Annotated in this window: 51 protein-coding genes, 1 tRNA gene and 1 rRNA gene (1 of these 53 running past the window's edge); 37 read left to right on the top strand and 16 right to left on the bottom strand. The window is 41.1% G+C overall.

The annotated features are described in order from the left end of the window. Positions 1-1,325, bottom strand: the 5' portion of a protein-coding gene (recJ, locus tag BP74_RS17595) for a single-stranded-DNA-specific exonuclease RecJ (RefSeq protein WP_496376091.1). Its footprint begins 391 nt before the window's first position; only the first 1,325 of its 1,716 coding nucleotides appear in the window; the start codon lies at positions 1,323-1,325; its stop codon lies beyond the left edge, outside the window. A gap of 7 nt (positions 1,326-1,332) precedes the next feature. Beyond that, on the bottom strand, positions 1,333-2,295 hold the full coding sequence (locus BP74_RS17590; protein ID WP_496376089.1) for a polyprenyl synthetase family protein: 963 nt from the start codon (positions 2,293-2,295) through the stop codon (positions 1,333-1,335). 198 nt (positions 2,296-2,493) lie between these two features. Between BP74_RS17590 and BP74_RS17585 the strand changes: the two genes are divergently transcribed. The 8 genes from BP74_RS17585 (at position 2,494) to BP74_RS17550 (ending at position 9,409) form a co-directional block, all read left to right on the top strand. Further along, complete coding sequence (locus BP74_RS17585) at positions 2,494-4,134, top strand: OmpA family protein (protein ID WP_496376087.1); 1,641 nt, start codon at positions 2,494-2,496, stop codon at positions 4,132-4,134. A 181-nt stretch (positions 4,135-4,315) separates the two neighbouring features. After that, positions 4,316-5,128 (top strand): outer membrane protein assembly factor BamD, encoded by an 813-nt coding sequence (locus BP74_RS17580; RefSeq protein ID WP_496376085.1) that lies wholly within the window; start codon positions 4,316-4,318, stop codon positions 5,126-5,128. Next, the gene (locus tag BP74_RS17575) at positions 5,103-5,444 is read left to right on the top strand and encodes a DNA-directed RNA polymerase subunit omega (RefSeq protein WP_496376083.1); all 342 of its coding nucleotides are present in this window, start codon (positions 5,103-5,105) and stop codon (positions 5,442-5,444) included. The genes BP74_RS17580 and BP74_RS17575 overlap by 26 nt, the downstream gene beginning before the upstream one ends. A gap of 80 nt (positions 5,445-5,524) precedes the next feature. After that, positions 5,525-6,712, top strand: coding sequence for a bifunctional phosphopantothenoylcysteine decarboxylase/phosphopantothenate--cysteine ligase CoaBC (gene coaBC, locus BP74_RS17570; protein ID WP_496376081.1), 1,188 nt, complete (start codon positions 5,525-5,527; stop codon positions 6,710-6,712). Then, on the top strand, positions 6,712-7,626 hold the full coding sequence (gene porD, locus BP74_RS17565) for a type IX secretion system protein PorD (RefSeq protein ID WP_496376079.1): 915 nt from the start codon (positions 6,712-6,714) through the stop codon (positions 7,624-7,626). Before coaBC ends, porD begins: the two co-directional genes overlap by 1 nt. Continuing rightward, a complete protein-coding gene (locus BP74_RS17560; RefSeq protein WP_496376077.1) occupies positions 7,623-7,970 on the top strand; it encodes a DUF4296 domain-containing protein in 348 nt (115 codons plus the stop codon). The genes porD and BP74_RS17560 overlap by 4 nt, the downstream gene beginning before the upstream one ends. A gap of 49 nt (positions 7,971-8,019) precedes the next feature. After that, a complete protein-coding gene (locus BP74_RS17555; RefSeq protein WP_496376075.1) occupies positions 8,020-8,721 on the top strand; it encodes a CoA transferase subunit A in 702 nt (233 codons plus the stop codon). A gap of 31 nt (positions 8,722-8,752) precedes the next feature. Further along, a complete protein-coding gene (locus BP74_RS17550; protein WP_496376073.1) occupies positions 8,753-9,409 on the top strand; it encodes a 3-oxoacid CoA-transferase subunit B in 657 nt (218 codons plus the stop codon). A gap of 20 nt (positions 9,410-9,429) precedes the next feature. Here BP74_RS17550 and BP74_RS17545 read toward each other — a convergent pair whose 3' ends face one another. Next, positions 9,430-10,080: a response regulator gene (locus tag BP74_RS17545; RefSeq protein ID WP_496376071.1), complete on the bottom strand. Its 651-nt coding sequence runs from the start codon at positions 10,078-10,080 to the stop codon at positions 9,430-9,432. Positions 10,081-10,103: 23 nt separating this feature from the next. Further along, entirely contained in the window at positions 10,104-10,946 is an 843-nt protein-coding gene (locus tag BP74_RS17540; RefSeq protein WP_496376069.1) for a sensor histidine kinase, read from the bottom strand. Between the two features lie 1,359 nt (positions 10,947-12,305). Here BP74_RS17540 and BP74_RS17535 point away from each other — a divergent pair. The 4 genes from BP74_RS17535 to BP74_RS17520 all read left to right on the top strand — a co-directional run bounded on the left by BP74_RS17535 (position 12,306) and on the right by BP74_RS17520 (position 15,501). After that, on the top strand, positions 12,306-12,962 hold the full coding sequence (locus BP74_RS17535; RefSeq protein WP_072836909.1) for a response regulator transcription factor: 657 nt from the start codon (positions 12,306-12,308) through the stop codon (positions 12,960-12,962). Continuing rightward, a complete protein-coding gene (locus tag BP74_RS17530; protein WP_496376067.1) occupies positions 12,962-13,720 on the top strand; it encodes an SAM-dependent methyltransferase in 759 nt (252 codons plus the stop codon). The genes BP74_RS17535 and BP74_RS17530 overlap by 1 nt, the downstream gene beginning before the upstream one ends. A gap of 231 nt (positions 13,721-13,951) precedes the next feature. After that, on the top strand, positions 13,952-14,617 hold the full coding sequence (locus tag BP74_RS17525) for a response regulator (protein ID WP_496376065.1): 666 nt from the start codon (positions 13,952-13,954) through the stop codon (positions 14,615-14,617). 68 nt (positions 14,618-14,685) lie between these two features. Beyond that, a complete protein-coding gene (locus BP74_RS17520) occupies positions 14,686-15,501 on the top strand; it encodes an aminotransferase class IV (RefSeq protein ID WP_496376063.1) in 816 nt (271 codons plus the stop codon). 36 nt (positions 15,502-15,537) lie between these two features. Here BP74_RS17520 and BP74_RS17515 read toward each other — a convergent pair whose 3' ends face one another. Then, positions 15,538-16,359 (bottom strand): 1,4-dihydroxy-6-naphtoate synthase, encoded by an 822-nt coding sequence (locus tag BP74_RS17515; RefSeq protein WP_496376061.1) that lies wholly within the window; start codon positions 16,357-16,359, stop codon positions 15,538-15,540. Continuing rightward, entirely contained in the window at positions 16,356-17,003 is a 648-nt protein-coding gene (gene mqnB / locus BP74_RS17510; protein ID WP_496376059.1) for a futalosine hydrolase, read from the bottom strand. Before mqnB ends, BP74_RS17515 begins: the two co-directional genes overlap by 4 nt. 72 nt (positions 17,004-17,075) lie before the next feature. Here mqnB and BP74_RS17505 point away from each other — a divergent pair, with 72 nt between their 5' ends. The 4 genes from BP74_RS17505 to BP74_RS17490 all read left to right on the top strand — a co-directional run bounded on the left by BP74_RS17505 (position 17,076) and on the right by BP74_RS17490 (position 21,342). After that, complete coding sequence (locus tag BP74_RS17505; RefSeq protein WP_496376057.1) at positions 17,076-17,489, top strand: 6-pyruvoyl trahydropterin synthase family protein; 414 nt, start codon at positions 17,076-17,078, stop codon at positions 17,487-17,489. Positions 17,490-17,506: 17 nt separating this feature from the next. Continuing rightward, positions 17,507-18,106, top strand: coding sequence for a GTP cyclohydrolase I FolE (gene folE, locus BP74_RS17500; protein ID WP_496376055.1), 600 nt, complete (start codon positions 17,507-17,509; stop codon positions 18,104-18,106). Between the two features lie 16 nt (positions 18,107-18,122). Continuing rightward, positions 18,123-19,013: an ACP S-malonyltransferase gene (fabD, locus tag BP74_RS17495; protein WP_496376053.1), complete on the top strand. Its 891-nt coding sequence runs from the start codon at positions 18,123-18,125 to the stop codon at positions 19,011-19,013. 622 nt (positions 19,014-19,635) lie between these two features. After that, a complete protein-coding gene (locus BP74_RS17490; RefSeq protein ID WP_496376051.1) occupies positions 19,636-21,342 on the top strand; it encodes a T9SS type B sorting domain-containing protein in 1,707 nt (568 codons plus the stop codon). Between the two features lie 35 nt (positions 21,343-21,377). Here the strand turns inward: BP74_RS17490 and BP74_RS17485 are convergent, their stop codons facing one another. Both BP74_RS17485 and BP74_RS17480 read right to left on the bottom strand, forming a co-directional pair. Beyond that, positions 21,378-21,839: a GNAT family N-acetyltransferase gene (locus BP74_RS17485; protein ID WP_496376049.1), complete on the bottom strand. Its 462-nt coding sequence runs from the start codon at positions 21,837-21,839 to the stop codon at positions 21,378-21,380. A gap of 63 nt (positions 21,840-21,902) precedes the next feature. After that, positions 21,903-23,105: a trans-sulfuration enzyme family protein gene (locus tag BP74_RS17480; protein WP_496376047.1), complete on the bottom strand. Its 1,203-nt coding sequence runs from the start codon at positions 23,103-23,105 to the stop codon at positions 21,903-21,905. A gap of 55 nt (positions 23,106-23,160) precedes the next feature. Between BP74_RS17480 and BP74_RS17475 the strand changes: the two genes are divergently transcribed. After that, a complete protein-coding gene (locus tag BP74_RS17475) occupies positions 23,161-23,655 on the top strand; it encodes a DinB family protein (RefSeq protein WP_496376045.1) in 495 nt (164 codons plus the stop codon). Positions 23,656-23,666: 11 nt separating this feature from the next. Here BP74_RS17475 and BP74_RS17470 read toward each other — a convergent pair whose 3' ends face one another. The 6 genes from BP74_RS17470 to deoC form a co-directional block, all read right to left on the bottom strand. Next, a complete protein-coding gene (locus BP74_RS17470; RefSeq protein ID WP_496376043.1) occupies positions 23,667-24,515 on the bottom strand; it encodes an ABC transporter ATP-binding protein in 849 nt (282 codons plus the stop codon). Further along, complete coding sequence (locus BP74_RS17465; RefSeq protein WP_496376041.1) at positions 24,508-25,254, bottom strand: MlaE family ABC transporter permease; 747 nt, start codon at positions 25,252-25,254, stop codon at positions 24,508-24,510. Before BP74_RS17465 ends, BP74_RS17470 begins: the two co-directional genes overlap by 8 nt. A gap of 104 nt (positions 25,255-25,358) precedes the next feature. Next, a complete protein-coding gene (locus BP74_RS17460) occupies positions 25,359-27,692 on the bottom strand; it encodes an NADP-dependent malic enzyme (RefSeq protein ID WP_496376039.1) in 2,334 nt (777 codons plus the stop codon). Between the two features lie 146 nt (positions 27,693-27,838). Next, positions 27,839-29,026, bottom strand: a complete 1,188-nt coding sequence (locus BP74_RS17455) for a M20 metallopeptidase family protein (RefSeq protein ID WP_496376037.1) — start codon at positions 29,024-29,026, stop codon at positions 27,839-27,841. A gap of 58 nt (positions 29,027-29,084) precedes the next feature. Then, positions 29,085-29,534, bottom strand: coding sequence for an SPOR domain-containing protein (locus BP74_RS17450; RefSeq protein ID WP_496376035.1), 450 nt, complete (start codon positions 29,532-29,534; stop codon positions 29,085-29,087). A gap of 54 nt (positions 29,535-29,588) precedes the next feature. Beyond that, a complete protein-coding gene (gene deoC / locus BP74_RS17445; protein WP_496376033.1) occupies positions 29,589-30,260 on the bottom strand; it encodes a deoxyribose-phosphate aldolase in 672 nt (223 codons plus the stop codon). Positions 30,261-30,327: 67 nt separating this feature from the next. Between deoC and BP74_RS17440 the strand changes: the two genes are divergently transcribed. Continuing rightward, positions 30,328-33,375, top strand: coding sequence for an amidohydrolase family protein (locus tag BP74_RS17440; RefSeq protein WP_496376031.1), 3,048 nt, complete (start codon positions 30,328-30,330; stop codon positions 33,373-33,375). 50 nt (positions 33,376-33,425) lie between these two features. Further along, positions 33,426-34,730 (top strand): amidohydrolase family protein, encoded by a 1,305-nt coding sequence (locus BP74_RS17435; protein WP_496376029.1) that lies wholly within the window; start codon positions 33,426-33,428, stop codon positions 34,728-34,730. 51 nt (positions 34,731-34,781) lie between these two features. On the opposite strand, the gene secA is transcribed toward BP74_RS17435, so the two are convergent. Beyond that, on the bottom strand, positions 34,782-38,108 hold the full coding sequence (gene secA / locus BP74_RS17430; RefSeq protein WP_496376027.1) for a preprotein translocase subunit SecA: 3,327 nt from the start codon (positions 38,106-38,108) through the stop codon (positions 34,782-34,784). A 227-nt stretch (positions 38,109-38,335) separates the two neighbouring features. On the opposite strand from secA, the gene BP74_RS17425 reads away from it, so the two are divergent. From BP74_RS17425 to lysA, 4 genes are all read left to right on the top strand, one after another. Continuing rightward, positions 38,336-39,019 (top strand): hypothetical protein, encoded by a 684-nt coding sequence (locus BP74_RS17425; protein ID WP_496376025.1) that lies wholly within the window; start codon positions 38,336-38,338, stop codon positions 39,017-39,019. A gap of 262 nt (positions 39,020-39,281) precedes the next feature. Continuing rightward, complete coding sequence (atpG, locus tag BP74_RS17420; RefSeq protein ID WP_496376023.1) at positions 39,282-40,163, top strand: ATP synthase F1 subunit gamma; 882 nt, start codon at positions 39,282-39,284, stop codon at positions 40,161-40,163. A gap of 63 nt (positions 40,164-40,226) precedes the next feature. Further along, positions 40,227-41,186, top strand: coding sequence for an SMC-Scp complex subunit ScpB (gene scpB, locus BP74_RS17415; protein ID WP_496376021.1), 960 nt, complete (start codon positions 40,227-40,229; stop codon positions 41,184-41,186). 47 nt (positions 41,187-41,233) lie between these two features. Then, complete coding sequence (lysA, locus tag BP74_RS17410) at positions 41,234-42,448, top strand: diaminopimelate decarboxylase (protein WP_496376019.1); 1,215 nt, start codon at positions 41,234-41,236, stop codon at positions 42,446-42,448. A gap of 51 nt (positions 42,449-42,499) precedes the next feature. Here lysA and BP74_RS17405 read toward each other — a convergent pair whose 3' ends face one another. Continuing rightward, positions 42,500-43,372 carry a DUF6263 family protein gene (locus BP74_RS17405; protein ID WP_496376017.1) on the bottom strand — a complete coding sequence of 291 codons (873 nt, stop codon included), beginning with the start codon at positions 43,370-43,372 and terminating at the stop codon, positions 42,500-42,502. 153 nt (positions 43,373-43,525) lie between these two features. Here BP74_RS17405 and BP74_RS17400 point away from each other — a divergent pair, with 153 nt between their 5' ends. The 14 genes from BP74_RS17400 (at position 43,526) to BP74_RS17335 (ending at position 57,606) form a co-directional block, all read left to right on the top strand. Further along, the gene (locus tag BP74_RS17400; protein ID WP_496376015.1) at positions 43,526-44,035 is read left to right on the top strand and encodes a DUF4442 domain-containing protein; all 510 of its coding nucleotides are present in this window, start codon (positions 43,526-43,528) and stop codon (positions 44,033-44,035) included. Positions 44,036-44,094: 59 nt separating this feature from the next. Beyond that, positions 44,095-45,498, top strand: a complete 1,404-nt coding sequence (locus BP74_RS17395; protein ID WP_496376013.1) for an MBL fold metallo-hydrolase — start codon at positions 44,095-44,097, stop codon at positions 45,496-45,498. A gap of 102 nt (positions 45,499-45,600) precedes the next feature. After that, on the top strand, positions 45,601-46,182 hold the full coding sequence (locus BP74_RS17390; RefSeq protein WP_496376011.1) for a DUF4136 domain-containing protein: 582 nt from the start codon (positions 45,601-45,603) through the stop codon (positions 46,180-46,182). A gap of 116 nt (positions 46,183-46,298) precedes the next feature. After that, positions 46,299-46,370, top strand: a tRNA-Glu gene (locus BP74_RS17385). 299 nt (positions 46,371-46,669) lie between these two features. Continuing rightward, positions 46,670-47,950 carry a C4-dicarboxylate transporter DctA gene (dctA, locus tag BP74_RS17380; protein ID WP_496376009.1) on the top strand — a complete coding sequence of 427 codons (1,281 nt, stop codon included), beginning with the start codon at positions 46,670-46,672 and terminating at the stop codon, positions 47,948-47,950. A 132-nt stretch (positions 47,951-48,082) separates the two neighbouring features. Then, positions 48,083-49,096 carry a type I glyceraldehyde-3-phosphate dehydrogenase gene (gap, locus tag BP74_RS17375; protein ID WP_496376007.1) on the top strand — a complete coding sequence of 338 codons (1,014 nt, stop codon included), beginning with the start codon at positions 48,083-48,085 and terminating at the stop codon, positions 49,094-49,096. Between the two features lie 153 nt (positions 49,097-49,249). Beyond that, positions 49,250-50,440, top strand: coding sequence for a phosphoglycerate kinase (locus tag BP74_RS17370; protein WP_496376005.1), 1,191 nt, complete (start codon positions 49,250-49,252; stop codon positions 50,438-50,440). Between the two features lie 87 nt (positions 50,441-50,527). Then, complete coding sequence (locus BP74_RS17365; protein WP_496376003.1) at positions 50,528-51,166, top strand: LemA family protein; 639 nt, start codon at positions 50,528-50,530, stop codon at positions 51,164-51,166. Further along, positions 51,166-51,624 carry a TPM domain-containing protein gene (locus tag BP74_RS17360; protein ID WP_496376001.1) on the top strand — a complete coding sequence of 153 codons (459 nt, stop codon included), beginning with the start codon at positions 51,166-51,168 and terminating at the stop codon, positions 51,622-51,624. Before BP74_RS17365 ends, BP74_RS17360 begins: the two co-directional genes overlap by 1 nt. Before the next feature lie 3 nt (positions 51,625-51,627). Then, complete coding sequence (locus tag BP74_RS17355) at positions 51,628-52,413, top strand: TPM domain-containing protein (RefSeq protein ID WP_496375999.1); 786 nt, start codon at positions 51,628-51,630, stop codon at positions 52,411-52,413. 99 nt (positions 52,414-52,512) lie between these two features. Beyond that, positions 52,513-52,692: a hypothetical protein gene (locus BP74_RS17350; protein ID WP_139256494.1), complete on the top strand. Its 180-nt coding sequence runs from the start codon at positions 52,513-52,515 to the stop codon at positions 52,690-52,692. 597 nt (positions 52,693-53,289) lie between these two features. Next, a complete protein-coding gene (locus BP74_RS17345; RefSeq protein WP_496375997.1) occupies positions 53,290-54,735 on the top strand; it encodes a hypothetical protein in 1,446 nt (481 codons plus the stop codon). 1 nt (position 54,736) lies between these two features. Next, the gene (gene truA / locus BP74_RS17340) at positions 54,737-55,501 is read left to right on the top strand and encodes a tRNA pseudouridine(38-40) synthase TruA (protein WP_496375995.1); all 765 of its coding nucleotides are present in this window, start codon (positions 54,737-54,739) and stop codon (positions 55,499-55,501) included. A gap of 573 nt (positions 55,502-56,074) precedes the next feature. After that, positions 56,075-57,606 (top strand): 16S ribosomal RNA (locus BP74_RS17335). Positions 57,607-57,671 lie beyond the last annotated feature (65 nt).

The raw sequence follows: 57,671 nt of genomic DNA, 5'->3' as shown, positions 1-57,671 counted from the left end.
ACCACTTCTTCAAACCGTTCGCAGAAAGCTTCTACTTTGTCTGTTTCGAGGGTCATTCCGGCGGCATAGAAATGTCCGCCATAACCTAGCAACAGATCCTTGCATTGGTGGATAGCTTCATAAACATTGAAGCCTGCCACACTCCGGGCAGAGCCGGCAACGTACTCTCCACTTTGGGTTAAAATAATTGTAGGGCGGTAATAATGGTCAATTAACCGTGAGGCCACAATACCAACAACCCCTTTATGCCAATGGGGTTGAAAAAGCACTGTACTACTCCTGTTTATTAAAAATTCATCTCCCTGAATTATGGATAGAGCTTCTTCGGTAATGTTTGTATCTGCTTCCTTCCTGTTGGAATTATCGCTATGAAGCTGCTCCGCCCAGTGGAGGGCTTCATCGTAAGTTGCTGAGACGAACATTAAAACTGCCTTCCTGGCATCATCCATTCTTCCGGCAGCATTCACCCTGGGTGCAATGATGAAAACCAGGTTATTGACAAACAGCTCTTTATCAAAATTGCTTAAATGACTTAATGCTTTTATACCGAGGTTAGGATCAGTATTAGCCTTTTTCAATCCATAATAGGCTAATATCCTGTTTTCGCCAGATAGGGAAACAATATCCGCCGCAATAGCGGTGGCTACAAGGTCCAAAAATTGAAAAGCAAGATCTGTAGGTAAATTCATTGCCTTGCAAAGCGCAGTAATCAATTTAAACCCAACTCCACACCCACAAAGCTCCTTGAATGGGTATTTGCAATCTTTTTGCTTTGGATTTAATATGGCTACTGCCGGGGGCAGTACATCATCCGGCAGGTGGTGATCACACACTATAAAATCAATACCTAAAGTTTTTGCATACTGGATAAGATCTGTCGATTTTATACCACAGTCCAATGAAATTACCAGAGTATAATTGTTTTCAAAAGCAAAATCTATCCCCGCTTTGCTAACACCATATCCTTCCCTGTAACGGTGAGGAATGTAAAATTCAGTATGATCGTAGTGTTGTTTTAGAAATTGATACATGGAGGCTACAGCGGTAGTTCCATCTACATCATAGTCGCCAAAAACAAGAATCCTTTCATTATTGGAAAATGCTTCCAATATACGGCCGACTGCTTTATCCATATCCTTCATTATGAAGGGGTCATGAAGGTCGGATAACTGTGGTCTGAAAAACTTTTTGGCCTGCTCATAAGTTTGTATCCCTCTTTGAACCAGGATATTGCATAAGACCTGGTGAATCTTCAACTCCCTGAACAAAGCCTCTGATCTTGCCTGGTCAGTATTATTTATTCTCCATCGTTTCAGGGATGCCATTATTCTTCTAATATTTTCTGTCTGTTACAAAATTGACAAGGTCTTCAAAACCCTTCCTGATTTCAGACTCGGGAAAAGTGCTGAGGATCTGAAGCGCTTCAGACTTATACTCATTCATTTTGGCGATCGTGTAATCAATTCCCCCTGATTTTGTAACCACATTTATGAGATAATCAATCTTTGATCTTTTTGTATTCTCATTTTTGATAATGTATATAAGTTCCTTTTTGGTCTTTTTATCCACATTATTAAGCGTATAAATCAAGGGCAGGGTTAACTTCTTTTCCTTTATATCATTACCTGTGGGTTTGCCAATGTCTTCGCCCGCATAATCGAAGAGGTCATCCTTGATCTGGAAAGCTATACCTACCTTTTCTCCAAATTGCCTCAGTCGGCCAGTCATTTCTTCATCATGTGAAGTGGAATAAGCACCCGCTGCGCAAGCGGAAGCCAGCAAAGAAGCAGTTTTATTCCTGATTATTTCAAAGTAAATAGACTCATCCAGGTTAAGCGAACGGGATTTTTCAATCTGCAATAGTTCGCCTTCACTCATTTGCCTGACAGCCTCCGAAAGGAGCTGTAGGATACGGAAGTCATTGTTATCCAATGAGAGAAGTAGACCCTTGGCCAATAAGTAGTCACCCACTAAAACTGATACTTTATTTTTCCAAAGGGCATAAACTGAGAAAAAACCTCTACGTTCCAGGGAGTCGTCCACTACATCATCATGAACCAAAGTTGCAGTGTGCAAAAGTTCCACTAAAGAGGCTGCTCTATAGGTAGATTCATTCACTTCTCCGCAAAGCTTGGCCGCCAGGAAGACAAACATGGGCCTGAGTTGTTTTCCTTTTCGCTTGACAATGTACCGCATAATACGGTCGAGCATGGAAACATTGCTTTTAGCCGCATCTTTAAACTTTTCTTCAAAGACACGCAATTCATTCTCTATGAGATTAACGGGTAGCTGCATTCGTAAATGGGGGAAAGGTACAACTGCAATCCAATAAATAGCTTCTCGTGGTACAAGAATTGCTGAATTGGTGCTGACAAAATATATAAATAATTGAGGTCAATTGCAGTAAATAAAATTTAAAAGTTTGGTAATTGTAACTCAATTTATATTTTTGTCAACGATTAGGACATTGTTTTTAAAATTTAATCAATAGTTATGGCAAGCAAAAAGTACTCTTTTCTGGCAGGTTTATTATGCCTGTTCACGTCGTACGGTTTCGCGCAAACCACTACCACCACTGGTAGTATCGGAGCGTACGATCCCGCAGACTCATCCGTTATCCCTTCGCGTAGAATGCCTCAGCACACAGAGTTTATGAATGGCACTTACAACTATCCCGCAAAACCAAAGAATATGTGGGAAATTGGTATAAAAGCCGGTTCTTTCACTGTAAATGGAGATGTTGATGGAAAGTTTTTTTCTCCAGGTTTTGGAGTGCATATCAGGAAAGCATTCGGATATCTTTTCTCTGCACGTTTAGAGTATGTCTATGGAATTGCTAAAGGATTAAGCTGGCAGGGATCTTCCCAAACTAGTTATGGTCAGGGAGGCACAGGAAACCCATGGCAAAGACTTGGTTATACTGGTACTGTTTATAATAACTATAAATCCAAAGTACAGGACCTTTCTTTAGAAGGATTATTCTCATTGAATAACATTATGTTCCACCAATCAAGACCTAAAGTGAATGTTTACGCTTTAGTAGGTATTGGTGCTTCTATCTATGACGTAAAGGTGAATGCTTTGAATGGCAGCACACCATATGATTTCTCCGGAATTCCTGCAGGTACATACAAAACAAGGAAAGATGTTAAAGACGCCCTGAATAATTTACTGGATGATTCTTATGAGACTGATGCTGAAAACGCTGAAATCCGTCGTCCAACTTTATTCAATAAAACTTTGAGACCAGTTGGTCAAGTTGGTGGCGGTATCGCTTTCAAATTGAGCAACCGTATGAACTTAGCTTTAGAAGATCGTGTTTCTATAACTAAAGATGATCTATACGATGGTGTTCAGTGGACTGAGCGTGGTGATTTCACAAGAGATTTCGATACTTATAATTTCTTATCTCTAGGCCTGAACTTCAACATTGGATCTAAAGCAGTTGAGCCATTATGGTGGATCAATCCTTTGGATTATGCTTACCAGGAAATTCGCAAGCCTCGCCTGATGATTTTACCAAAGCCAGTTTTACCTGATGCTGATGGTGATGGTATTACTGACCAATTTGACCAGGAGCAAACTCCTCAAGGTGTTCCTGTTGATTCTCATGGTGTAAGCCTGGATACTGATGGTGATGGTGTTCCTGACGCCCGTGATAAAGAAAAGATCACTCCAACATATTGCCAGCCAGTTGATGCTGATGGTGTAGGAAAATGCCCATGTCCTGATTCAACTTGCTTTGCTGGTTATACTAAGACCGGAGCTTGTGAAGCAGCCTTAGGAACTTTACCAAGTGTAACTTTCTCTGGCAATGGTGTTAGCCTGAATAACGATGCAAAAGCCTTGTTGGCAAGTGTTGCTTCCCGTTTACGTAATAGCCCAGAGTGCAAAATAGTTGTTACCGGATATTGCGCTTCAAGCAAATCAGAGCAACAAAGAAGCTGGGATAGGGTGAATGCTGTAATCAGCTACATGGTTGAGAAAGAAGGTATCAGCCAGGATCGTTTCTTCTGGAATTATGGCCAGGAAGGCGGAGACTGCAATACTATCGACCTGCGTGCTGCAGCTTCAGATGAGCAAGGACAAACAACTGTACCTGCTCCTCATCCAAACCTGAGAAGAAGTAAATAATAAGTTCTATTTAAGTATAAAACCCTCCATTGCGGAGGGTTTTTTTATGCTCTTTTGAAATTATCTATTTAATGAAGTGTAAAAGGAGGCTTTAGCTTTAGTGAAATCTTAACTACAGGGTTTAGCCAATCTGGCAATTTTCGAGAATATTTGCTTAAACTGATTAACTTTGCCACCCTTTATGAAATTTATAGGCATTTTCGCTTTGGCTGTTTTACTGATTAGTTGTGGAGGCATTAATAAGGTCTTAAAGAATAAAGATCCACATTATAAGCTCCGCATGGCAGAACAATACTATGCTAAAAAGAAGTATAATTATGCCCAGCAGATCTATGAGGATATCATGCCTTATTTCAGAGGGGGACCCGAATTCGAGGATATTTATTATAAATATGCCTATACAGGTTATTACCAGGGTGATTATTTAAACGCTGAAAACCTTTTTAAAACCTTCCTGGAGATCTATCCAAACAGTTCAAGGGCTGAAGAAATAGACTATATGAGGGCTTATACCTTTTATAAACAGTCACCTAAGCCTGCACTTGATCAGACCAATACGATCAAGGCCATGGGAATGATGCAGACCTTTATTAACACACATCCCGGTTCGGCCAGGAATAAAGAAGCTTCAGACATTATCGATATCTGCCGTAAAAAGCTGGAAACCAAGGACCATAATGCAGCCCAGTTATACTATGATCTGGGACAATTCAGAGCAGCAGCGGTAGCTTTTAATACTTTATTGAATTCCTATCCTGAATCCGGAAAGTCGGATGAATACAAGTTGATGGCTATTAAATCTTATTTTCGTTTTGCCGAATTGAGCGTAGAGGATAAAAGAGCTGAAAGATTTGAAAAGGTGATAGAAGAGTGTAATGAATTCATTGACCGTTTTCCGCAAAGTCCTTTATCCACACAGGTACAGGCATATTTAACCCAATCTCAAAACAATTTAAAATTATATACAAATGAGCCTGCTAAGACGTCAACTTAGTACAAGTACATCAAATAATATTGAGACCCGCGATGTAAATGAGCTAAAGAACAAAACGGGTAATTTGTACGAGTCTATTTCTATTATTGGTAAAAGAGCGAACCAGATCAATATTACTTTAAAAGAGGAGCTCCATAATAAACTGGAAGAATTTGCCAGCCATACGGATTCGTTGGAAGAAATTCATGAGAATAAAGAGCAAATTGAAATTTCCAGGGCTTATGAGCGCATGCCAAATCCAGCCTTGTTAGCTACCCAGGAATTTATGGAGGCTAAAGTGTACCACCGCAAAAACGAAGATGACCTGTTTCAATAAACACCAGATAAAAGGTTTACAAAGCGATTTACTACTAGTAAATCGCTTTTGTTTTTTATAAATAGTATTTTCGGGTCAGTATGTTATCGGGTAAGAAGATTCTTCTGGGCATTACAGGCAGTATAGCTGCCTACAAAACCCCTATTTTGGTCAGGCAATTGATTAAGAAAGGAGCTGAGGTAAAAGTGATCATGACGCCGGCATCAAAGGACTTTGTTTCATCTCTGACTTTATCTACACTTTCTCACAACAGTGTGCTTTCAGATCTTTTTGATGAAGAAACCTGGGCCAATCATGTCATGCTGGGCAGATGGGCTGATGTATTATTAATTGCTCCTCTTAGCTGTAATACATTAAGTAAAATGGCCTACGCCCAATCTGATAATTTGTTGTTGGCAACCTATTTATCAGCTACATGCCCTGTTTTGATAGCCCCGGCAATGGATGAGGATATGTGGCATCATCCTGCATCCAAACATAATATAGACCTCATAGAACAACATGGTTGTAAGATAATGCCAGTGGGGTATGGAGAACTGGCAAGTGGCCTGGTTGGAGAGGGAAGGATGGCAGAACCTGAAGAAATAGTTGGTTTCCTGGAGCAGTATTTTCATAATTCAGGAAATCTCAAGGGTAAAAAAGCTCTTGTTACTGCAGGACCTACATACGAACCCATAGACCCGGTACGTTTTATAGGAAATCATTCTTCGGGGAAAATGGGATATGCAATCGCTGAAGAACTGGCTACCAGGGGCGCTGCGGTTACCCTAATAAGTGGTCCAGTTCCATTTGACCGGAACTTACAAGGAGTAAATGTGGTCAAGGTAATGACAGCGGAAGAAATGTATGAATCCTGCATGAATGAGAGCGATTATGATATTGCGGTAATGGCAGCAGCTGTGGCAGATTATACGCCAGTTACAGTCTCCGATATCAAAATCAAAAAAACGGATGGTGAACTGAATCTTGCTTTAAAAAAGACAATGGATATTTTAAAAGCTCTCGGCAAGAACAAAAAGGAAAAGCAGGTTTTGGTTGGTTTTGCGCTCGAAACCGATAACGAGATGGAGAATGCTTTAAAAAAATTGAAAGATAAAAATGCCGACATGCTTGTTCTGAATTCCTTGAATGATGAAGGTGCAGGGTTTGGATATGATACGAATAAGGTTACCTTCTTCTTTAAGAATGGAGACAAAAAGGCATTGGGATTAAAATCTAAAAAATTACTGGCAAAAGATATTGTCGATGCCATAACTGAATTATTATAATGAAAAAAAGTTTTCTTCTTTTTTTACTGGTATTTGTTGTTCACGGGTTATTTGCACAGGAACTGCAGGCCCGGTTCTCTGTACTGGCAAACAGGGTAAGTACCCAGGTCGATAAAAAAACATTTCAAACCCTGCAAACAGCCCTTACCAATTTTATCAATAACCGTAAATGGACCACTGATAATTACCAGCAGCAGGAAAAGATCAAATGCAATTTTTTGTTGACCATTGACCAGGACATGGGACAGAATGTATTCAAGGCTACTTTAACCGTACAGGCGGCAAGGCCGGTTTATAATAGCACCTACGAATCGCCTATCATTAACTTCCAGGATGGTGATGTGATCTTTAAATACATAGAATTCCAGCCCGTGGAGTTCAACGAGAACAGGGTGCAGGGTAATGACCCTTTATCGGCTAACCTAACGGCTATTGTTGCCTATTATATCAATATTATACTGGGTATGGATTATGATTCATTTGCACCAAAGGGTGGTGATCCTTTTTTTCAAAAAGCACAATACATTGTAAATAATGCTCCTGAATCGTCCCAAATTACCGGATGGAAAGCTTTCGATGGATTGCGTAACAGGTTCAAACTGATTGAGGGTCTTGTTGATAATCGTTACAATCTTGTCCATGACGCAGTATATTCTTACTACCGGAATGGACTGGACCAGTTTTACGATAATGAGAATACAGGAAGGACTGGTCTATTAAAAGCGATCAGTTATCTCAATACAGTAAATACGGAAAACCCCGGGGCCATGGTCATCCAGTTTTTCTTCCAGGGTAAAAGCAATGAACTGGTTAAAGCATTTAGTAAGGGTGAGCAAAAAGTGAAAGTGCAGGCAAGGGAAATTTTAACCAGGATAGATCTTACCAATTCAAATGCTTACAAGGAATTGAAATGAGCAGAATAATAATACTTTCCCTCCTGTTGCTTTGTTTTTTTTCCTGCACTTCTGATACCGTACCAAAGGATATTATTGCACCTAAAAAAATGGAAGCAGTTTTATGGGATGTGATCATGGCAGACGAAGTGGCTGATTACTATGTGCAAAAAGACTCCACTTTAAAGGCTCTTGACAAACATGTAGACCTTTATCAAAAATTATTCAGCATTCATAAGATATCTAAAGAGCAATTCAAGCATAGCATGCAGTACTATGAAAAAAGGCCTGACCTTCTTAAGCCGATATTTGATTCCCTCCAAAAAAGATCCGAACGTCAAACCCTGAGAACAAAACCTGTATAATACTATTTCTTTCCTGCGCTATTGTTATTTTTGGATACAATTGCTTGCTATGAATAAAGTTGTTGCGAACGCCGATGAGGCCTTGTTGGACCTGCGTGATGGATCTACGATCATGCTTGGTGGTTTTGGGCTTTGTGGTATCCCTGAAAATTTAATCAATGGTCTGGTTAAGAAAGGAGTTAAAGATCTCACCTGCATATCCAATAATGCCGGTGTGGATGATTTTGGCCTGGGCTTATTGTTGCAAACCAGGCAGATAAAAAAAATGATGAGCTCCTATGTAGGGGAGAATGCTGAATTTGAGCGCCAGCTTTTGAGCGGGGAGCTGGAAGTGGACCTGATACCACAAGGTACTTTGGCTACAAGGATACAAATGGCAGGCATGGGAATACCGGCATTTTTTACTCCTGCAGGATATGGGACTGAAGTGGCAGAAGGAAAGGAAGTAAGAAATTTTAACGGTAAAAATTACCTTATGGAACATGCGCTTCATGCAGATTTTGCATTGGTAAAAGCATGGAAGGGTGATAAGTATGGTAATCTGATCTTCAGGAAGGCTACACGAAATTTCTCCACTTCGATGGCGAAAGCCGGAGCAATAACAATAGCTGAAGTGGAGGAGTTGGTTGAACCCGGTCAATTGGATCCGGATGATATTCACGTAGCCAGCGTCTATGTGCATCGCATATTCCAGGGACAAGCGTATGAAAAACGGATAGAAAGGAGAACAGTTCGTTTGACCAGTAATTAATACCATTTCCAGTAACAATAATTTCACTACAATGGCTTTAGATAAATATGGCATAGCCCGGAGAATAGCCCGGGAATTAAAGGACGGCATGTATGTTAACCTTGGTATTGGTATACCCACCTTGGTTTCTAATTATATTCCAGAGGGCATGTTCATCATGTTGCAGAGTGAGAATGGTATGCTTGGCATGGGTCCTTATCCTGACGAAAAGGAGATAGATGCAGACCTTATTAATGCCGGAAAGGAAACAGTGACTGTTATGCCAGGTGGAGCATTTTTCGATAGTGCCGAAAGTTTTGGAATGATCAGGGCTGGAAAAATTGACCTGACTGTTTTAGGTGCCATGGAAGTAAGTGAGAATGGTGATATAGCTAACTGGAAGATCCCGGGTAAAATGGTCAAGGGAATGGGAGGCGCCATGGACCTGGTAGCCAGTGCACAAAATATCATCGTTGCCATGATGCATACCAATCCTAAGGGCGAATCAAAGTTGCTGCCGCAATGCAGCCTGCCATTGACCGGTGTTGGCTGTGTAAAGAAGATCGTGAGTGAGTTGGCGGTTCTTGATGTAACTCCACAGGGATTTAAATTATTGGAAAGAGCACCCGGTGTAAGCGTAGAAGAAATCGTATCCAAAACAGCTGGAAAACTGATCGTTGAGGGAGAGATCCCCGAAATGCAATTTTAACCAATAGCCAATGGCTGGAATTAATCCACCAGGTTATTTTTGACCGCAAAGAATACTAATCCTGCTGTATTCTTACTTCCAAAACGTTCCATAAGCCGGTCTTTGATGGCTTCCACTGTTCTTGGACTTATCTCCATCTTCTGAGCTATTTCCTGGGCTGTAAACTCCATGCAGATGAATTTGAGTACATCCCTTTCCTTATCGCTGAGCGTAATCTCATTAGTAAGAGATGGAACCGTTTTTTGCTTGGAATGTGATTTCTTAAGAAGAATTCGGTTAACAAAATTATTCAGATAATAACCTTTCTCATGAACATCCATGATAGCACGCCTTATTTCCTGGGGTTCAGCATTCTTTAATAAATATCCATTGGCGCCATTTTCCATCATATGGGAAACAAAGCGCTCATCTTCGTACATACTTAATACGATAATATGTATTTGTGGATATTGCTTGGTCAGAAGTTTAGTGGTCTCCATTCCATCCTTTCCGGGCATTCTCAGGTCCATAAGCACCACATCTGGTTCTGCTTCGGCAATACCCTGTAATAATTCATCTCCATTCTCTGCTTCCAGAACAAATTTGATATTGGTGAATGCACGCAAAGAAAGTATCACACCTTTCCTGAATATTTTATGATCGTCGGCAATAGCCACTTTGATAATTTCCATAGCACAGTTGGGATGCGATAAAATTAGGAATTATGCGTTAATGATTCATTAACATCATCTTTTGGAATTTCTATGGTAACCTTATAATATGTTTGAGAAGGGTCTTTTTCGAAAAATATTTTTCCCTGGGCAACCCGGAGGCGGCTGTTAATGTTCTTTAATCCAAGCCCGATATTACTCTTGTTTAATTTTTCGAAGTCCGCCTGTACGATTCCTCTTCCATCATGATGAATACGCAGAATAAACATACCATCATGCATATTCTGTGTAAGATGAATGAAACTTGAATTGCTATGCTTAAGTATATTATTGATCAATTCTTGGATAACCCTGAAAACAATAAGCTCAATTTCAGGTTTAAGACGTTCTCGATAATCGTGAAAGCGGCTACTGGCGTTAATAGTTCCTGAGCCACTGATCTTTTGAAACAAATCGTTGGTTGCTGACTCCAGGCCAAAGTTTTTAAGGGTAGGAGGCATTAGGCTATGACTGATATTCCTGATCAGCTGAATCGTATCATCAAGAATTTGTCTGGCCTGGAAAATGGATTGCAGTTGGGTTGCTTTATCCTGGTTTACCAGGTTCTCATTCAGGTAAAGCCGGGCAGTGGCCAATAAGGGGCCTGCATCGTCATGCAGGTCTGCTGCAAGCCGTTGTCTTTCTTCTTCCTGCAGTCTTATGGATGCATTGAGTAAGATCTTTTGCTGTTCCTGCTCCATCGATTGAAGGCGTAACTGGTAGCGTATGACCTTTCTTTGGTGAAATATAATAAAGAGAATAAGTCCTATTGTCAAAGCAAGCATACCCAGTGTTCCTAAGAACAAAACAAGGGATATACCGGGTGGATTGGCTTGCAGAAAGTACATGGGTTGCGAATCTATGTTTTAATTAGATGGATAGAAGTTATAATTTTTAGGGGGCTTTTTTAAAGATTCATTGGCCTGAATATATATGGCCACAGTAAAGAATATATTTTTTACAATAGAAGAAATATTTGTAATTATCCAGTATTTATTTAACTCCTGGATAGATATCTGGTTTGCGAAAATATAGATGAAGAAAGAGCCTGACAGGTAGATTAATATGCCTAAAACTCCCCAAAAGGAAGCCTGGCTATAAATGAAAAAATTAGAAGTATTATTTAATTGCTCGTAGAAATATAAAAAGGAGAATATAAAAATCAAGATGGATTCTATTCCTATTGGTATGGAATCAAGTACTGGAATATTCCTGATAACAAAGAATAAATAAAAATAATAACCGATCAGGCAAATTGAAAATATCAAAGTGATGAGTAAAATCAATTTCCGTATGGAAGCTTTTGAAATAGTATAATAGAAAAAGCCGGCAAAAAATAAAGATTCGAATAATGTAAATGCAGGATATATAAAGTTGTGATAATTCGGGGGTATGACGTAGTAAAGGGAAAGATTTGTGATAAAATCAAATAAAGTAAATGCTATCAGTACCCAAATGATTCTTTTGCTTTTTATCGATTTAAAAAAGATAGCAAAAAGTAAAATAGGTAAGATGTCAGAGAAGATGGCTAGTAAAACAAAAAGGTTTTCTATAGTTTTGGTTTTTGCCAAATATAGAAAACCTTTTAAAGATTTAATAATTCTTAATTAAAATTCCCACCAGTTTGGAGTAGTTGGCCATTCTATTGGGGGTACTGCTCTAAATACTTTTTTTGTCATGACAGTAAGTTTTTGTTATTAACGGATGTAAATATTGCCAGACCTACACCCGATTTCAATGGGTAACTAAACCCGTTAAATTCTAATTTTCCCTAATAATGTAGACATTACAATACTTTCAGCCCAATTTGATAGTAAGCTTACTTGGATAAATCGAGTAATCTCACGATATGAAAATAGTAATTTTACTAAGAACAAAAAGAAATAATCCGATTAATTCTGATGAGGTAAAGTTGAATGGTCTATTTAAATAGACAGGAAGTCTTGGGAATGCATATTAATTTACCTGGCTTTCGAAAAGCAAATTATCCCCCTACATGCTAATAATCAAGCTATTTTAAAAGAATTTGCAGGAAAGCTTTTATAATTGGTATGGAATCGTAAATTTACGAGATGTCAAACGTGGTTCTACTAATTATTCGTTTCTGAAAGCTGTAAAATATCTTTTTATGATCATAGTATTTCAGAGTGAAAAACAATTAGTTTTGTAGACTACTGCTTATAAGTCAATTACTTAAACCAATTTCCATGACTGCCCAGCAAATTAAAGTGGCCATTGCCGATGACCATAAGATCTTTCGGGATGGTATTAAAATGGCCTTGAGAGACCGCGATTACCTTAAAATTTTATGGGAAGCTGAGGATGGCAAAGACCTCATGCACAAATTGAAGCTTAAGGTGCCTGATGTTCTTTTGATGGATATCCGTATGCCAGAGATTGATGGAGTGAACGCGATAGGTATTTTACGTAAGGAGTATGAAGAGATCAAAATCATAGTACTTACGATGTATGATGACCAGGAAATGATCACAAAAATGATGGAGATGGGAGCTAATGCCTATCTCACCAAAACAACTGATCCTGAAGAGATCTACCAGGCCATCCTTACGTGCATGAATGATGACTTTTATTTCAATGACCTGGTAAACAAGGCAGTTTTGCTGAAACTTCAACACAAGAAAACTGTTCGGCAATTTTACCCCAACCCAATTAAATTCTCAGAGAAGGAAATCAAAATATTAAAATGTATTGCTGAGGATAAAACCACTGAAGAGATTTCCAAAGAGGTTTTTTTAAGTCCCAGGACCATAGAAACCATTCGACAGCAAATGAAACAAAAGGTTGGTGCTAAAACTATTGCTGGTCTTGTTATGTATGCCATGCGCAATAAATTGCTGGAATAATGACCACTGGTACGGATAATATAAATAATTCCTTTTTCGATAGCGTCTATAAAGATGTTTGGAGAATGCTAATTCCTAATGGCCTGACAGAGGCAGAGGTTGATTTCACAATGGAAGCTGCGGCATTGCAGGAAGGCGATAAGGTGCTCGATATCATGTGTGGTTATGGCCGTCACAGCATTGAGTTGGGTAAAAGAGGAGTGAGTGTTACAAGTATTGACAACCTGAAAGATTACATCGAAGAAATCAATACTACAGCCCATGAGCAAAACCTTCCGGTAAGCGCTTTCCAGGCTGGTGTGTTGGAAGTTGAATTGCAGGATAACTATGATGCTATAATCTGCATGGGTAATAGCTTTTCTTTTTTTAATAAAGAAGAAACTTCCCGGATTTTAAAGAAATTGTCTCATAGCCTCAAACCAGGAGGGATATTGATTATCAATTCCTGGATGATTGCCGAGATAGCTCTTAAGCATTTTAAAGAGAAAGACTGGTATCATGTTGGAGATTTTAAATACCTGCTTGACTATAAATTCCATTTCCAACCCAACCGCATTGAGTCTGAACAAACTATAGTTTCGGCCGAGGGTACAGTAGATGTTTTAAAAGGCATAGATTACATTTTCTCGCTGGATGAGTTGGAATCAATGTTCCAGGAAGCTGGGCTCCGTACGCAAGAGCTGTATAGCACTCCAAGAAAAAGAAGATTCATGTTGGGAGATGGAAGGATTTACATCGTGGTAGAAAAGACATCTTAATCCCCTAATTGGTTAAAACCATTTCTAAGTTCAGCATTTACTGGCTATGCTCGTAACTTTACAGATCATGGCTAAGGTAAAGCCCCTATTTTTTAGAACCGGTGGTGGAAATTTTCTAAGTAATCGTACTTTCCACAATCAAAAATAACGTAGTAATACTATATAATATTCCCTCGTTTTTTCCCAAATTGCAGAAGGTTTGGAACCTAGAAGTCTAACTAAAAATTCCTTATGAAAAATCTTGACTCTATTATCAAAGTTGCTATTGCGGATGACCATGCACTTTTCCGTACAGGTGTAAAAACCTCTCTCTCCAGCCGAAAGGACATCCAGATGATTGCAGAAGCTGAAAATGGCATGCAACTAATGAATTTACTAAAGCATATTAAGCCTGATGTTATTCTTCTTGATATACATATGCCAATTATGGATGGGTATACAACATTGCCGGAAATAAAGAAGTTATATCCTGAAATGAAAGTTATCATGCTTTCCATGAATAACGATCCGTCTATTATTACCAAAATGATGGAGATTGGAGCAAATTCCTATTTAACAAAGGAGTCAGATTCGGAAACAATATACCAGGCAATTAAAACTTGCTATGAGCAGGAGTTTTTCTTTAACGATCTGACCAATAAAGCCCTGCTGAATGGCCTGAGAATGAAGAAGCCGCAGGAAAGTCCTATGCAGGAAGTTCATCTTACAGATAAGGAGATCACTATTCTAAAATTAATGTGCGAAGAAAAAAGCACTAAGGAGATTGCAGATATTGTTGATCTTAGTCCCAGGACAGTAGAGGCGATTAGAGACAAACTAAAAACAAAAACCGGGGTTAAATCTATGGCGGGCCTGGTAATGTATGCCGTCAAAGCTGGTATTGTGGAACAAGCCTGAAATCACAACTAAAATACCTTAGCCATTTACTAAAAGAGTAAATGGCTTTTTTTATTCATTTTTGAGGCATGATCCATGTTTGCTTCAATGGCCGGATGATACAACAAAATACACCTGTGTTTACTGTTGATAACAGGGGTTTCAGGTATGGTGATGGCGTATTTGAAACGATGAAAGTTTCAAGAGGCCGGATCCCTCTTGTTGAATTCCACTTTGAAAGACTCATAACGAGTTTAGATTTATTAAAGATCGGGCATTCATTTTTGCAGGAGCAAATAGTGCAATGGATCATGGAATTATGCCAACTGAACCAATGCCTTGAATCTGCCCGGGTTCGCCTGGCAGTTTACAGAAATGCTCATGGTGTTGGCGAGATCATTATTGAGGCACAGTCAATACCCTCAACCGATTTCGAAAACAAATTACAATACATTTCAGTTACCGTGTTTCCCTATGCACGTAAATCAATGGATGTATATGCCAATTTAAAAACTGCCAATTTTCTGCCTTATGTTATGGCAGGCCTGTATGCCATTGATGAAGGGTGTGATGATAGTATTGTATTGAACTGTGAAAATAAAATTTGCGATAGTTCAAAAGCTAATGTCTTTATGATCCATAATAATGAGATTTACACGCCTGCCTTGCACCAGGGATGTGTGAGTGGTGTAATGAGACGTTACCTCATTGATGCTCTTAAAGGATTGAATTATGTCGTTCACCAGCAAGACATTACTGTAGAGGAACTAGTAACTGCAGATGAAATTTTCTTAAGCAATGCCATATTTGGCATCAGGTCAGTAAAAAAATTTAAAGAAAAAAATTACGGCAATATGATTGTCTCAGGAATTTACGAAAGATTGGTTACCCCATTATTTGCTTAACTCCCTGTACTTAAATTGGTCCAATTAGAGAAGCCATTAAAAAATGGCAGCTGTTGTGGTTAGATTATTTTGTGATTGGTATACTTTATATAATTGTTCAATGGCCTTTTTACCCTGTTCTCCTAGGTCAATGCTATGATCATTCACATAAAGTTCAATATGTTGTCTCATAACATGTTCCTCCATGGCCTGTGCATGTTCTTTTATATAGGGAGAAATTTGGGGGTAAGAGTTAAATGAATACTCCACGCTTTTCCTTATCAGCCTGTCTACTTTATCAATTACACCTCTATCCAGATCTTTCCTGGCAGCGATACCGCCCAACGGAATAGGAGCGTTTTGCCGCTCTTCCCACACTTGTCCAAGATCGCATATCTTATGTAATCCTTTTTGCTGGTAGGTAAATCGATTTTCATGAATGATCACCCCCAGGTCAGCCTTTTCTTGCAGCACTGCCTCCTCTATTTGAGAAAATAAATAAGGAATCTTAATGGCAATATTGGGAAAAGCAAAACTCAATAAAAAATTGGCTGTAGTATTTTCTCCGGGGATGGCAATGGTACAATTGGCAACTTCCCTGATGTCTACCATTTTTTTACCTATCAAAAGCGGGCCTACACCTTTGCCTAGGGCTGATCCTGAATTTAATAATGTGTATTTATCCAGGTTGTTAAACAAGGCAGGAAAGCTTAGTTTGGTTATATTCAACTTGCCTGCTGATGCCCACTCGTTCAGGGTTTGAACATCTTCAAGTATGGGTTCGAATTCAATTCCTTCAGTATCTATTTTTTTATTTACCAGTGCATCAAATATAAATGTATCATTCGGGCAGGGAGAAAATCCAAGGCTCAACTTCATAGTCTCACAAATTTTGAAATGATCGGTATTAATTCCTTATTTAAATTGTCAATAGCATCTTTCAATTGCCATTTATTTTTATTTCTTTCACCTGCAAAGTTCGACAATGATCGAACTTGAAGAAAAGGAATATTTTCCATTAATCCCACGTAATGCAAGGCAGCCCCTTCCATAGATTCTATGGAAGCACCAAGTGCATTTTTATAATGATCGATCCGGGAAGGTAAGGTAGTGATCTCGTTGATGGATACACTTTGCAACATTGGTAACATCAATTGGTCCAATATCCCAAAGGTATTTACAAGCCTGCCATTCGTCCAGGGTGCTTCGTTCTTTTGAATAAAGTTCATATCAAAAAGTGAATGGAATCCATCCTGTTCCATTACACCCAGGTCTCCAATAATTTCTGATTCTACCGCAACAACCCTTCCTAACTTCAAATTATAGTCCAATGCACCTGCTATACCTGCCTGGATGATCAGTTGGGGTCTATTTTTACAAACGGACCTGGTAAGCTGGTAAGTGGCTGCAGTCAATCCAACACCTGTTAACAGGATATCAATATTTTTAACCTTTTGGGATTCTATATGTTGTATAATTGGTTCAATCTCAAATCTTGTAGCTGCACAAAGAAGAACTTCCATGGCCCAAAAATCGTAAATTAAATTACTTTTTACCAACCATTACCTTTGCACAATTGTTGTTGACTCTGAATTATGAATAAAAAAGTTGCTGTAGTACGTCGTGAACATTTTAATGCGGCTCATCGTTTATACAGGCCTGATTGGTCTTCTGAAGCCAATACAGCTACTTTTGGAAAATGCAGTTTTCCTAATTTTCATGGTCATAATTATGAATTGGAAATCAAAGTAGTTGGTGAGATCAATAAGGAAACCGGCTTTGTAATGGATCTGAAGATCTTATCTGACCTGGTCAATGATAAAGTATTAGAAAAATTTGATCACAAGAATTTAAATATCGACCTGGAAGAATTTAAGAATCTGAATCCAACAGCGGAAAATATAGCAGTAGTCATTTACAATATCTTGCGCCCGCATATTGAACCATCATTGGATTTGTTCATCAGGCTATTTGAAACACCACGTAATTATGTTGAATATCCAGCTTAAATAATAGATTAGCAATTATGGCATTTCATAAAAAAGAAAGTTTTGATACGGATGTTACCGAAGGATTAATGAATAACTACAGTAGCATTATCAATCTCCTGGGAGAAGATTCGCATAGAGAAGGATTGTTGAAGACCCCCGAGCGCATGGCTAAGGCCATGCAATATATGACCCAGGGCTATAGCCAGGATGCAGTTTCCATACTTAACGGTGCCCGTTTCAGCGAAGAGGTGAGTGAAATGGTGATCGTGAAGGATATTGAACTGTTTTCTATGTGTGAACATCATCTCTTGCCATTTTTCGGTAAGGCGCATATTGCCTATATACCCAATGGTTATATTACAGGCCTTAGTAAACTTGCCCGCGTGGTGGATGTATATTCACGCAGGTTGCAGGTACAGGAAAGACTGACAACACAGATATTAAAAGCTATTAAAGAAAGTCTCAATCCACTGGGTGTGGCTGTCGTTATTGAAGCCAAACACCTGTGCATGATGATGAGAGGCGTTCAAAAGCAAAATTCTGTTACTACCACCTCTTCTTTTGATGGGGAATTTTTAAATAACCACATCACCCGGAACGAGTTTTTAAAATTAATTACTGCTGATCTGGACTAATTAGTAAACTTGCCACATGAAACATGCATTTGTATTTCCCGGCCAGGGAGCCCAGTTCCCGGGAATGGGAAAGTCTCATTATGATAACAGTTCATTTGCTAAAAAGATTTTCGAGCAGGCAAATGAAATATTAGGTTTTAGAATATCAGATGTAATGTTCAACGGCAGCGACGAAGAATTAAAGCAGACCAGGATCACCCAGCCTGCAATTTTCCTGCATTCCATAATTGCCTTTAAAGGAATTGAGAACTTAAGGCCAGATGCCGTTGCCGGCCACTCACTGGGTGAGTTTTCTGCTTTGGTAGCTAATGGAACCTTAAGCCTGGAAAGTGGTTTGTTGCTGGTAAGCCTTCGGGCCCAGGCCATGCAAAAAGCCTGTGAACTGAATCCTTCCACCATGGCAGCTGTTCTTGGCTTGCCAGATCACCAGGTAGAAGAGATCTGTAAAGATGTACAATCAGAGTCCGGGGAGGTTGTTGTGCCTGCAAATTATAATTGCCCTGGTCAGTTGGTTATTTCCGGAAGTCTGAAGGGAATTGATATCGCCTGTGAAAGGCTAAAGTCTGCAGGAGCTAAACGTGCTATGGTTCTGCCTGTTGGTGGCGCATTTCATTCGCCATTGATGGAGCCAGCCCGGAAAGAACTGCAACAGGCCATTGAATCTACAACCTTCCATACGCCTTCATGCCCTGTTTACCAGAATGTGGTAGCTAAAGGGGTGATTAATAAGGACGAGATCAAACAAAACTTAATTGACCAATTAACCGGGGCGGTTAAATGGACGCAATGTGTGCAGGCCATGATCGCTGACGGTGTGTCTAAATTTACTGAAATAGGTCCCGGTAAAGTTCTGCAGGGGCTGATACTAAAGATTAATAAAGAAGTAAGCGCAGAATCGGTAAGTTAAATTTATAAAGAAAATAAAAAGTGGAAGAGGATGTCTGTTAAGGGCATCCTCATTTTTTTTAAATGTTACAATATCCTAATTGTTTGTATAGTCAGTAATTAATACTTCGTTTCAGGCGCTCTTCCATTTTCAAATAGATATTACCTCAGCAGGAACAGTAAATCCGAACAACACTTTACCTAAATATTTCGTATTTTAAGAAAGGGAAAATTGGTGCCACTGGAAGCCTTCAGGGTTTATTAGATACGACCACCTCTAATAAACATTCAATCAATTTGATATTATCTGAAATGTGATACATCAAATTAAAATATACTTCATCCAGTTACCGGTTTATATTTTTTTGAGCTGCCTGATAAATCATCGCGCGAATGCCCAATTTACATCAGGAAATGGTTTCGGTGACCCGGTTTTAAATGTAAATTTTGGTAAAGGCAATGAGGACCCAAATACAATAGGGGCGCCATTATCCCCTGGCAGAACTTCATTTTTATATACAACTAATCTCTGCCCACCTCCTGGATACTATACTGTTGTAAGGAGAATCAATGTGAAAGGCTGTTCTGATGATACATGGATACCCCTCTCAAAAGACCATACGCCTAATATAGAATTTGGTTGTATGATGATAATCAATGACGATGAGGCAACGCATCCAAGATTATTGTTTAGAGATACAGTGCGAAAGTCATTATGTGCAGGTGGACCATACAGGTTTTCCGCATCATTTGTCAATATTGATAAAGAGCGGAAATGCACCCCCCATTTTCCTAAATTTTATTTTAGCCTGGAAACTGAAACTGGCCAGCTATTACAATATTATACCTCAGATGAATTGGGTTATGCTGATACCGTTAGAACCACGTTTACTGAATACGGCTTTAATTTTGTCATGCCGCCAGGCCAGGACAACCTGGTTGTAAAAATTATGGATATTTCGTACGATGGCATAGTAGGTCCGGATTGCGGAGATGATTTTGCGGTTGATGATATTACAGTAACACCTCTTGGTCCTAATGTAACCATATCATTTGAACACCAACCCCCTGAGACATTGGTGAGCAATGTTTGCTTCCAGGATAATAAATCAATAACACTTACTGGCAAAGTTGATCCATACTATGCCAATACAGCGGTGCAATGGCAACAAAGTACAGATGATGGAATTAACTGGACGGATATTCCCGGGGCTACAAGCATAACATACACAAAAACATTTTCAGTTGCTGATACATTTCTTTTTCGTTTGCGGGCATCAGAAGCTTCGCATATTGGTAATACCAACTGCAGTGTTGTATCAAATGTGAAAAGAGTTGCAGTTGATGGTTTGCCTGAAATACATTCCCTGGAGGCCAATTCACCAGTTTGCGTGGGTGACAACCTGGTATTCAAACCGGTATTAGCAGCAACATATGAATGGCATGGTCCGAATGGCTTTTATGATAATTCACCATTTGCCCATATTCCAAAAATAACTTTTGCAGACAGTGGTATGTACTACGTGGAAGCAAAGACTTTGGGTGGATGCAAAGTTACTGACAGTACACATGTGATTGTGATTGGTCCCCACCTGGTGGTGGGTCCTGATCATTCCATATGCAAAGGCGAATTGGTGAAATTACATGCCGAAGGTGGCGACAGCTACTCATGGACACCCACAACTGATATATCAGGAATTCATAGGGCAGAACCTTTGGTTTCTCCTCCCGTTTCTACCAACTATACGGTAAAAATATCCGATCAAACCGGCTGCATTGCTGAAGGAGAAATAGTAGTGAAAGTGATCAATACAATTGCTGTAAATGCTTCTTTCGGGGGTGAAGGTTATTTGTGTCCACCATTGGATTCTGCTTTGTTTACAGATAAAAGCGCGGGAAAGATTATTGAATGGCACTGGGACTTTGGTAATGGAAACGCCAGTTCAGACTCGACTCCAACATTTCAAAAATATATAATAACACCCGGCTCAGCCCCAATTCCTATAACATTAAGCGTTACAGATACAGCCGGTTGTTCTGCTACCACACGGCAATATTTAAAAGTTGCAGCAAATTGTTATATCGCTGTGCCTAATGCATTTACTCCCAATGGAGATGGGTTGAATGATGAATTATCGCCTCTGAATGCCTACAAGGCAACAAATTTACTTTTCCGTGTTTATAACAGGTTTGGCTATTTGCTTTTTGAAACCCGCGACTGGACCCGTAAATGGAATGGCACATTCAGGAATGAAAACCAACCCATGGATACATATATTTGGACGCTGGAATATAATGATGCCACTAAAAAGAAAATTGTACAGAGAGGGACCACTGTATTGATCAGGTGATTTAACTCAGGAATAGAGAATAACTAAGAAAACAATTACTTTTTCTCATTAAAACTGATTCCGCAATTAATCCATTCAGGATCGAAACTAGCCTGGTACTTTTTATAGAAATTGATAGCAGGAACATTCCATTCCAATACCTGCCATTGAATACCCTGCAGATTTCTTCTCCTGGCTTCAGCGAGCAATTCATCGAATAACAATTTCCCCAATCCTTTACCTCTCATTGACTCAGTGACCAGGAGATCTTCGAGGTACATACGCTGTCCCTTCCAGGTGCTGAATCTTATATAAAACAATGCAAAGCCCTGAACCTCTCCATCAACTTCTGCTACAAAGGCCCACCAGACAGGCTGGGCTCCAAAGCCGCTATTTTCAAAATGCTCATAGGAAACTGTCACCTCGTCGGGAGCCTTTTCAAAAACCGCCAATTCCTTCACCAATTGAAGTATCCTTGGACAATCTTCTTTTACAGCCTCACGAATCTTTACAATCATAGGAGATTTTTGCGCGAAAATATTATTATTACGAACGCTTACACTACCCGGAAAATCAAAAAATTATAAGGATTGCTCCAAATCAGCTAAAATATCCTGCAGGTTCTCAATGCCCACGTTCATCCTGATCAGGCCATCTGTAATACCATATTTTTCTCTTTGTTCTTTGGGAACACTGTAATGTGTCATAGAAGCGGGATGAGAAAGCAAGGTATCAACAGTGCCTAAGGAAACAGTTCTTACACACATTTTCAACTTATTCATAAAGTCTATTCCTCCCTGTAATCCTGACTTTAATTCAAAACTAAGCATGGCTCCGGGATGGCGCATTTGTTTTAAAGCTACATTATGGTCAGGGTGAGAAGCGAGGCCGGAATAATTGACTTTGGCAACAGCACTATGATTCTCTAAATATTGGGCTATTTCCATGGCATTACTGCAATGCCTGTCCATTCGGATCTCTAGTGTTTTTATGCCCTGTATCAACAGGAAAGCATCAAACCCATTTGAATTGCCTCCAAGCAAACGATGTACTTTGGTGGCCTTTGTCTTCATAAATTCGATATCTCTGCCTATAAGTACGCCACCTATGGCAGTGCCGTGACCATTTAGGAATTTGGTGGTTGAATGCACAACAAAATCCACATCAAATTTGAATGGTTGTTGCAGGTAGGGCGTGGCAAAAGTATTATCACAGGCAACTATAAGATTGTATTGTTTGCCCAATTTACTGAGGGCTTCAATATCCACACACTGGATAGTTGGATTGGCAGGGGTCTCCAGGTACATTAATTTGATATCCCTGTTCTTTTTCAGCACATCTTCTACTTCGTCTAGCTTTCTAAGGTCAACAATAATAGGTTCAATATTTAATTCCGGTAATATTTTAAAAAGTATCTCATTTGAACCTCCATACAATGAATAATGGGAGAGGACCTTATCGCCAGATTTTAAATTGGAAAATAATAATGTGGAAATAGCTGCCATGCCTGAAGCATGCAGGATTCCCATCACTTCAAGATCCAGCCCAAATGTCTCCAGCGCTGCTATTCTATCTGCAGCTTCTGTCATGGTAGGATTACCCCATCGTGAATATATATACCCTGGCTCTTCGCCACTGAAGCGTTTCATTCCCTGCTCCGCAGTGTCAAATATGAATGTGCTTGAGGCATATATTGGAGTTTGATGGGCATGAAGAGGTTCAGGGTGATGGCCTGCATGCACGGATGCTGAGCCAAATCCTTTCAAAGGGAAGTTTTTATCCATTAGCTGCTTTTGATTTTGTTAATTCGCGTTATCAAATGTATTTACAAATAAAGAAATGAAAGAGCTATTACTTCAACTCTCAGGATACAACACCTGGGCTAATCAACAATTAATAGATCTCATTCAGCAGTTGCCGGAAGAAAAACAAACGCAAACAGTGGCAAGCAGCTTTAATAGTCTTTTAAAGACATCTGTTCATATGTGGGATTCGGAATCTATTTGGTGGCAAAGGTTGAAGTTGAGTGAAAGGATCATAGTGCCCTCGGAAACGTTCAACGGAAATTTTAAAGCAGCAGCTTACCAGCTCTTGCAACAAAACAGGCAATGGACAGAATGGATCACCAATTCGCAGGAACATATGTTTCAGCATGAATTCATTTATATGAATTCAAAGAAGGAGCAATTTAAGCAACCGGTTTACCAGGTGTTGGTACATGTATTTAATCATGGTACCTATCACAGGGGGCAGTTGGTAACAATATTAAGGCAGTTAGGCGTTGATAAGATACCCCAAACAGATTATATAGTCTGGACAAGGAAAAACCGTTGAATCATTGATAGCTATTTGTTATCGGGAGGTGGCACTAATTCTGGCGCATCGTCATGGGTGAGATCTTCCATGTTCCTGTCATTGGCAATTTTACCTGTTTCTTCCAGCATGCGCATATCCTTGGCATCGCGCAGGAATTCTGAAGCAAATATGAAATCATTCAGTCGCTGATTTTTACTGAAGATGATTTCTTTATTATTTCCTTCCCATTCTTTTTCACCCTGGTACATGTAAATAATATGATCTCCAATTTCCATCACGCTGTTCATGTCATGGGTATTAACAATGGTGGTGATCTTATATTCTTCTGTTATCTCTTTGATCAACTGGTCTATCAGCCCGGATGTCTGGGGGTCAAGACCCGAATTGGGTTCATCTACAAAAAGGTATTTTGGATTGAGCACGATTGCTCTTGCAATACCTACCCGTTTCATCATACCGCCACTCAATTCTGCAGGGAATTTTTTATTGGCACCTTCCAGGTTCACCCTCTTTAATACCTCGTTTACCCTGTCCATTTTTTGTTTTCTGGTATCACGGGTAAACATATCGAGAGGGAAAATGATATTTTCTTCTACTGTCATACTGCTAAAAAGTGCTGAACCCTGGAAAAGCATGCCTATTTCTTTCCTCACTTCCTTTTTTTGCTCTACGGACATTTTAGTGAAGTTCTTCCCATCGTACAGGATGTCCCCATTATCCGGTTGAAACAGTCCGACAAGGCATTTCATGAAAACAGTTTTACCACTTCCACTGCTACCAATAATCAGGTTGCATTGTCCGGGCAACATGTTCACATTAACATCCTTCAGAATGGTCTTGCCCGCAAAGCCTTTTCCTAAATTTTTTACCTCAATCATTTTTCAATAATATGGCTGCAAGGAAATAATCAGCAAATAGCACAGCAACACAGGTAACTACAACCGCCTTGGTACTGGCCCGGCCAATTTCAAGGGCACCCCCCTTCACATTATATCCATAATATGCTGGTATGCTTGAAATGAGGAAGGCGAAAGTGTAGGCTTTCGCCATGGCAAAAAATACATTATAAGGTATAAAGCCTGCAAATAAGCCTTTGTTGAATTCGTCTGATGATATGATACCTGACATTGTACCTGCCAATTTTCCACCCCAAATACCAAGCATGGCAGCGATCACTATCAGCATAGGAATGACCACTAAAGCGGCAAGGATCTTTGGGAGTACCAGGTAAGCTTTTGTGTTAATGCCCATTATTTCCAGGGCATCAATTTGTTCTGAAACCCGCATATTGCCTAGTTCACCTGCTATCTTACTGCCTACTACACCAGCCAATACAATGGATACAAGTGTAGGTGCAAATTCCAGGATCACGGTATCACGAACCACCTGGGCTATAGTAAACTTGGGAATTAAAGGATTGGTAAGCTGGTAGGCTGTCTGAACCGTAGATACCGCTCCCATGAATACGGAAATGATCACTACGATCCACAATGAGCCCATTCCGATCTCCGAGCATTGGTGCATGAATTCCTTCCAATACATCCTCCAGTTTTCCGGTTTGGAAAACATGCCTTTGATCATCAATAAATATTTCCCGATCTCGCTGAAAAAACCCATAGCCAAATTGTTATTATGTGCCGGCAGATGAACTGGTAAGCAACTTATACATTAATATTCAAAGCTCAAAACAGCTCTCTTGATCGACCGGAACTTTATTCCCACTAGCTTTTCTTCTTAAATCTTTTCCACCAGGGAGATTTCCTGATCAATTCTTCCGTTTCCGCCTGGCTTTTCAATTGGGCATCCACTACTGCTATCATTGCCATATTAACGATATTACGAACAGAGCTCCCCAATTGAAGGATATGCACCGGCTTCTTCAAACCTAATAAAATCGGGCCAATAGCATCCGCTGCTCCAACTTCCTTTAAAAGGTTATACGCAATATTACCTGAGGCCAGGTTGGGGAAGATCAGGGTATTGACATCTTTATCAACCAGTTCGCTGAATGGATAATTTTCCTTTAATAAATTATTATTGAAAGCCACACTTGCCTGCATTTCACCATCAACAATCAAATTAGGCATTTGTTGTTTCACCAAAGCCCTTGCTTTGGCTACCAGGTGCGCCTCAGGAGAGTTGCTGCTGCCAAAATTGGAATAGCTAAGCATAGCAATCCTTGGTATTATATTAAAATGCCTCATTTCCCTGGCTACCAGTAAGGTAATCTCCGCTAATTCCTCGGCGGTAGGGTTAAAGTTCACCGTTGTGTCACCTAGGAATAATGGTCCCCTTTTGGTAAGCATCAGGTACATGCCCGCTATGCGTTTGGTGCCTTCTTCAATACCAATACACTGTATGGCTGGCCGTATCGTATCCGGGTAATTTTTTGAAAGCCCTGAGATCATGGCATCTGCATCGCCTGTCTCCACCATCATGCATCCAAAATAATTACGATCCTTCATGATCTTTTTGGATTCATAGTAATTGAATCCTTTGCGTTGACGCTTCTGGAAGAAAAGTTCAGCGTATTTATTACGTTTTTCTTCCATGGCATCGCTTCTTGGATCATAAATCGGTAAACCTTCGAGGTCTATTCCATTAGCTTGCGCAATGATCCGGATCTTATTCTCATCACCTAAAAGAATAGGATATCCTATGCCTTCATCAATAACAATTTGAGCAGCCTTCAGGATCTTGACATTTTCCGCTTCAGCAAATACGATGCGTCTTGGGTCACGCCTTGCTTTATTGCCAAGTATTCTCATTACCTGGTTATCCAACCCTAACCTGCGGTTCAGATCATTGGTATAGGCTTCCCAGTCTGTAATGGGTTTTGATGCGACCCCACTTTCCATTGCAGCTTTGGCCACTGCCGGTGCTACCACCGATAATAAGCGGGGATCAAGAGGTTTAGGAATAATATATTCAGGTCCGAACATAATGGTCTTTTCATTATAGGCAAGATTCACAATGTCCGGCACAGGAGATTGTGCCATTTCGGCCAGTGCTTTAACTGCGGCCAGCTTCATAGCCTCATTGATCTGCGTGGCCCTTACATCCAGGGCACCGCGGAATATGTAGGGAAAGCCTAAAACATTATTTACCTGGTTGGGATAATCACTTCTGCCCGTAGCCATGATCACATCCTTTCTGGCACTGGTAGCTTCCTCCCAACTGATCTCCGGGTCGGGATTGGCCATGGCAAAAACAATAGGATTCTTTGCCATCGCCTTGATCATATCTCCATTCACCACATTTCCTACACTTAATCCAACAAATACATCCGCATCTTTCAATGCCTTATCAAGGGATAATTCTTCTTTGGCATTGGCAAATTTCTTTTTGAATTCTTCCAGGTCGGTCCGGCCGAAATGCAAAACACCTTTCCTGTCAAATACGTAAAAGTTTTCTGGCTTTGCTCCCAGGGAAACATACAACTGGATGCAGGCCATGGCAGCTGCACCAGCCCCATTGACCACGAATCTCACCTTGTCTATTTTCTTTTTCTGTATCTGTAAGGCATTTAATAAAGCCGCCGCACTGATGATGGCAGTCCCGTGCTGGTCATCATGCATCACGGGTATGGTCAGTTGCTCACGTAATTTCTTTTCTATGTAAAAGCATTCAGGTGCTTTGATATCCTCAAGGTTGATACCACCAAATGTGGGCTCAAGGGCTTTTACTATCTGTACAAATTTCTCAGGGTCTTTTTCATTGATCTCAATATCAAAAACATCTATATCTGCGAATATTTTGAAAAGCACTCCCTTGCCTTCCATCACAGGTTTGCTGGCTTCTGGACCAATATCTCCCAGGCCAAGGACGGCAGTGCCATTACTGATCACAGCTACCAGGTTGCCCTTGGCTGTATATTTATATACATCTTCTTTGTTAGCTGCAATTTCCTTGCAAGGTTCAGCCACTCCCGGAGAGTAGGCCAGTGATAGATCCCTTTGGGTTTTAGCTTCCTTGGTAGGTACTACTTCTATTTTACCTGGTTTTCCTTTAGAATGGTAGCGTAATGCTTCTTCTTTTCTTAAATCTCTCTGCATAATTTTCTTTTGGCAATCAAAAAAGGAAAAGCGAACAGTTATATTTTTTCACTTTTACCAGTTCAGTTACGTTTCAAATTGACCTGGCAACTGGTACAAAGACCAATTGACGGGTAACTGAATCTGGCAAAAGTAATGTACTATAATTAACTCTGGAAAGAGGCTGTTGCGCCAAGGGTTGCCATAATACCTATCCCTGTTTCTATGGCGCTTTCATCAATATTAAACTTTGGAGTATGAACGCCGGAAATTATTCCTTTGGCTGCATTGGCAGTACCCAGCCGGAAAAAACAGCCCGGTATCTGTTGTGAATAGTAACCAAAATCTTCAGCTCCCATTCTTATTTCTGTTTCTCCAACCTTTTCAGCCCCTAAATAAGATTCTGCTATTTTCCGGGCACTGTTGTTTAGGTCTTCATTATTATATACAGTTGGATAACCTACATCTATATGCACGTCGATCTCCGCGCCCATGGAATGTACCAGTTCAGTAGACAATTTCCTGATGATATCGTGTGCCTTAAAGCGCCATTTTTCATCCATTGCCCTGAATGTTCCCATCAATTTCACTTCAGAAGGAATAACATTGGTTGTGTATCCACCCTGGAAAGAAGTGATGGAAAGTACAGAAGGAGATAAGGGGTCGCAATTCCGGCTGATGACTTGTTGCAATGCCACAATCAAATGGCTGGCAATTAAAATGGTATCAGCAGTAAGGTGAGGAGCGGCAGCATGACCGCCTTTACTCCTGATGGTCATATAGATCTCATCCGCGCTTGCCATCACCTTGCCTGCCCTGAAACTAAGATTGCCAACCTCTAGCTGTGGATTGACATGCAGGGCAAATATGGCCTCAGGCTTTGGACTTTCAAGAACTTTCTCTTTGATAAGGAGACTGGCACCCCCGGGATTCTTTTCCTCGCCGGGTTGGAAGATCAATTTGACGGTTCCTTCCCATTCGTCTTTTGTTTGCGATAATATTTTTGATGCCCCCAGCAGGCAGGTAGTATGTACATCGTGTCCACAGGCATGCATAATTCCCGGCTTTGTAGATTTGTAGGGTATGTCATTTTCTTCAACGATAGGAAGAGCGTCCATATCACCCCGTAAGGCAATGACCCTTGAAGAAGGGTTTTTACCTTCTATTATACCAATGACCCCTGTGTTGGCCTTTACCTGGAAGGGTATATTATAAGAGGTAAGTTTTTCCTGTACAAATCTGGAAGTTTCAAATTCCTGGTAACTTAATTCAGGATGGGCATGCAGGTGATGCCTGATCTCAATAAATTCAGGAGCCAGGTCCTTAGCTAAGTCTTTGATCTTTTGTATAAGCATGGTAATAACTGATGTGCAAAAGTCAGTTATTTAGCTGAAACAGGAATGAAGGTGATAATTACATATCTTTTGAGTCAGTGTTATCTTTCTCAGGAGTTATCTCAATGGTGTCATTGATAATATATACGCCTTTAGGAAAAACGGCATTTAAATTTTTCCTGTAGCGGTCAGCTTCATCACGTGTTCTGAAATTACCGGCTTTTAATTTGAAATAAGGGGTCTGGTAAATGAGGTAGGCCTTTAGCTCAGGGAAATAGGTATAGATCTTTGTTTTGGCATCAATAGCTTCATTACGTTTGTTGGTATTAATTACCAGTAACCGATAGCCGTGCATGGAACGTGCAGAGGCTTTTTTGATCGCTGCATTTAAAGCCGCCTGTTTTTTAGCAAGGGCATCTATCCTTGCATCTTTATGTATAACTACTGAATTGGTATCAGGATAAGCATTCACCTGCGCAATCACAAAATTGAAACTTAAAATTCCGGCCAGTAGGAGAAGACTTTTCATGATGGGCATAATTAAGCAATAACCAAAAATAGTTCCAACTTTGTTTCTTTATTGTTAATAGCCGCCTTCTGATACCTTTTCGCCATTGACTATGGCAACACCTGCACTACAGCCCAAACGGGTAGCCCCTGCATCAACCAGTTGCTTTGCAAATTCATATGTCCTGATACCACCACTGGCTTTGATCTGGATGGTTTCAGGTAAATGCTTCCGCATGATCTCTACTGCTTCCACGGAAGCTCCTTTATCAGCATAGCCGGTAGAAGTTTTCAAAAAGTTGATGGGAAAATGTTTGTAAAGTTCACAGCATTTTATAACCTCCTCGTTGGACAGTATACCGCTTTCGATGATCAGTTTGAGAACAGCACCATTTTCTTTGATCACAGTGCTGATCTCTTCCATCTCCTTTTCCAGGTAGGCTATGTCATTGCTTTTGAAAGCAGCTATATTCATCACCATATCCAATTCTTCGGCTCCATCCTTTAAAGCCTCTTTAATTTCTTTGCGTTTAGCTTTATAATGGCTATATCCGAAGGGAAACCCGATCACAGTAGCTAATTTTACTTTCTTCTTTTGCAGCACCTGGCTTGCATCCCTTACATAATAAGGCGGCACACATACAGCCGCAAAGCCATATTCCATTGCTTCCTCGCATACCTTTTCAATTTCAGCAAGTGTTGTAGTTGGTTTCAGAATGGTGTGATCTATAAATTGTGCAATGTTCATATAAAAAGTATTTATTTTTAGAACTTTTGAATTTATCCACAACAAAGTAATTTAAATTTTACCCAACATGAGAAAAGCACACTGCTTTTTACTTTCATGCACATTATTAATTGGTATTGTGCTGCATGCGCAAACCAGTTTCCCGGTAAACGGTGTAGCCGATGAACGAAGTGGCTATTACGTATTTACCAACGCAACAATTGTGAAAGATCCTTCCACAACAATTCCCAACGCAACCATGATCATAAAGGATGGGAAAATTGTAGCAGTTGGAAAGGATATCAAAATTCCACAGGATGCTGTTGCAATAGATTGTAAGGGTAGATATATCTATCCATCCTTTATTGATATCTATTCAGATTATGGCATGCCTGCCCAGCAAGCAAGTGGAGCTGGGTTTAATTTTTTTGGTGCTTCTCAATTTAATTCTGCTACCAAGGGAGCATATGGCTGGAACCAGGCCATTAAAAGTGAAGTAGATGCCTATAGAGTTTTTTCCAAAGATGAAAACAAGGCAAATAGCCTGAGAGAAATTGGGTTTGGTACAGTACTCACCCATGTAAAGGATGGAATAGCACGTGGCACCGGTTCTATGGTAACCCTGGCAGATGATAAGGAAAACTTTTCTATCATTAAAGAAAAAGCTTCAGCTAATTATTCTTTTAATAAAGGCACATCCACCCAAAGCTATCCCAGTTCTATGATGGGCATGATTGCCTTATTGCGTCAAACTTTCCTGGATGCACAATGGTATAAGCAAAAGCCTGCAGGAGAAGGTTTGAACCTGAGCCTACAGGCTTGGTTGGATAACCAGTCATTACCACAGATCTTTGATGCAGGAGATAAATGGAATGACCTGCGGGCAGACAGGATCGGCGATGAATTTGGGGTTCAATATATAATAAAAGGGGGAGGCAACGAATACCAGCGCATCAGGGAAGTCAAATCAACTAATGCCACTTATATCCTCTCTCTTAATTTTCCCCAAGCCATTGATGTGGAAGACCCTAACGATGCCAGGTTTGTATCAGTCAGTGATATGAAACATTGGGAACTGGCACCCACAAACCCTGCCGCTCTTGAAAAAGCCGGGATTCCTTTTTGTCTTACTACTGCCGATCTACGGGATGCCAAACAGTTTATTGCGAACCTGAGATTGGCCTTTCAATATGGGTTAACCGAAAACGCAGCATTAAATGCCCTTACCAAAACTCCCGCTACGGCCTTGGGAGTGTATAGCCAGGTAGGTAGCCTTGAGGCGGGGAAACTGGCCAACTTTATCATTACTTCAGGGCCGGTTTTCAATGAAAAAACCCAGATCATACAAAACTGGATTCAGGGGAAAAAGTATGGAGTGAAGGATGATATTTATGATGAAATGCGTGGAAAATACAAGCTAGTATTAAACACGTTAAATGGCCCGGTGAATTATACCCTTGATTTTAAATCGCCTTCCAGCGCAAGCCTGATCGGTAAAGACACGGTCACTTCAAAATTCTATTTTGATGGCCGTCAGGTGCGCATAAATGTGGCCCCTGAAAGAAGAGTGGATAATAATCTTCGGTTAAGTGGCATGGTGAATGGCACACAATGGACGGGTACAGGGGAGGATAGTTCAGGTAATCGTTTCACATGGACTGCATTTTATTCTGGTGCCCTGGTGGAGAAAGCAGATAGTGCAAGGAAGCGTCCTTCAGGACCAATAGGCAAGGTGACTTACCCTTTTATGCCATTTGGCTGGGAAGAAGCACAGGCGCCAAGGCAGGAAACTATTTTAGTGAAGAATGCAACTGTCTGGACCAATGAAAAAGACGGTATACTTCAAAATACTGATGTATTGATCCGTAATGGTAAGATAGCTGCTGTGGGTAAAAACCTGCAGGCTAATGATGCCCACCTAATTGATGGTACAGGAAAGCATGTTACCCCGGGTATAATTGATGAACATTCACACATTGCCGCAGCTTCCATTAATGAAGGGGGGCAGAGTGTATCATCTGAAGTGCGCATAGCTGATAATTTAAATCCCGATGACATCAATATTTACAGGCAATTGAGTGGCGGTGTTACAACATCACATATACTGCATGGCTCGGCAAATACCATAGGCGGCCAAACGCAACTGATCAAGTTGAGGTGGGGTGCAAATGACGAAGACCTGAAATTTAAAAGATCAGCACCCTTTATCAAATTTGCCCTGGGGGAGAATGTAAAAAGGTCTCCGGCAAATGCAGGCCAGCAAAACAGGTTTCCCGATACAAGAATGGGAGTGGAAGAAGTTCTAACTGATGCCTTCACCCGTGCTAAAGATTACGAAAGGGCGTGGAAAGAGTATGAAGCATCAAGGAATAAAAAAGGCACCATTATTCCCAGGAGGGATTTGGAATTGGATGCGCTGGTAGAAATATTAAATAATAAACGTTTTATCACCTGCCATTCCTATGTTCAAAGTGAGATCACCAGTGCCATGAGAGTAGCAGATAAAATGGGTTATAAGGTTAATACTTTCACCCATATACTGGAGGGTTATAAAGTGGCGGATAAAATGAAAGCCCATGGAGCAAATGCTTCCACATTCTCTGACTGGTGGGCCTATAAAATGGAAGTGCAGGATGCCATTCCATATAATGCCGCAATTATGAGCAGGGTTGGCCTGAATGTAGCCATCAATTCCGATGATGCTGAAATGGCCAGGCGCCTGAACCAGGAAGCAGCCAAGATCGTTAAGTATGGTGGTGTAACTGAAGAAGAGGCCTTGAAGATGGTTACTTTAAATCCTGCTAAAATGCTTCATGTAGAAGATAAGGTTGGTAGCCTTAAAATTGGAAAAGATGGAGACATAGTAGTATGGAGTGATAACCCATTAAGTATTTATGCTAAATCCGAATACACTATTGTTGATGGCACTATTTATTTTGACAGGGTGAAGGATGAGCAGCTGCAAAAGCAGGTAGATGCTGAAAGAGCCCGGCTGGTGAAAAAAATGATAGGGGAGAAAAGAAGCGGAGCTCCTGTGCAGCAGGCTATTCCAAGTTATGAGATCATGCATTCCTGCTCCGATCATATGCATAACCATGGCCTGTTGGTGATTGATGCCAATGAAGTTGATAATTAATGATAGTATCATTGAGAAAAAATCAAGAAGCAGTACTCAAAACATAACAAATGAAAAAGTTACTTATCTATATAACCATTTTATTTTCCTTCTCAGTCAAAGCCCAGGAAACGGTTTATCCTGCGCCAAAGCAGGCAGGTTCCACTGTTATAACCAATGCCACTGTACATGTGGGAAACGGACAGGTATTGAATAATGCAACCATTGTCCTCACTGATGGCAAAATAGCAGCGGTAGGAAATAACATATCTATACCTCCGGGTTCCACCCAGGTAAATGCACAGGGTAAACAGGTCTACCCGGGATTGATCCTTCCCATTAGTAACCTGGGCCTTGTGGAGATCGGAGCAGTGCGCGCCTCAAACGATGTACAGGAATTGGGTGAAATGAACCCAAACATACATAGTATTGTAGCGTATAACACTGATTCAAAGGTTATTAATACCCTTCGATCAAATGGTATTTTGTTGGCTAATGTAGTGCCTGAAGGCAGTTTTGTAGCAGGTCAGTCTTCCGTTGTGCAACTCGATGCCTGGAACTATGAAGATGCAGCCTATAAAACTGATGGAGGGTTACATGTATATATGCCATCGTTGATGGCTCGCCCAAGGCGTGGCCGTGGTGCTGGTCCACAACAACCAGAAGAAGATCCTGTTAAAGAAGGATTGGAAAAAGTTGATGGATTAAAGAGTTTTTTTCGGGAGGCCCGGGCTTATTATAAACAGGCAGCGCATACAAATACTAACCTCAAATTTGAAGCTGTTCAACATCTTTTTGATAAAAACCAAAAGTTATATGTGCATGCCAACACGGTAAAGCAAATGTTGGTAGCCCTGGATTTTGTCAAAGAATTTAATTTCGATGTGGTGATCGTTGGTGGAAGTGATAGCTGGCAGATCGCTGATCTATTGAAGCAAAATAATGTATCTGTTATATTGAGCACTCCACACAGTCTTCCAACACTTGGTGATGATGATGTAGATCAGCCTTATAAAACTGCCGCTGCTTTACAAAAGGCTGGTGTCTTATTTGCCATTTCAGATGAAGATGGACAAACCCGTGGAAGGAATTTGCCTTTTAATGCAGGTACTTCAGCAGCCTATGGCCTCACCAAGGAAGAAGCATTACAAGCTATCACCTTAAATGCAGCTAAAGTATTGGGAGTTGCTGAAAAGACAGGCAGCATTGAGGTGGGGAAGGATGCCAATATTATTATCAGCGATGGCGATATTCTTGATATGAGAACCAGCCAGGTTACAGATGCTTTTATACAGGGTCGTAAGATAGACCTTACGGATAAACACAAACAATTGAATGAACGATACAAAAGAAAATATGGATTAAAAGATTTCTAAAGTTAAAGCCCCGCATTGCGGGGCTTTTGTTTCAATATAATATGATATTTATTAAGATTCTTTTCCGTGGCAGTTCTTATATTTCTTTCCGCTACCACAAGGGCAGGGGTCATTACGCCCGATCTTAGGTCCTACTTTAATAGGTTCCTGCTTCACTGCTACATCACCGGAAGGATCGAAATAGTCATTTTCATTTGCCCCATAATCACTTCCTGCTGCATCTATCTGTTCTTTATTGGCAGTCATCTTACTCATATCGGTTTTCTGCTGCCTGCCTTCTTTCAAATTAGGAGCTTCTTCCTGTATAGGTAACTGGGCATGGCATAAGAAGGAAACAATATCCCTGTTTACTTCGCTGCTCATGCGCTTGAACAGGTTGTATGCTTCCACCTTATAAATAACCAATGGATCTTTCTGCTCCAGGTAAACTGTTTGCACGCTTTGCTTCAGATCATCCATGGCACGAAGGTGTTCTTTCCAGGCATCGTCAATAATCGCCAATGTAATGTTTCGTTCCATTGCACTACATAATTCTTCGCCATCTGTTGATACAGTTTTGTCAAGATTGGTTAATACATTAATACCTTTCTTTCCATCTGTAAAAGGAACTACTACGTTTTCAATATGTTGTCCCTGCGATTGACGAATATTCTTAAAGACCGGGACTGCCTGTTTCCTGATGCCTTCCTTATGTGCCTGGTAAGCTTCTATGGCTTCATTATATAAATGATCAGTAAGGCTGTTTACATCATTGCCTTTAAACTCTTCATGGGTGATCTTTGTATCCAGTCCGAAATTAACTATGCAGGAAAGTTTGAAGCCTTCATAATCATCCTGTTCACGGTTGCTGCTGACAAGATCTTCTGCAGTTACAGAAAATGCATTATCAATATCCAATGCCAGGCGATCTCCAAACAAGGCGTGGTTGCGCTTCAGGTAAATAGCGTTACGCTGCATGTTCATCACATCATCATATTCCAGCAAGCGCTTACGTATCCCGAAGTTGTTTTCTTCTACCTTGCGTTGCGCCCTCTCGATAGATTTAGTGATCATGCTGTGCTGGATCACTTCACCTTCCTTATACCCAAACTTATCCATCAAACCAGCGATACGTTCACTGCCAAACATGCGCATCAGGTCATCTTCCAATGAAACATAGAACTGCGATGTTCCGGGGTCTCCCTGGCGGCCTGCACGACCACGCAACTGGCGGTCAACCCTACGTGACTCATGACGCTCAGTACCAATGATGGCCAAACCACCTGCTTCTTTCACGCCTGGCCCAAGCTTAATATCCGTACCACGACCAGCCATGTTGGTGGCTATGGTAATGGCCCCGGCTAAACCTGCTTCCGCAACCACTTGTGCCTCACGGGCATGTTGTTTAGCGTTCAATACATTATGAGGGATCTTTTTCGCGGTAAGCATCCTGCTTAATAATTCACTTACCTCCACTGAAGTAGTACCTACAAGTACGGGGCGACCCGCATTCCGCAATTCTTCGATCTCGTCTATAACTGATTTAAATTTCTCTCTTTTGGTTTTATAAACCAGGTCCTGTTCATCCTTCCGGATAACAGGAATATTGGTTGGGATGGTTACCACATCCAGCTTATAAATGCTCCATAATTCTGCTGCTTCCGTTTCCGCAGTACCGGTCATACCGGCAAGCTTATGATACATACGGAAGTAATTCTGCAGGGTAACGGTGGCATAGGTCTGAGTGGCCGCTTCGATCTTCACATTCTCCTTTGCTTCAATTGCCTGGTGCAAACCATCACTGTAACGACGACCTTCCATGATACGGCCAGTCTGTTCGTCAACGATCTTCACCTGCCCTTCTATCACTACGTATTCAACGTCTTTGTCAAATAGCGTATAAGACTTCAAAAGTTGCTGAACAGAATGTATACGGTCAGCTTTTTGAGAATATTCATTTAATATAGCTTCTTTCTGGTGCAGCTTTTCATCGGCAGGAAGATCGCTTTCTTCTATTTCACTCAGCCGGACCCCAATATCGGGAAGGACAAAAAACTCCGGATCTTCTCCTGCCTTGGTTATGGCTCCAATACCCTTATCTGTAAGATCAACCGATTTGTTTTTTTCATCAATCTGGAAGAGCAGTTCTTCATCAACAATATGCATATTGCGTTGTTGATCGGCCAGGTAAAAGTTCTCTGCTTTCTGCATTTTTACCTTGATGCCTGGTTCACTCAGGAACTTGATCAGGGGACCATATTTTGGCAAACCCCGATAGGCACGGAAAAGATACAATCCACCACTTTTAGGATCATCATCTCCTTCAGAGAATTTCTTCTTGGCTTCATTAAGGTTTTGCCTTACAATTCTTTCCTGGGCTTCTACCAATTGCTGCACCCTTGGCTTTAATATATGGTATTGCTGGTCATCACCTTTTGGCACGGGACCGGAAATGATCAATGGCGTACGTGCATCATCGATCAATACACTATCCACCTCATCCACCATGGCATAATGGTGTTTGCGTTGCACCATTTCCTCTGGTGTATGCACCATGTTATCCCTCAGGTAGTCAAAACCAAATTCATTATTGGTGCCATAGGTAATATCGGCCAGGTATGCGTTCCTGCGTTCTTCACTATTAGGTTGATGTTTGTCTATACAATCCACCCTTAGACCTAACCATTCGAAAATAGGTCCGTTCCACTCACTGTCACGACGGGCCAGGTAGTCATTAACTGTAACGATATGAACGCCTTCACCAGCCAATGCATTCAGGTAGGCAGGTAAAGTAGACACCAATGTTTTACCCTCACCCGTTGCCATCTCGGCTATCTTACCCTGGTGCAATACAGCACCACCAATTAACTGGACATCATAATGGACCATATTCCAGGTGATCTGTCCACCACCTGCAGTCCATGTATTTTTATAAATAACCTTATCACCATTGATATTAATATAATCCCTGGTTACGCTTAGTTGCCTGTCCAGTTCAGTAACTCCCGATTCTATTTCGGTGTTTTCTTTAAAACGGCGGGCTGTTTCTTTTACCACCGCAAAAGCTTCCGGCAACAGCTCTTTCAGGGCTTCTTCTATTTTCTGGTCCCTTTCTTTTTTCAGTTTGTCCACTTCCTGGTAAATAGTATCCTTGCCTACAAGGTCAGTAAAGGGCAGATCTTCAGCTCTTTTATTGGTTTCAGCTATTTGGTCATCGATCGCTTTAAGGTGATCCTGGATGCGCTTGCGAAACTCAGTTGTTTTATTTCGTAATTCATCGTTGCTTATAGATCTCAGAGAATCAAAGGCCTGGTTAACTTTTGTTACCAATGGCAGTATGGCTTTAACATCCTTTTCCGACTTACTGCCACCGAACATTTTAGATAAAAAACCGATCATAAATTGTATAGATATTTCAATTATCGACTATAACTAACTATAACTCCCTGCTAAACAGAGATTTGTTTTTGTCAAAAAGGGTGCTAATATAGTTTAGAAGCCATTTTGACAGAGCCGTCAAAGATAATTCAATTTGCAGTGCTCTAAATCAGGTTAACAAAGCCGAAACTTTTATTGAGGGTTTGGCGTACTTTTCCGGCTTTCTGTACAATAAAATAAGGGCATTCATGAGGCAGGCGGGATTTCTGTATTTCTTTTTACTGGTCATTTTTTCTTCCAGTTGTACCAATCCTGAAAACAAAGAAGAAAAGCCTGTTGTAACCGGCCCCTTATACTACAGCCTTAATATCTGGGGAGAAGAAGGAAATGATAGTGTCAATTGTTTGCTTCAGTTCCATTCCCGTGGTATTGACGGCCCCGTTATATTTCCAGGTGAGAATGCCATTGTGCAACTAGACCATGAGCCCCTAAAAGCCGACAGTGCAAAATTATCCGGTCCATATTTCGATCTTAGAAAGCCTATCGTAGGATTTGATGGCATTCATTTGCTTCAATTTTCAGCTACCGGAACTAAAATGATAAGAGTTCCATTTGAATTTCATGCTTTTCATCCCTCGCCTGGTTGGCCAGGTTCCATTAATAAGGGGATATATCAATTAAAGCTTGAAAATTTCCCTCAAAAACCTTCCGTGATCAGGTTATCCCTTGTTGATACCTCATTTGATACAAATGATTTTAATGAAATGGTCACCGTGGAAGATGGAAAACTCAGGATCACGGCTTCGATGCTCAGGGAGCTGACGCCAGGTCCTATAAGCATGGAAATTACCCGGGAAGAAGAAAAACGGGACAAAAATGGCAGGATTTGGATCAGCTACAGTTTTAGGAGAGAGTTTGAATTAGTTAATTAGGGAACCTTCCTTAGCCAATTACCCGCAAAAACCTATATAGTTTTGAAACTGGCTATAATCTATCGTTACATGGATAATTCCTGCTTTTCCAGGCTTTAACGAATCAGTTCGGCTAATTTCATTATGTTTTATGGAATTTATAGCCCGGCAACGTACTTTTGCGGGCCGAAAGAAAGGTAGAAGCAAGAGGATTTAATTAAGGTCACCAGGGAAGGAAGCAGCAAAAAAGGTAATTATCAAATTAAGAAATTATAAATAAGACATGGCTGGTCAGTTAAAAGAAGTACGTAACCGCATCAAATCAGTACAAAGCACTCAACAGATCACTAAGGCAATGAAGATGGTGAGCGCCGCAAAATTGCGCCGCGCCCAGGATTCCATTATCCAAATGCGCCCATATGCCAAAAAGCTCCAGGAAATGTTAAGCAATATTGTTAGCAATACTGAAGTGGAAGCTGGTAATACCCTGGCCGTAGAAAGGCCGGTGGAAAAAGTGCTGTTGATCGTTATTACTTCTGACCGCGGATTAGCCGGCGCTTACAATGCCAACGTTATCAAATTGGCTAAACAATTGATCCGTGAAAAATATCCTACGCTTCAGGCGAAAGGTGGAGTAACCATCTGGAGCATTGGCAAAAAAGGGTATGAGCATTTTGTCAAGAACAATTATACCGTTACCGATACCTATAAAGATATATTCCTGAACCTGACCTTTGACAATGTTCAAAAAGCCTCGCAGGCTGCTGTGAAAGCCTACCTGAACAAGGAATTTGATAAGGTGGAAATCATCTATAGTGAATTTAAAAATGCTGCTACGCAACGTTTTGTTTCCGAGCAATTCCTGCCTATTCCTAAAATTGTCAATACAACAAATGCCACAAAGGCCGATTTCATATTTGACCCTAATAAGGAAGAATTGATTGCGGAATTAATGCCTAAGATCCTGAATACTCAATTATATAAGGCTGTCCTGGATGCCAATGCTTCTGAACATGGAGCCCGCATGACAGCAATGGATAAGGCCAGCGAAAATGCAAATGAACTCCTTCGTTCGCTTAAAATTTCTTATAACCGCGCGCGGCAAGCTGCTATTACAACTGAATTGACCGAGATAGTAAGTGGAGCGGCAGCCTTACAGGGTTAGAAATAAGTAGACAGTATGCAGAAAAACTTTGCATAGCTGTTACTTTAAATGCATATCTACAAAATGGAAATTTCCAATCTTATACCTCATATAGAAGCTTTAATTTTTGCAAGCGATAAACCGCTGACTGCTGTCGAGATCACTGACCTGGTAAACCAGGCTTTTGGTTTTATGGAAGACAAAATTGAAGTGGAACAAATTGATGCCTCACTGGAAGGGATAGTGGAGAAATACAATTCAGAATTTTATCCTTTTGAAGTTCGGCAAAGCGGGGGTGGATGGCAATTTCTCACCAAAAAAGATTTTCATAAGACAGTAGCGCAGTTAAACGGGGAAAAGTTTCTGAAGCGTTTGTCTGCAGCTGCCCTGGAAACTTTAGCTATAGTTGCCTATAAACAACCGGTGACCAAAGGAGAAATTGAAGCTATTCGCGGCGTAAGCAGCGATTATGCTGTTCAAAAACTCCTGGAAAAAGAACTGATAGTGATCACAGGTCGAAATGAAAAGCTTCCCGGCCATCCATTGGTCTATGCTACTTCTAAGAACTTCATGGATTATTTTGGCATTAACACACCGGAAGATCTTCCCAAAATAAAAGAGGTCCTTGCGGACCAGGTAGTGCAGCCAACAATAGTCCATCACACCGATTTTGAGACCAGTGATAACCTGGTGGTTACAGAAGATGGGGAACTGGTGGTTCCTGGTACAGAACAGGATGCAGAAGGGCAGAATGAAGACCATGTAAATGGCCATAGTTTTGTCCAGGACTCAGAAACAGCCAATGAAGAAACTGACCAGCCAACTGAAGACATACCAACAGAAGAAGCAATTGAAGAATATATTGCGGATGAAGTATTTATAGAAGGGGATGAGGAGGAGATAGAGGAAAGTGTAGAAGAAGAAGTGGCCGCTGATGAACCTGCCGATGGTAATGCAGCTGGTGTTGATGATGAAGATTCAGAAGATGAGTCGAACCCGGAAGATGAATCCTCAAAAAATGATGAAGAGGAAGAAAAGAGCTGATTATTCCTTTTAGTTTTAATTACCGCTAATATTTGCAAGGTTTTATCATGACCCATAGTTTAACACATACCCAGTTAGTTGAGCTGGCCGAAAAATTTGGTACGCCTCTCTATGTATATCATGCTGAAAAAATAAAGGAACAGTATCAAACGCTGGAAAAGGCTTTCTCGGATACTCATGCCCGTTTTTTTTACGCCTGTAAAGCACTTACCAATATCAACGTTTTAAAGTATGTGGAAAGCCTGGGTGCTGGGCTGGATTGTGTAAGTATCAATGAGGTTAAGCTGGGTTTGAAAGCCGGTTTTACTGCAGATAGAATATTGTTCACACCTAATTGTGTTGATTTTGCAGAAATCGAAGAGGGTAAGGACCTTGGAGTAAACCTGAATATTGATAATATTTCTATCCTTGAACAATTCGGAAATAAGTTCGGGGGCAGTTATCCCATTTGCATTCGTTTCAATCCTCATATCATGGGGGGCGGTCATTACAAAATGTCTACCGGTCATATAGATTCTAAATTCGGGATCTCGGTACACCAGATGCGTCATATAGAGCGCATCATAAAAACCACAGGCCTCCATGTAACCGGCATTCACATGCATACGGGCAGTGATATTAAAGATGTCAATGTATTTCTTGCCGGGCTGGAAGTAATGTTTGAAGTGGCTGAACATTTTCCTGACCTGAAATTTGTTGACCTGGGAAGTGGATTTAAAGTTCCCTACCACGAAGATGATGTGCGCACAGATGTATTTGATCTTGGTGCCAAAGTGGGCGAAGCTTTTGTAAAATACACCAAAGAAAAAGGCCGACAGCTGGAAGTCTGGTTTGAGCCTGGAAAGTTTTTAGTAAGTGAGGCCGGATATTTTATCACCAGGTGCAATGTCATTAAACAAACAACTGCCACCGTATTTGTAGGTGTCAACAGCGGCTTTAATCACCTGATTCGTCCTATGATGTATGAGGCCTACCATATGATAGAAAATATCAGCAATCCTTTTGGCAACCCCCGGATTTATACAGTTGTAGGTAATATATGTGAAACGGATACTTTCGCCTGGGACCGTAAGCTGAATGAAGTGAGAGAAGGAGATTACCTGGTGTTCTATAATGCAGGAGCTTATGGATTTGAAATGTCGTCCAACTTTAACTCCCGACTAAAGCCTGCAGAAGTGTTGGTAAAGGATGGAGAAGCCTTGCTGATACGTAAGCGTGATGAATTTGAAGACCTGCTGAAGAACCAGCTTGAAGTACTATAAAAAGAAGATCCCGTTGATATCAACGGGATCTTCTTTTTATAGGAATATATTTTAGGCAGGTTTTACCGTAACTGTAATGGTTGTTTTACCTGTTGAAGGAATACTCATTCCCTGTGCTTCCATCGTAGCAGTAGTGTTCATGGTAGCCGTCTTTTGTTTTAAAATGCCGGTTGCCCTGTCAATTATGACCTGGCCTGTAACCTTATCGTCAGATTTTATGCTGGCCTGTGTTCCCATGATCTCCTGTGTGGTATTTACATTAATATCTTCCGTATAATCAAGCGTTACTTCTTTATCTGTTATACTTTTTACAGTATAGACAGTTTTTCTTTTCTGGCCATTGGCAGATGAACTATCGGTCCATGAATCACCAATGGTTATTTCTTTTTCCGGCAATATTTTAAATATGCTCGCATCGCCTTGCTTAGGTAAACCTAATGTTACGCCAAGTTGTGTCGAGGCCAGTTCAGCCATAGCGTCCGTCTTTTCATTCTTTGTACCATTAGGGTTATCATCATCTAATTTGATGGCAGTGATCTTTCCTGTAGGATCTACTGACATGGTATATTTATTCTTCAGGCTCTTTTCCATGATCTTCCCCATCTCGCCTTTACGGTCTTCTTCTTTTTCAGAATCAAAACTTTGAGAGTTTCCCATGCCATTAGCAGTAAAAACAAGGTGTTTTACTTTGTGTTCAATGTTTGCCCCATTGCTATCAGTTCCAGTAATATCAAATACCTCTGTCATTTTAGAGTTTACAGTTGATTCCATGGACTGACCCATAAGTTCCATGGTAGCCGACTTATTGGTTTCAGTTACCATTTCCAGTTTTTGGCTTTTTGGGAAATTAAGCTTGCCTGTCACTTTTTGTGAAAAGCTGTTAATTGAAAGCGCTATAAATGCAACCAGTAGTACTTTTTTCATTCTTTGTTTTTATTACTTCCAAAAATGACGAAATAATTTGGATTATGGATGCATCAACTAACTTAAAGGATGTTAGTTATCATAGAAATAGCAAACAATATTTCATTCAATCCATTTTGTCCGGGACAATTGAAAGAGCAATATCTTTAAGACATGAATAATGAAATGAATGCAGCCACTAACAGCAGTGCTGCATTTCTTGCTTTAATCAACAATCCATTGAAGTTCAGATTTTTCCTGCTCAAAAGACTTCCTGCTGCTTATTTTTCAGGGCTAAGGGTAAAGGAACTTTCCGGGTACAATTGCTCGGTTACAGTTCCCTATAAATGGTTTACGCAAAATCCCTTTCGATCTACCTATTTTGCTTGCCTTGCTATGGCTGCAGAAATGAGCACCGGCATCCTGGCAATGGCCAATACTTACAAAAGGTCTCCTGCAATTTCCATGTTGGTAACAGGCCTGGAAGGGAAGTTTTATAAAAAAGCTACGGGACTTACTTTGTTTGTTTGCAATAACGGGCAGGAGATAACAAATGCTATTCACGAGGCAACAAAGACCAAAGAAAGCCAGTCTATCCGTATTCTATCTTGCGGCTATAATGAAAGTAGGGAGTTAATATGCGAATTCTGGATCACCTGGTCATTTAAAAGCAAGAATACCTGATTGCCATAGTCGGTGGCATCATTTTGTTATTTTTATACATCATCCATTAAATTGACTATATGAAGATCGCATTTCACGGCGCTGCAAGAACTGTAACCGGATCTAAACATTTGATCACTTTAAAAAATGGTCAAAAACTATTATTAGACTGTGGCATGTTCCAGGGTATGGGCAAGGACACAGATTCCCTGAACAGGACGTTTGGTTTTAATTCTTCAGAGGTAACAGCCATGATCCTTTCTCATGCGCATATAGATCATTCGGGCTTGATTCCCAAGTTGGTAAAAGAAGGATTTGCAGGTAAAATATTTTGTACGGATGCGACCAAACAATTGTCTGCCCTTTTATTGGAAGATTCTGCCGAGATTCAGGAGAACGATGCCAAGTATCATAATAAAGGCAGCCTGGCGCAGGGTACACCCTTTCAACAACCTTTGTACACAATAGAAGATGCGAAGAAAGCATTAAACTTTTTCCAGGAAAGAAGTTATGGTGAATGGTTCCCGGTATTGGATGGTGTAGAGGCCATGTTCACAGATGCGGGACATATAATTGGAAGCACCTGCGTGCATGTACGGATAACTGAGGATGGTATTACCAGGCAAATAACCTTCAGTGGCGATGTGGGGCGATACCGGGATGTCATTTTAAAATCACCACAGACATTTCCCCAGGCGGATTATGTTATTATGGAATCAACCTATGGAAATAGTTTGCATGAGGATGTTCATACATCTGTAGACATGCTACTTTCCTGGATCACAAGAACCTGTATAGAGAAAAGAGGAAAGCTGATCATTCCTGCGTTTAGCCTTGGCAGAACACAGGAGATCCTCTATGCCCTGAATCAGCTGGAGTTGGAAAACCGCCTCCCTAAACTGGATTATTTCCTGGATAGTCCTTTAAGCATGGCCGTGACTGATCTTGTTAAAAATTATTCTTCCTATTTCAATAAAAACATTCAGCGTGTGATGCAAAGCGATAGTGATCCTTTTATGTTCAATGGGCTTCATTATATAAAATCAGTTGATGAATCCAAATTGCTTAATTACAGGAATGAACCTTGTGTAATCATCTCTGCCAGTGGCATGGCCGAGGCCGGAAGAGTCAAGCATCATATCAGCAACAATATTGAAAATTCACATAATGCCATATTGCTAACCGGTTATTGCGAACCGAATTCTTTAGGAGGACGTTTAATGGCCGGCGCAAAGGAGGTGGGGATCTTTGGCGTACAGCACGAAGTGCATGCCGAGATCGGTTCTATAAAAAGCATGAGTGCTCATGGAGACTATGAGGATCTTTCCCAATGGCTGGCTTGCCAGGATCCATCTCATGTGCAAAAGCTTTTCCTGGTGCATGGTGAATATGATGTGCAGGTACCTTTCAGGGACCGGCTGATAAAGAAAGGTTTCCAAGATGTAGAGATACCGGAGCGACATTTTGAAATAGGGCTCACTTAAATGTTAAGAAAGCCTGCTGACAGCTTAAAACTTTCACATCTCCTTTATAATACATGCATAGTTTTTGACGTCTATAGCATATAAAAACAAGGAGAACTATCTATGAAAATCATGAAGCTTTTAAGCGTAGCTGCTCTTTCCGGTCTGCTCCTGGCAGGCTGTGCCAGCGTGGCCCACGTTGAAAAGGACAAAACTGTCAACTTCAATAATTATCATTCCTATGCGTGGGTAGAAACAAAAGAATCAAAAAATGATTCAAATGTTAAAGTATCAGATCTTACTAAACGAATCATTAAAGAAGCTGTTAATAATGAAATGGCTAAGACAGGGTGGAAGGAATCCAGGAAACCAGATGTTTTATTAACATATGATATACTGGTGGAAAGAGGGGTAAAGGAACAAAGTAACCCGGTTTATTCTCAACCCTATACCCGTTATTATTACAATCCTTATTCCCGCAGGTATATAGCTGTGTATTATCCGTCCCAGTTTATGGGTTATGACAACGACCAGCAGCAGGTAAAAGAAGGAACTATCACCATCAGGTTGATCGATGCTAAAACAGATAAAACCATTTGGCAGGGTTGGACCACTGATGAAGTCAATAGCCGGAATCTTACCAGCAAGGAAATTCAGAATGGAGTGAAAAGCATCTTCCGCAAGTTTGATATTGCGAAGAATTAAGAAATTTTTCCTATGAAATTCATCCCGCTTGCCATTGATTTGGTAAGCGGGATTTTTATTGAAAAATATTTTGGAAGCAAATACGCCCAGTCCTATCTTTGCACTCCCAAAAACGAGCCGCGTTCGTCTAAGGGTTAGGACACCACCCTTTCACGGTGGTGATACGGGTTCGAATCCCGTACGCGGTACAAGGATATATCCCACGCCATAAGCGTGGGATATCTGTTTTTATAAAGTCTTGATGATTTATTTATTGATCATTGAGATAAAATCAATTAAAGGAAACTTTTTCATTATTTGGAAAATTTCATGCGATTAAGCAGGCATGCAACAGAATCCAAAAACTTTCTACAATTGCACAACCAACATATCCTAACAATTAAGAGAACTTTTTATAATAATACACTTAACTCCAGCAGCAGTTTTAATAATTGGCTCTCATTATTTCTCTGATCTCATCTCCTGAAAATTCTTAATATTGATACGCATGAAATACCTGCGCTCACTCTATTTCCAGGTCCTTATGGGTATCATAGCCGGCGTTATTGTTGGTTATAGCATTCCCTCCTTTGCCCCGGCGGCAAAATTGATCAGCGATACCTTCATTAATATGATCAGAATGGTCATTGCACCTGTAATATTCTTTACGGTTGTTGCTGGTATCGCAGGCGCAGGGGATCTTAAAAAAGTGGGGAGGGTAGGTGTCAAGGCCCTTATCTATTTTGAAGTAGTGACTACAATTGCCCTGATTATAGGACTCGTAGTAGCCAACGTAGTGAAACCAGGTGTGGGTATTGCTGCTGAAAATATTCCAGCCGCTGATATTTCCAAATATTCAGCCGATGCCGCGGCTATGCATTGGGGCGATTTTATTTCGCATATAGTTCCAGCCAATATTGTAGATGCCTTTGCCAAAGGTGATATCATCCAAGTATTGTTCTTTGCCATATTATTCAGTGTTGGATTGAAGCAATTAGGAGGTCCGGGTCAGAGCATTATATTGACCTTCGAAAAGATCAATAAAGTGTTATTTAATATACTCAGGATCATCATGAAACTAAGTCCAATAGGTGCCTTTGGCGGGATGGCTTATACCATTGGTAAATTTGGATTTGGGAGCCTGGCTGTTTTAGGTAAGCTGATGGCAACCTTTTACCTTACCTCTTTTCTTTTCATCTTTATCGTACTTAATGCCATAGCAAGGTTTTATGGCTTCAGCCTCTGGAAATTGTTGGGCTACATTAAAGCCGAAATTTTAATTGTTCTTGGATCAAGCAGTAGCGAATCAGTGCTTCCCAACCTGATACAGAAACTGGAGGTAGCTGGTTGCGAAGAAGGAGTAGTAGGACTGCTCATTCCTACAGGGTATAGTTTCAACCTGGACGGCACCACAATATACTTAAGTATGTCAGTGATCTTCCTGGCGCAGGTATTCCATATTCCACTGTCCATTGGACAGGAGCTTACCATCATTGGTATTTTGATCATTACCAGCAAGGGGGCTGCAGGTGTCACCGGCAGCGGGTTCCTGGTACTCACCTCCACACTTACTGCCATGAAAGTGCTCCCTGTTGAAGGGCTGGCTCTGTTGATCGGTGTGGACCGTTTTATGAGCGAAGCCAGGGCCATCACTAATATGATTGGCAATACGGTAGCCACTGTCATTATAGCTAAAAGTGAAAATGCTATTAATATGCCTCTCTATAAGAAGATCGTTGAACACAGGCACACCCATGCAAGGATCGTTGGCGAGCCCGTAACAGATTAAATATTACCGGAGTAATACATCTGCGTTCAAATAGAAATGAGCGGGGGCAGTCATTGGGTTGAGAATCGTCATAGCGGAAACCGTAAACTTCTTTAACTTCGCCCCGCATTTTAAATATTTAAACTTAGAAATATGAGTACTGTTAAAGTTGCCATTAATGGTTTTGGTAGGATTGGCCGCCTGGTTTTCCGCCAGATACATGATATGGAAGGAATTGATGTAGTAGCCATCAATGATTTGACCAGCCCTAAAGTATTAGCCCACTTATTAAAATATGACTCTGCACAGGGTCGCTTTAGCCAGGAAGTTACATCTACTGACAACTCCATTATTGTTAATGGTAATGAGATTAAGATATATGCGCAGAAGGACCCAGCACAAATTCCCTGGGGAACTCACCAGGTGGATGTAGTGTTGGAGTGTACAGGTTTCTTCACCGATAAGGCAAAAGCTGAAGCCCACATTACTGCCGGTGCTAAAAAAGTAGTGATCTCTGCTCCTGCAACCGGTGACCTCAAAACAATCGTTTTCAATGTGAACCACGACATCCTTGATGGTTCTGAGACCATCATCAGTTGCGCTTCCTGTACTACCAATTGCCTTGCCCCAATGGCCAAGGTGTTGGAAGATACTTATGGAATCGTTAATGGCTTAATGACAACGGTTCACGCCTATACCAACGACCAAAACACCCAGGATGCGCCGCATCCAAAAGGTGACCTGCGCAGGGCAAGAGCAGCTGCTCAGAATATAGTTCCAAACAGCACTGGTGCTGCCAAGGCTATCGGCCTGGTTTTGCCAAGCCTGAAAGGAAAGCTGGACGGTTCTGCACAACGTGTACCTACCCTTACAGGATCATTAACAGAACTCACAGTTATTCTTGGTAAAAAGACCACAGCAGAAGAAGTGAATGCCGCTATGAAAGCAGCTTCCAATGAAAGCTTTGGTTACACCACGGACGAGATCGTAAGTAGCGACATCGTAGGTATTACCTATGGAAGTTTGTTCGATGCTACTCAAACCAAGGTACAGACAGTGGGAGACACGCAATTGGTTCGTACAGTTAGCTGGTACGATAACGAAATGAGCTATGTATCACAATTGGTACGTACTGTTCATTATTTTGCTACGCTGATTAAAAAATAAGAACTCCTTATAAGAAAACCCCGAATGAATGTTCGGGGTTTTTTATTTGGCAACTGAAACTTTCCCTGGAAGAAAATTAAAAGGAAACCAGTGAAGGCTGGTTGCCATTCATTTTGCATTTAACTTTAAGGATATTTCCAAAACATAAGATTCATGAGCAAGTTTCAAGATTATAATTTTAACGGGAAGAAAGCATTGATAAGGGTTGACTTTAATGTGCCCCTTGACGAAAATTACAATATTACTGACGATACAAGAATGAAAGCAGCTATGCCTACCATCAAAAAGATCCTTTCAGATGGTGGCAGCGTTATACTTATGTCCCATTTTGGACGTCCAAAAGAAGGACCTACGGAAAAGTATTCATTAAAGCACCTGGTAAAGCATTTGAGCGAATTGCTTGGTACAGATGTGCAGTTTGCCAATGATTGCATTGGAGAGGAAGCTATTCAGAAATCACAAGCTTTGAAGCCGGGAGAGGTGCTTCTGTTAGAGAACCTGCGTTTTTATAAGCAGGAAGAAAAAGGAGATGAGGCTTTTGCTGAGAAATTATCAAAACTGGGAGATGTATATGTCAATGATGCATTTGGAACCGCTCACAGGGCCCATGCTTCTACAGCTATCATTGCCAAATTCTTCCCGCCGGAAAATAAAATGTTTGGCCTGCTCATGAACAGTGAAGTGGCCAGCGCTGAAAAAGTGTTGCATAGCTCCGAGAAGCCATTCACTGCCATAATTGGCGGAGCTAAGGTTTCTGATAAGATCCTGATCATAGAGAATTTATTGGAAAGAGCTACCGATATCATCATCGGTGGTGGCATGGCCTATACGTTTTTTAAGGCTATGGGTGGTCAGGTAGGCAAATCTCTTGTAGAAGAAGACCGTATTGATACAGCGGCAGATTTATTAAAGAAAGCTGAAGCTAAAGGGGTTAATATCCACCTGCCATCAGATTCTATCATTGCCGATAAATTTGCGGCAGATGCGGAGATTTCTTCTGCATTGAGTAACACCATACCTGACGGATGGATGGGGTTGGACATTGGGTCACTTGCTTGTGACATGTTCACAAAAGTTATTCACGATTCTAAAACAGTGTTGTGGAATGGTCCGATGGGTGTATTTGAAATGGAAAAATTCCAGCATGGTACCAGGTGTGTAGCCCAGGCAGTAGCTGATGCTACGCAAAAAGGCGCCTTTACACTTGTAGGTGGTGGAGATAGTGTTTCAGCGGTCAACCAGTTTGGATTTGCTGACAAAGTAAGTTATGTATCAACAGGCGGGGGAGCTATGCTCGAATATTTTGAAGGAAAGGAACTGCCAGGTATAGCCGCAATGAAATGATGTCAAAATAGCATCATTTGAACATGGTGCATAATTTGATTGAACTCATCTTTACTTTTAAACTAACTTAAATCTAAATTTTACAACATGAGAAGTACAAGCCCGGTCATTTGGATCGTTTTGATACTGGTCGTTGTTCTTGTTTTTGCAGGATGCGGCAGTTATAATAACCTGGTAGGCCAGGATGAAACAGTAAAAAATGCCTGGAACAAAGTGCAAAGTGACTACCAGCGTAGGGCAGACCTTATTCCCAACCTGGTAAATACGGTGAAAGGTGAGGCTAATTTCGAACGTGGAACGCTGAATGATGTGATCAATGCAAGAGCAAGGGCTACATCCATGCAGATCAATCCCGATAACCTGACTGACGATAATATCCAAAAGTTCCAGCAGGCGCAGGCGCAGCTATCAGGTTCTTTAAGCAGGTTGCTGGTTACGGTGGAGCAATATCCAAACCTCAGGGCCAACGATGCCTTCCGAAACCTACAAACACAACTGGAAGGAACGGAGAACCGCATAAAGGTATCAAGGAATGATTTTAACGATGCCGTACAAACGTACAATACAAAGGTGCGCTCATTCCCAACTAACATATTTGCAGGAATCATGGGTTTCAAACCTAGAACTGGTTTCACAGCAGATGCAGGTTCAGAGCATGCACCAAATGTAGATTTTGGTGAACCACAAAAAGCTCCATCCACAAACTTCGATACAACCAGAAAGTAGTGAGATTACCCTGGCAAAAGAAAAAGGAGTTTTTCACTGAAGAAGAAAAACAAAGACTTGTAGCTGCCATTAAACAGGCGGAGCAAAATACCAGTGGAGAGATCCGGGTATTTATAGAATCCAAATGCCGGTTCATGGATGCTTTGGACAGGGCTAAGGAGATCTTCTTCAGACTTGAAATGGACGAAACAGAGGAGCGTAATGCTACATTGATCTATGTGGCCATAAAAGATAAGCAGGCAGCTATTTTTGGAGACCAGGGCATTCACCAGAAAGTGGGTGACCAATACTGGCAAACAGAAGTGCTGAAAATGCTGCAGCGGTTCAAACATGAACAACTTGCCGAAGGTATTAGCCTGGCCGTAACAGACCTTGGCCAGGCTTTACAACACTACTTCCCCTATAATAAGGACACCGATAAAAATGAACTGCCCGATGAAATTGTTTTTGGCAGGTAAAGAATGAAGAAACTATTACTGATCATATCTCTTGTCCTTTGCGTGAATGCATTTGCGCAGATTGATAAGATAATTCCCGAACGACCCAACCCTCCCAGGCTTGTCAATGACTTTGCCCATGTGCTGACCCCTGAACAGGTAGAGACATTGGAAAGGAAGCTGGTAGCTTATGATGACAGCACTTCCAACCAGATATCTGTCGTAACCATCCAGTCAACTAATGACTATGCCATTGATGATGTGGCATTGGGCATTTTAAGGAAATGGGGCGTAGGCAATAAGGAAAAGGACAATGGTATTGTCATCCTTGCTGCCATAGCAGATAGAAAGATATGGATAGCCACAGGTTATGGCATGGAGGGGGTTATCCCTGACATTACGGCACAGTCCATTATCGACCAGGATATCTTACCCAATTTCAGGGAAAGTAATTACTACCGGGGATTTGATAATGCTACTTCTTCCATATTCAAGGCTGCGGCCGGGGAATATAAGGCTCCTGAAGGTTATGCTGACAGGGGTAAAGGGTCAGGCATAAGTATAGGGAAGATCATTCTTGCAATTATTATCCTCATTTTCATATTTAATATGTTTGGCGGTGGAAGTAACAGGGGTGGTGGCTTTATGTCCAGGCGCGGTTACAGGGGCTTTGGCGGACCCGTCATCTTCCCGGGTGGTTTTGGAGGCGGCGGCTTCGGCGGCGGCGGCGGTGGTGGATTTGGGGGAGGAGGATTTGGTGGTTTTGGCGGCGGCGGTGGCGGTGGCGGCGGCGCTGGTGGTGGATGGTAAATAACTGATTAACTTTTTTCCTAAAGACCTGCATTGCAGGTCTTTATTGTTTTAGGAATGCTGGTACATGAATTGTACAACAACATCCAAATTAAGCGTATGAAAAAGATATTAATGGCGGCTACAGCCGTTGGGGCAGCTACAGCAGGCGTGATTTTATACCTGAGAAACCGAAATTCGGATCAGAAAACTATTGAAAACAGTGCAAAAGATGCCTACAGGACAATGAACGATGGGCTAGGCAAGGTAGAAAGACTCGGACAGCACGCAATGGGATAATATTATTTAAGAGGATAGATACAGTAAAAACGGCCCCGGGGCCGTTTTTTTATTGCTTCAGGTGTTAGATATCATAAGTGTTCCAGAAAACAATTAAGAACTATCATAATGCATGAGGAAGTGCGGATCGCCGGTTAATAGCTTTGTACAAGTAAATAGGCGCATAATAAAGTGTTACAAAACAAACAAAAGCAGGGATATCCCATAGATGTTCCATAGATGTCTCATAGATGTTCCATAGATGTCCCAACTATATAAGCATTGGGACATCTATGGAAGGTCTATGGCAGATGTATGGGATTATATTGGAGTATAGTGGAATTTGGGCGGTTTAAGGTGCCTGGCTGCTCTTTCGTTCTAATGTAAAATTTCAGGTATAATCATTATATAGTTCATTTGTGAGCGTCTTTAAAATAGATTCCTACATAAGGGCATTAAAAAATCAGGAGTTCAGATTTTGTTGATAGAGGGATCGTTTCGGTGAACTTTTTTCATTTTTTTCATTTTTACATTTGGTTTTTGGTTTAATCTTTCCCTTTTTACATTTAGCTTCATGCCAACACAGGCGTACATGGAATTCCATTAATTTTGAGACACATGAAAAGATTGCTCCTTTCTTCTTTTTTGTTTTTTCTTTTTCATTCCGTATTCGCTCAACAGCAATACTTTATCTACCTGGAATCGGAAAACGGCATTCCTTTTTATGTGAGATTGGGAGATAAGATCTATAGCTCTTCTTCACCTGGATACCTGATTTTCCCCAACCTGTCTGATAGCAGTTATACTCTATTCATTGGCATTCCTTCCCAGGGGGGCAATGAATCAAGATTTCAATTGATGGTTCAGGGTAATGATCATGGCTACTCCATAAAAACCGGGGAAAGCGAATTGCAACTGGCTGACCTTCAGAGCCAAATTATTGTAAACCCGGTTCATATGCCAGGTACTGCCAATGTAACTTACGAACCAAGAAAGGATGCATTCAGTTCTATGTTATCAAAAGCGTCCAACGATTCTTCATTATTAATGGTGCCTGTATTCTCAAAAGCAGATCCTCCGGTAGTTACGGTTCCAAAGAAAGAGGTCGAAGCTGCTAAGACAACAGATAAATCCATAGTCCAGGAAACATCCACGACTGAACCCCCACAATCAACCACTCCTGTTGCATCTCAGAATAGTACTGCAGAAGCACTAAGTTTGGGAAAGGACAGTGTTTTGAAGAACACAGATGCCACAGCTTTACCTACTCAGCAAAAAGCAGGTGATGATAAACCGGTTTCAGAAAAAGCAGAAGTTTTAGTACAACCTGAGATTAAGAAAGATCAAGGAGTTGGTTCAGGCGAAACTGGTTCAGCCTCTAACCCATTACCTGGGGTGGAAATATATAAGAAGTCCGTTATTAAAAAATACTCGGAGAGTTCTACTTCCGAAGGCTTTGGTTTAGTGTATTTTGATGCGGATGGTGGCCAGGTAGATACCATTCGGATGTTGATACCTAATCCAAAGATCGTATTCAAAGAAACGGATACCGGTAAAAACCCTGATGTTGCCTTTATGGAAGTAAAGAAGGACCCTGAACCATCAAAAGAGACCATAAAAGAAAAGTCACCTTCCAAAGATCCTGTTGTAACAAAAGAAGAGTCAATAACGAAGGATAACTCAATAACAGAAAAACCTGCAGAATTGATTACGAAGGATGAGCCATCTAAGGCAGAGAGATCAGTTGGAGGCATCATTCCGGCCAAACCAAAATGTCGGGCCCAGGCTTCAGAATCTGATTTCTTCAAACTGCGTAAGAATATGGCCAGTGAAGAATCGGATGAATTAATGGTAGAACAGGCCATGAAGTCTTTTAAGAATAAATGCTATACAACCGAACAGGTAAAATACCTCAGTTCCTTATTCCTGACATCTGCCGGTAAATACCTGTTCTTTGATGCGGCTTATATGCATGTTTCAGATCGAGAAAATTTCCCTTCACTTCAGTCAGAGATCAAAGATGATTATTACTCAAGAAGGTTCAAGGCTTTAATAGGTGAATAGTATGTCACGGTATTTTATAGAACTTTCTTACAAGGGAACTGCCTATAGTGGATTCCAGGTACAGGAAAATGCTGTTACTATCCAGTCGGAGGTGGAGAAGGCATTCCAGGTGCTCCATAGAGACAATGTGAACCTTACAGGTTCATCCCGGACTGATTCAGGTGTGCATGCGCTGCAGAATTTTTTTCATTTTGATTATGATGGAACGATAAACCCGCAGTTTGTTTATAAGATGAATGCCATATTACCGCGGGATATTGCTGTCAGGAATATATACCTTATGCCTGCGGAGTCGCATTCCCGCTTTGATGCCATAAGCCGCGAATATGTCTATCGTATTCACCGATTTAAAGATCCCTTTGTTCAAAGCACTTCCTACTACTTTCCTTATAAGCTTGATTTTGGCCTTATGGAACAGGCAGCAGCAATGGTTAAGGAGCAGACAAGGTTCTTTGCTTTTTGTAAGACCAATACCCAGGTGAAGAATTTTAATTGCAGGATCACGGTTAGCCAATGGAATAGGGAAGGTGAGGAGATACTATATAATATAGAAGGAAACCGTTTTCTAAGGGGTATGGTTCGTTTGCTTACAGCTTCCATGTTGAAAGTGGGCAGGCGGCAACTTACCCTGGAGCAATTTAAAAGCTTTTTTCATAACGAGGTTAAATGCGGTTATTCAGTACCTGCGACGGGTTTGTTTTTAAAAAAAGTGGCGTTTCAGCAAAACTATTTTCCTGCACCGGGCTTGCATTTGAAAGCTATTTAGGAAATATTTTTTCAAATGATTTGGAAGGAATAACCAATGCCCCTTATCTTTGCATCCGCTCTTAAAAAATCGGTCATGAATTACGGCAGGAAATGTAAAATGCTTTTACATTTTTTTAGCAGTAGGATTGCAAATTAATTTGTTGGTTGTCAAATACTTACTTATGTTTGCACCCGCTTTTTGATCGAACGGTTCACGGTAAAATCACACAAATTTCCTTCACAGTTTTTTGTGAATTTTAAGTCTGAAAAATTTGGCTCGAATAGTAAAGTAACCGTATCTTTGCAGTCCGAAAAAAAACAAGGTTTTAGTAGCTCTTTAGAATAAATACAGGTGAGGCATTAGGGCCTTATAAGATTCGAAATCTTATCATCTGCCAAAGCTTTTTGAAGTAGCCTTTAGGGGTTATGGATTGGAGCAAGTTCTTTGAAAGTTTGGAAGCAACAGCATTGCGGATCTCTTTTTAGTGAGGGGATCTGCAACTCAAAAGGTAAGTCAAGCGAATAAAATTCGAAATTGACTCGTTAATTTTTCAAAATTTGAGAATTTAATAGTCAGTATCAAAACTCATTTACAATGGAGAGTTTGATCCTGGCTCAGGATGAACGCTAGCGGCAGGCTTAATACATGCAAGTCGAGGGGCAGCATGACTGTAGCAATACAGTTGATGGCGACCGGCAAACGGGTGCGGAACACGTACGCAACCTACCCAAAACTGGGGGATAGCCCGGGGAAACCCGGATTAATACCTCGTAACCTAGTGGAGTGGCATCACTTTATTAGTATAGCTCCGGCGGTTTTGGATGGGCGTGCGCCTGATTAGGTAGTTGGTGAGGGTAACGGCCCACCAAGCCTGCGATCAGTAACTGGTGTGAGAGCACGACCAGTCACACGGGCACTGAGACACGGGCCCGACTCCTACGGGAGGCAGCAGTAAGGAATATTGGTCAATGGACGCAAGTCTGAACCAGCCATGCCGCGTGAAGGATGAAGGTCCTCTGGATTGTAAACTTCTTTTATATGGGACGAAACCCGGGAATTCCTTCCCGATTGACGGTACCATAAGAATAAGCACCGGCTAACTCCGTGCCAGCAGCCGCGGTAATACGGAGGGTGCAAGCGTTATCCGGATTCACTGGGTTTAAAGGGTGCGTAGGAGGGTAGGTAAGTCAGTGGTGAAATCTTCGAGCTTAACTCGGAAACTGCCGTTGATACTATCTATCTTGAATACCGTGGAGGTGAGCGGAATATGTCATGTAGCGGTGAAATGCTTAGATATGACATAGAACACCAATTGCGAAGGCAGCTCGCTACACGAATATTGACTCTGAGGCACGAAAGCGTGGGGATCAAACAGGATTAGATACCCTGGTAGTCCACGCCCTAAACGATGGATACTCGACATACGCGATACACAGTGTGTGTCTGAGCGAAAGCATTAAGTATCCCACCTGGGAAGTACGACCGCAAGGTTGAAACTCAAAGGAATTGGCGGGGGTCCGCACAAGCGGTGGAGCATGTGGTTTAATTCGATGATACGCGAGGAACCTTACCTGGGCTAGAATGTAGTCTGACCGTGGGTGAAAGCTCATTTTGTAGCAATACACAGATTATAAGGTGCTGCATGGCTGTCGTCAGCTCGTGCCGTGAGGTGTTGGGTTAAGTCCCGCAACGAGCGCAACCCCCATCACTAGTTGCCATCAGGTAACGCTGGGAACTCTAGTGAAACTGCCGTCGTAAGACGCGAGGAAGGAGGGGATGATGTCAAGTCATCATGGCCTTTATGCCCAGGGCTACACACGTGCTACAATGGGGCGTACAAAGGGCTGCCACTTAGCGATAAGGAGCCAATCCCAAAAAACGCCTCTCAGTTCAGATTGGAGTCTGCAACTCGACTCCATGAAGCTGGAATCGCTAGTAATCGTATATCAGCAATGATACGGTGAATACGTTCCCGGACCTTGCACACACCGCCCGTCAAGCCATGGAAGCTGGGTGTACCTAAAGTCGGTAACCGCAAGGAGCCGCCTAGGGTAAAACTAGTAACTGGGGCTAAGTCGTAACAAGGTAGCCGTATCGGAAGGTGCGGCTGGAATACCTCCTTTTTAGAGCACGTTCCTCTGGGTCCGCCCAAGAGGTAACATTGACTTACTTTGCTGTTGTTTCCATC

The sequence above is a fragment of the Flavisolibacter ginsengiterrae DSM 18136 genome (assembly GCF_059568575.1).
The sequence above is the reverse complement of the archived record's forward strand: the minus strand, read 5'-3'. Positions and strand labels throughout refer to the sequence as shown.

What these genes read in the sequence shown, in the direction of transcription:
- BP74_RS17480 (WP_496376047.1), bottom strand. Translation starts at nt 23,105, where the DNA reads ATGGATAAAAACTTCCCTTTGAAAGGATTTGGCTCAGCATCCGTGCAT.
- BP74_RS17435 (WP_496376029.1), top strand. Translation starts at nt 33,426, where the DNA reads ATGAAAAAGTTACTTATCTATATAACCATTTTATTTTCCTTCTCAGTC.
- dctA (WP_496376009.1), top strand. Translation starts at nt 46,670, where the DNA reads ATGAAATACCTGCGCTCACTCTATTTCCAGGTCCTTATGGGTATCATA.
- BP74_RS17505 (WP_496376057.1), top strand. Translation starts at nt 17,076, where the DNA reads ATGAATAAAAAAGTTGCTGTAGTACGTCGTGAACATTTTAATGCGGCT.
- BP74_RS17530 (WP_496376067.1), top strand. Translation starts at nt 12,962, where the DNA reads ATGACCACTGGTACGGATAATATAAATAATTCCTTTTTCGATAGCGTC.
- BP74_RS17405 (WP_496376017.1), bottom strand. Translation starts at nt 43,372, where the DNA reads ATGAAAAAAGTACTACTGGTTGCATTTATAGCGCTTTCAATTAACAGC.
- coaBC (WP_496376081.1), top strand. Translation starts at nt 5,525, where the DNA reads ATGTTATCGGGTAAGAAGATTCTTCTGGGCATTACAGGCAGTATAGCT.
- BP74_RS17535 (WP_072836909.1), top strand. Translation starts at nt 12,306, where the DNA reads ATGACTGCCCAGCAAATTAAAGTGGCCATTGCCGATGACCATAAGATC.
- BP74_RS17395 (WP_496376013.1), top strand. Translation starts at nt 44,095, where the DNA reads ATGAAGATCGCATTTCACGGCGCTGCAAGAACTGTAACCGGATCTAAA.
- BP74_RS17345 (WP_496375997.1), top strand. Translation starts at nt 53,290, where the DNA reads ATGAAAAGATTGCTCCTTTCTTCTTTTTTGTTTTTTCTTTTTCATTCC.
- BP74_RS17425 (WP_496376025.1), top strand. Translation starts at nt 38,336, where the DNA reads ATGAGGCAGGCGGGATTTCTGTATTTCTTTTTACTGGTCATTTTTTCT.
- BP74_RS17440 (WP_496376031.1), top strand. Translation starts at nt 30,328, where the DNA reads ATGAGAAAAGCACACTGCTTTTTACTTTCATGCACATTATTAATTGGT.
- BP74_RS17475 (WP_496376045.1), top strand. Translation starts at nt 23,161, where the DNA reads ATGAAAGAGCTATTACTTCAACTCTCAGGATACAACACCTGGGCTAAT.
- BP74_RS17520 (WP_496376063.1), top strand. Translation starts at nt 14,686, where the DNA reads ATGATCCATGTTTGCTTCAATGGCCGGATGATACAACAAAATACACCT.
- scpB (WP_496376021.1), top strand. Translation starts at nt 40,227, where the DNA reads ATGGAAATTTCCAATCTTATACCTCATATAGAAGCTTTAATTTTTGCA.
- BP74_RS17575 (WP_496376083.1), top strand. Translation starts at nt 5,103, where the DNA reads ATGAGCCTGCTAAGACGTCAACTTAGTACAAGTACATCAAATAATATT.
- deoC (WP_496376033.1), bottom strand. Translation starts at nt 30,260, where the DNA reads ATGAACATTGCACAATTTATAGATCACACCATTCTGAAACCAACTACA.
- BP74_RS17590 (WP_496376089.1), bottom strand. Translation starts at nt 2,295, where the DNA reads ATGCAGCTACCCGTTAATCTCATAGAGAATGAATTGCGTGTCTTTGAA.
- BP74_RS17525 (WP_496376065.1), top strand. Translation starts at nt 13,952, where the DNA reads ATGAAAAATCTTGACTCTATTATCAAAGTTGCTATTGCGGATGACCAT.
- lysA (WP_496376019.1), top strand. Translation starts at nt 41,234, where the DNA reads ATGACCCATAGTTTAACACATACCCAGTTAGTTGAGCTGGCCGAAAAA.
- secA (WP_496376027.1), bottom strand. Translation starts at nt 38,108, where the DNA reads ATGATCGGTTTTTTATCTAAAATGTTCGGTGGCAGTAAGTCGGAAAAG.
- fabD (WP_496376053.1), top strand. Translation starts at nt 18,123, where the DNA reads ATGAAACATGCATTTGTATTTCCCGGCCAGGGAGCCCAGTTCCCGGGA.
- BP74_RS17455 (WP_496376037.1), bottom strand. Translation starts at nt 29,026, where the DNA reads ATGCTTATACAAAAGATCAAAGACTTAGCTAAGGACCTGGCTCCTGAA.
- BP74_RS17580 (WP_496376085.1), top strand. Translation starts at nt 4,316, where the DNA reads ATGAAATTTATAGGCATTTTCGCTTTGGCTGTTTTACTGATTAGTTGT.
- BP74_RS17540 (WP_496376069.1), bottom strand. Translation starts at nt 10,946, where the DNA reads ATGTACTTTCTGCAAGCCAATCCACCCGGTATATCCCTTGTTTTGTTC.
- BP74_RS17450 (WP_496376035.1), bottom strand. Translation starts at nt 29,534, where the DNA reads ATGAAAAGTCTTCTCCTACTGGCCGGAATTTTAAGTTTCAATTTTGTG.
- BP74_RS17460 (WP_496376039.1), bottom strand. Translation starts at nt 27,692, where the DNA reads ATGCAGAGAGATTTAAGAAAAGAAGAAGCATTACGCTACCATTCTAAA.
- BP74_RS17465 (WP_496376041.1), bottom strand. Translation starts at nt 25,254, where the DNA reads ATGGGTTTTTTCAGCGAGATCGGGAAATATTTATTGATGATCAAAGGC.
- BP74_RS17400 (WP_496376015.1), top strand. Translation starts at nt 43,526, where the DNA reads ATGAATAATGAAATGAATGCAGCCACTAACAGCAGTGCTGCATTTCTT.
- porD (WP_496376079.1), top strand. Translation starts at nt 6,712, where the DNA reads ATGAAAAAAAGTTTTCTTCTTTTTTTACTGGTATTTGTTGTTCACGGG.
- BP74_RS17355 (WP_496375999.1), top strand. Translation starts at nt 51,628, where the DNA reads ATGAAGAAACTATTACTGATCATATCTCTTGTCCTTTGCGTGAATGCA.
- BP74_RS17350 (WP_139256494.1), top strand. Translation starts at nt 52,513, where the DNA reads ATGAAAAAGATATTAATGGCGGCTACAGCCGTTGGGGCAGCTACAGCA.
- BP74_RS17365 (WP_496376003.1), top strand. Translation starts at nt 50,528, where the DNA reads ATGAGAAGTACAAGCCCGGTCATTTGGATCGTTTTGATACTGGTCGTT.
- BP74_RS17555 (WP_496376075.1), top strand. Translation starts at nt 8,020, where the DNA reads ATGAATAAAGTTGTTGCGAACGCCGATGAGGCCTTGTTGGACCTGCGT.
- BP74_RS17560 (WP_496376077.1), top strand. Translation starts at nt 7,623, where the DNA reads ATGAGCAGAATAATAATACTTTCCCTCCTGTTGCTTTGTTTTTTTTCC.
- BP74_RS17550 (WP_496376073.1), top strand. Translation starts at nt 8,753, where the DNA reads ATGGCTTTAGATAAATATGGCATAGCCCGGAGAATAGCCCGGGAATTA.
- folE (WP_496376055.1), top strand. Translation starts at nt 17,507, where the DNA reads ATGGCATTTCATAAAAAAGAAAGTTTTGATACGGATGTTACCGAAGGA.
- gap (WP_496376007.1), top strand. Translation starts at nt 48,083, where the DNA reads ATGAGTACTGTTAAAGTTGCCATTAATGGTTTTGGTAGGATTGGCCGC.
- BP74_RS17490 (WP_496376051.1), top strand. Translation starts at nt 19,636, where the DNA reads ATGATGATAATCAATGACGATGAGGCAACGCATCCAAGATTATTGTTT.
- truA (WP_496375995.1), top strand. Translation starts at nt 54,737, where the DNA reads ATGTCACGGTATTTTATAGAACTTTCTTACAAGGGAACTGCCTATAGT.
- BP74_RS17585 (WP_496376087.1), top strand. Translation starts at nt 2,494, where the DNA reads ATGGCAAGCAAAAAGTACTCTTTTCTGGCAGGTTTATTATGCCTGTTC.
- BP74_RS17485 (WP_496376049.1), bottom strand. Translation starts at nt 21,839, where the DNA reads ATGATTGTAAAGATTCGTGAGGCTGTAAAAGAAGATTGTCCAAGGATA.
- BP74_RS17390 (WP_496376011.1), top strand. Translation starts at nt 45,601, where the DNA reads ATGAAAATCATGAAGCTTTTAAGCGTAGCTGCTCTTTCCGGTCTGCTC.
- BP74_RS17370 (WP_496376005.1), top strand. Translation starts at nt 49,250, where the DNA reads ATGAGCAAGTTTCAAGATTATAATTTTAACGGGAAGAAAGCATTGATA.
- BP74_RS17545 (WP_496376071.1), bottom strand. Translation starts at nt 10,080, where the DNA reads ATGGAAATTATCAAAGTGGCTATTGCCGACGATCATAAAATATTCAGG.
- atpG (WP_496376023.1), top strand. Translation starts at nt 39,282, where the DNA reads ATGGCTGGTCAGTTAAAAGAAGTACGTAACCGCATCAAATCAGTACAA.
- BP74_RS17470 (WP_496376043.1), bottom strand. Translation starts at nt 24,515, where the DNA reads ATGATTGAGGTAAAAAATTTAGGAAAAGGCTTTGCGGGCAAGACCATT.
- mqnB (WP_496376059.1), bottom strand. Translation starts at nt 17,003, where the DNA reads ATGGAAGTTCTTCTTTGTGCAGCTACAAGATTTGAGATTGAACCAATT.
- BP74_RS17515 (WP_496376061.1), bottom strand. Translation starts at nt 16,359, where the DNA reads ATGAAGTTGAGCCTTGGATTTTCTCCCTGCCCGAATGATACATTTATA.